Source organism: Streptomyces sp. NPDC057137 (genome assembly GCF_042670825.1).
Classification (GTDB): Bacteria; Actinomycetota; Actinomycetes; order Streptomycetales; family Streptomycetaceae; genus Streptomyces.
Genome location: NZ_JBHUUW010000007.1, coordinates 1 through 56,668 on the forward strand (window position 1 = coordinate 1; position 56,668 = coordinate 56,668).

General features: G+C 71.1%; 49 protein-coding genes (1 of these 49 cut by a window edge). 22 read left to right on the forward strand and 27 right to left on the reverse strand.

Annotated features, from left to right (window positions below):
• Positions 1-93 precede the first annotated feature (93 nt).
• The 6 genes from ACFT9I_RS08235 to ACFT9I_RS08260 form a co-directional block, all read right to left on the reverse strand.
• Positions 94-1,860, reverse strand: a complete 1,767-nt coding sequence (locus ACFT9I_RS08235) for a fatty acyl-AMP ligase (RefSeq protein WP_382561986.1) — start codon at positions 1,858-1,860, stop codon at positions 94-96.
• A 76-nt stretch (positions 1,861-1,936) separates the two neighbouring features.
• On the reverse strand, positions 1,937-3,823 hold the full coding sequence (locus ACFT9I_RS08240) for an anthranilate synthase family protein (protein WP_382561988.1): 1,887 nt from the start codon (positions 3,821-3,823) through the stop codon (positions 1,937-1,939).
• The gene (locus ACFT9I_RS08245; protein WP_382561990.1) at positions 3,820-4,530 is read right to left on the reverse strand and encodes an isochorismatase family protein; all 711 of its coding nucleotides are present in this window, start codon (positions 4,528-4,530) and stop codon (positions 3,820-3,822) included. The genes ACFT9I_RS08240 and ACFT9I_RS08245 overlap by 4 nt, the downstream gene beginning before the upstream one ends.
• A 103-nt stretch (positions 4,531-4,633) precedes the next feature.
• Positions 4,634-5,452 (reverse strand): 2,3-dihydro-2,3-dihydroxybenzoate dehydrogenase, encoded by an 819-nt coding sequence (locus tag ACFT9I_RS08250; protein ID WP_382561992.1) that lies wholly within the window; start codon positions 5,450-5,452, stop codon positions 4,634-4,636.
• Between the two features lie 12 nt (positions 5,453-5,464).
• Complete coding sequence (locus tag ACFT9I_RS08255; RefSeq protein ID WP_382561994.1) at positions 5,465-6,640, reverse strand: 3-deoxy-7-phosphoheptulonate synthase; 1,176 nt, start codon at positions 6,638-6,640, stop codon at positions 5,465-5,467.
• 74 nt (positions 6,641-6,714) lie between these two features.
• A complete protein-coding gene (locus tag ACFT9I_RS08260; RefSeq protein WP_382561995.1) occupies positions 6,715-8,334 on the reverse strand; it encodes a carboxylesterase/lipase family protein in 1,620 nt (539 codons plus the stop codon).
• 230 nt (positions 8,335-8,564) lie between these two features.
• Between ACFT9I_RS08260 and ACFT9I_RS08265 the strand changes: the two genes are divergently transcribed.
• From ACFT9I_RS08265 to ACFT9I_RS08285, 5 genes are all read left to right on the forward strand, one after another.
• Positions 8,565-9,461 carry an arylamine N-acetyltransferase gene (locus ACFT9I_RS08265; protein WP_382561997.1) on the forward strand — a complete coding sequence of 299 codons (897 nt, stop codon included), beginning with the start codon at positions 8,565-8,567 and terminating at the stop codon, positions 9,459-9,461.
• A complete protein-coding gene (locus ACFT9I_RS08270; protein ID WP_382561998.1) occupies positions 9,458-11,035 on the forward strand; it encodes a class I adenylate-forming enzyme family protein in 1,578 nt (525 codons plus the stop codon). The genes ACFT9I_RS08265 and ACFT9I_RS08270 overlap by 4 nt, the downstream gene beginning before the upstream one ends.
• Positions 11,032-12,675, forward strand: coding sequence for an FAD-dependent monooxygenase (locus ACFT9I_RS08275; protein ID WP_382562000.1), 1,644 nt, complete (start codon positions 11,032-11,034; stop codon positions 12,673-12,675). Before ACFT9I_RS08270 ends, ACFT9I_RS08275 begins: the two co-directional genes overlap by 4 nt.
• 83 nt (positions 12,676-12,758) lie before the next feature.
• Positions 12,759-13,955 carry a sensor histidine kinase gene (locus ACFT9I_RS08280; protein ID WP_382562001.1) on the forward strand — a complete coding sequence of 399 codons (1,197 nt, stop codon included), beginning with the start codon at positions 12,759-12,761 and terminating at the stop codon, positions 13,953-13,955.
• Between the two features lie 63 nt (positions 13,956-14,018).
• The gene (locus ACFT9I_RS08285) at positions 14,019-14,729 is read left to right on the forward strand and encodes a response regulator (protein WP_382562002.1); all 711 of its coding nucleotides are present in this window, start codon (positions 14,019-14,021) and stop codon (positions 14,727-14,729) included.
• Positions 14,730-14,743: 14 nt separating this feature from the next.
• Here ACFT9I_RS08285 and ACFT9I_RS08290 read toward each other — a convergent pair whose 3' ends face one another.
• On the reverse strand, positions 14,744-16,078 hold the full coding sequence (locus tag ACFT9I_RS08290) for a nitrate/nitrite transporter (protein WP_382562004.1): 1,335 nt from the start codon (positions 16,076-16,078) through the stop codon (positions 14,744-14,746).
• Complete coding sequence (locus ACFT9I_RS08295; protein WP_382562006.1) at positions 16,075-16,725, reverse strand: GntR family transcriptional regulator; 651 nt, start codon at positions 16,723-16,725, stop codon at positions 16,075-16,077. Before ACFT9I_RS08295 ends, ACFT9I_RS08290 begins: the two co-directional genes overlap by 4 nt.
• Before the next feature lie 267 nt (positions 16,726-16,992).
• Here ACFT9I_RS08295 and ACFT9I_RS08300 point away from each other — a divergent pair, with 267 nt between their 5' ends.
• The 3 genes from ACFT9I_RS08300 (at position 16,993) to ACFT9I_RS08310 (ending at position 19,878) form a co-directional block, all read left to right on the forward strand.
• The gene (locus ACFT9I_RS08300; RefSeq protein ID WP_382562274.1) at positions 16,993-17,898 is read left to right on the forward strand and encodes a D-alanyl-D-alanine carboxypeptidase family protein; all 906 of its coding nucleotides are present in this window, start codon (positions 16,993-16,995) and stop codon (positions 17,896-17,898) included.
• Positions 17,899-18,080: 182 nt separating this feature from the next.
• The gene (locus ACFT9I_RS08305) at positions 18,081-19,022 is read left to right on the forward strand and encodes a Bro-N domain-containing protein (protein ID WP_382562008.1); all 942 of its coding nucleotides are present in this window, start codon (positions 18,081-18,083) and stop codon (positions 19,020-19,022) included.
• Between the two features lie 40 nt (positions 19,023-19,062).
• On the forward strand, positions 19,063-19,878 hold the full coding sequence (locus ACFT9I_RS08310) for an RNA methyltransferase (protein WP_382562010.1): 816 nt from the start codon (positions 19,063-19,065) through the stop codon (positions 19,876-19,878).
• A gap of 11 nt (positions 19,879-19,889) precedes the next feature.
• On the opposite strand, the gene ACFT9I_RS08315 is transcribed toward ACFT9I_RS08310, so the two are convergent.
• Both ACFT9I_RS08315 and ACFT9I_RS08320 read right to left on the reverse strand, forming a co-directional pair.
• Positions 19,890-20,078, reverse strand: coding sequence for a DUF397 domain-containing protein (locus ACFT9I_RS08315; RefSeq protein WP_382562012.1), 189 nt, complete (start codon positions 20,076-20,078; stop codon positions 19,890-19,892).
• Positions 20,079-20,083: 5 nt separating this feature from the next.
• Entirely contained in the window at positions 20,084-20,962 is an 879-nt protein-coding gene (locus tag ACFT9I_RS08320) for a DUF5753 domain-containing protein (RefSeq protein WP_382562013.1), read from the reverse strand.
• Positions 20,963-21,178: 216 nt separating this feature from the next.
• Here ACFT9I_RS08320 and ACFT9I_RS08325 point away from each other — a divergent pair, with 216 nt between their 5' ends.
• Positions 21,179-21,688, forward strand: a complete 510-nt coding sequence (locus ACFT9I_RS08325; protein WP_382562015.1) for an ATP-binding protein — start codon at positions 21,179-21,181, stop codon at positions 21,686-21,688.
• A 55-nt stretch (positions 21,689-21,743) separates the two neighbouring features.
• On the opposite strand, the gene ACFT9I_RS08330 is transcribed toward ACFT9I_RS08325, so the two are convergent.
• Positions 21,744-22,196: a winged helix-turn-helix transcriptional regulator gene (locus tag ACFT9I_RS08330; RefSeq protein WP_382562017.1), complete on the reverse strand. Its 453-nt coding sequence runs from the start codon at positions 22,194-22,196 to the stop codon at positions 21,744-21,746.
• Positions 22,197-22,289: 93 nt separating this feature from the next.
• On the opposite strand from ACFT9I_RS08330, the gene ACFT9I_RS08335 reads away from it, so the two are divergent.
• The gene (locus ACFT9I_RS08335) at positions 22,290-23,120 is read left to right on the forward strand and encodes an SDR family NAD(P)-dependent oxidoreductase (protein ID WP_382562018.1); all 831 of its coding nucleotides are present in this window, start codon (positions 22,290-22,292) and stop codon (positions 23,118-23,120) included.
• 41 nt (positions 23,121-23,161) lie between these two features.
• Here ACFT9I_RS08335 and ACFT9I_RS08340 read toward each other — a convergent pair whose 3' ends face one another.
• The 4 genes from ACFT9I_RS08340 to pdhA (ACFT9I_RS08355) form a co-directional block, all read right to left on the reverse strand.
• Positions 23,162-24,295, reverse strand: coding sequence for a methyltransferase domain-containing protein (locus ACFT9I_RS08340; protein ID WP_382562020.1), 1,134 nt, complete (start codon positions 24,293-24,295; stop codon positions 23,162-23,164).
• 219 nt (positions 24,296-24,514) lie between these two features.
• The gene (locus tag ACFT9I_RS08345; protein ID WP_382562022.1) at positions 24,515-25,921 is read right to left on the reverse strand and encodes a dihydrolipoamide acetyltransferase family protein; all 1,407 of its coding nucleotides are present in this window, start codon (positions 25,919-25,921) and stop codon (positions 24,515-24,517) included.
• Positions 25,922-25,935: 14 nt separating this feature from the next.
• On the reverse strand, positions 25,936-26,916 hold the full coding sequence (locus ACFT9I_RS08350) for an alpha-ketoacid dehydrogenase subunit beta (RefSeq protein ID WP_382562023.1): 981 nt from the start codon (positions 26,914-26,916) through the stop codon (positions 25,936-25,938).
• Positions 26,917-26,918: 2 nt separating this feature from the next.
• Positions 26,919-28,088: a pyruvate dehydrogenase (acetyl-transferring) E1 component subunit alpha gene (pdhA, locus tag ACFT9I_RS08355; RefSeq protein WP_382562024.1), complete on the reverse strand. Its 1,170-nt coding sequence runs from the start codon at positions 28,086-28,088 to the stop codon at positions 26,919-26,921.
• A gap of 325 nt (positions 28,089-28,413) precedes the next feature.
• On the opposite strand from pdhA (ACFT9I_RS08355), the gene ACFT9I_RS08360 reads away from it, so the two are divergent.
• The 3 genes from ACFT9I_RS08360 to ACFT9I_RS08370 all read left to right on the forward strand — a co-directional run bounded on the left by ACFT9I_RS08360 (position 28,414) and on the right by ACFT9I_RS08370 (position 30,823).
• Positions 28,414-29,073 (forward strand): response regulator, encoded by a 660-nt coding sequence (locus tag ACFT9I_RS08360; RefSeq protein WP_382562026.1) that lies wholly within the window; start codon positions 28,414-28,416, stop codon positions 29,071-29,073.
• Positions 29,074-29,227: 154 nt separating this feature from the next.
• Positions 29,228-29,728, forward strand: coding sequence for a pyridoxamine 5'-phosphate oxidase family protein (locus ACFT9I_RS08365; protein WP_382562028.1), 501 nt, complete (start codon positions 29,228-29,230; stop codon positions 29,726-29,728).
• 45 nt (positions 29,729-29,773) lie between these two features.
• Positions 29,774-30,823 carry a phosphotransferase gene (locus tag ACFT9I_RS08370; protein ID WP_382562276.1) on the forward strand — a complete coding sequence of 350 codons (1,050 nt, stop codon included), beginning with the start codon at positions 29,774-29,776 and terminating at the stop codon, positions 30,821-30,823.
• A gap of 21 nt (positions 30,824-30,844) precedes the next feature.
• On the opposite strand, the gene ACFT9I_RS08375 is transcribed toward ACFT9I_RS08370, so the two are convergent.
• Positions 30,845-32,446, reverse strand: a complete 1,602-nt coding sequence (locus ACFT9I_RS08375) for a protein kinase (protein WP_382562030.1) — start codon at positions 32,444-32,446, stop codon at positions 30,845-30,847.
• Between the two features lie 417 nt (positions 32,447-32,863).
• Between ACFT9I_RS08375 and ACFT9I_RS08380 the strand changes: the two genes are divergently transcribed.
• From ACFT9I_RS08380 to ACFT9I_RS08410, 7 genes are all read left to right on the forward strand, one after another.
• On the forward strand, positions 32,864-34,489 hold the full coding sequence (locus tag ACFT9I_RS08380; RefSeq protein ID WP_382562032.1) for a protein kinase: 1,626 nt from the start codon (positions 32,864-32,866) through the stop codon (positions 34,487-34,489).
• Positions 34,490-34,654: 165 nt separating this feature from the next.
• Complete coding sequence (locus ACFT9I_RS08385) at positions 34,655-35,296, forward strand: hypothetical protein (RefSeq protein WP_382562033.1); 642 nt, start codon at positions 34,655-34,657, stop codon at positions 35,294-35,296.
• 159 nt (positions 35,297-35,455) lie between these two features.
• Positions 35,456-36,106, forward strand: coding sequence for a PadR family transcriptional regulator (locus tag ACFT9I_RS08390; protein ID WP_382562035.1), 651 nt, complete (start codon positions 35,456-35,458; stop codon positions 36,104-36,106).
• Between the two features lie 119 nt (positions 36,107-36,225).
• Entirely contained in the window at positions 36,226-36,966 is a 741-nt protein-coding gene (locus ACFT9I_RS08395; RefSeq protein WP_382562036.1) for an ABC transporter ATP-binding protein, read from the forward strand.
• Positions 36,963-39,947, forward strand: coding sequence for an FtsX-like permease family protein (locus ACFT9I_RS08400; protein ID WP_382562038.1), 2,985 nt, complete (start codon positions 36,963-36,965; stop codon positions 39,945-39,947). Before ACFT9I_RS08395 ends, ACFT9I_RS08400 begins: the two co-directional genes overlap by 4 nt.
• Positions 39,948-40,044: 97 nt before the next feature.
• Complete coding sequence (locus tag ACFT9I_RS08405) at positions 40,045-40,599, forward strand: bacterial proteasome activator family protein (RefSeq protein WP_382562040.1); 555 nt, start codon at positions 40,045-40,047, stop codon at positions 40,597-40,599.
• Positions 40,600-40,803: 204 nt separating this feature from the next.
• Entirely contained in the window at positions 40,804-41,766 is a 963-nt protein-coding gene (locus ACFT9I_RS08410) for a hypothetical protein (RefSeq protein ID WP_382562041.1), read from the forward strand.
• Between the two features lie 110 nt (positions 41,767-41,876).
• Here ACFT9I_RS08410 and ACFT9I_RS08415 read toward each other — a convergent pair whose 3' ends face one another.
• The 7 genes from ACFT9I_RS08415 to pdhA (ACFT9I_RS08445) form a co-directional block, all read right to left on the reverse strand.
• Positions 41,877-42,863: an NAD(P)H-quinone oxidoreductase gene (locus ACFT9I_RS08415; protein WP_382562042.1), complete on the reverse strand. Its 987-nt coding sequence runs from the start codon at positions 42,861-42,863 to the stop codon at positions 41,877-41,879.
• A gap of 88 nt (positions 42,864-42,951) precedes the next feature.
• Positions 42,952-44,010, reverse strand: a complete 1,059-nt coding sequence (locus ACFT9I_RS08420) for a potassium channel family protein (protein WP_382562278.1) — start codon at positions 44,008-44,010, stop codon at positions 42,952-42,954.
• 20 nt (positions 44,011-44,030) lie between these two features.
• Positions 44,031-45,527: a molybdopterin molybdotransferase MoeA gene (locus ACFT9I_RS08425; RefSeq protein ID WP_382562044.1), complete on the reverse strand. Its 1,497-nt coding sequence runs from the start codon at positions 45,525-45,527 to the stop codon at positions 44,031-44,033.
• Positions 45,524-46,411 (reverse strand): NTP transferase domain-containing protein, encoded by an 888-nt coding sequence (locus ACFT9I_RS08430; protein ID WP_382562280.1) that lies wholly within the window; start codon positions 46,409-46,411, stop codon positions 45,524-45,526. The genes ACFT9I_RS08425 and ACFT9I_RS08430 overlap by 4 nt, the downstream gene beginning before the upstream one ends.
• Positions 46,412-46,582: 171 nt before the next feature.
• Positions 46,583-47,944, reverse strand: coding sequence for a dihydrolipoamide acetyltransferase family protein (locus ACFT9I_RS08435; RefSeq protein ID WP_382562046.1), 1,362 nt, complete (start codon positions 47,942-47,944; stop codon positions 46,583-46,585).
• Positions 47,944-48,978 carry an alpha-ketoacid dehydrogenase subunit beta gene (locus ACFT9I_RS08440; protein WP_382562048.1) on the reverse strand — a complete coding sequence of 345 codons (1,035 nt, stop codon included), beginning with the start codon at positions 48,976-48,978 and terminating at the stop codon, positions 47,944-47,946. The genes ACFT9I_RS08435 and ACFT9I_RS08440 overlap by 1 nt, the downstream gene beginning before the upstream one ends.
• The gene (pdhA, locus tag ACFT9I_RS08445) at positions 48,975-50,156 is read right to left on the reverse strand and encodes a pyruvate dehydrogenase (acetyl-transferring) E1 component subunit alpha (RefSeq protein ID WP_382562281.1); all 1,182 of its coding nucleotides are present in this window, start codon (positions 50,154-50,156) and stop codon (positions 48,975-48,977) included. Before pdhA (ACFT9I_RS08445) ends, ACFT9I_RS08440 begins: the two co-directional genes overlap by 4 nt.
• Positions 50,157-50,348: 192 nt before the next feature.
• On the opposite strand from pdhA (ACFT9I_RS08445), the gene ACFT9I_RS08450 reads away from it, so the two are divergent.
• The gene (locus tag ACFT9I_RS08450; RefSeq protein ID WP_382562283.1) at positions 50,349-50,846 is read left to right on the forward strand and encodes an Lrp/AsnC family transcriptional regulator; all 498 of its coding nucleotides are present in this window, start codon (positions 50,349-50,351) and stop codon (positions 50,844-50,846) included.
• A 32-nt stretch (positions 50,847-50,878) separates the two neighbouring features.
• On the opposite strand, the gene ACFT9I_RS08455 is transcribed toward ACFT9I_RS08450, so the two are convergent.
• Together ACFT9I_RS08455 and ACFT9I_RS08460 are read right to left on the reverse strand one after the other, a co-directional pair.
• Positions 50,879-51,475 (reverse strand): TetR/AcrR family transcriptional regulator, encoded by a 597-nt coding sequence (locus ACFT9I_RS08455; RefSeq protein WP_382562050.1) that lies wholly within the window; start codon positions 51,473-51,475, stop codon positions 50,879-50,881.
• Entirely contained in the window at positions 51,472-53,001 is a 1,530-nt protein-coding gene (locus tag ACFT9I_RS08460) for a 3-hydroxyacyl-CoA dehydrogenase (RefSeq protein WP_382562051.1), read from the reverse strand. Before ACFT9I_RS08460 ends, ACFT9I_RS08455 begins: the two co-directional genes overlap by 4 nt.
• Positions 53,002-53,268: 267 nt before the next feature.
• On the opposite strand from ACFT9I_RS08460, the gene paaN reads away from it, so the two are divergent.
• A complete protein-coding gene (paaN, locus tag ACFT9I_RS08465) occupies positions 53,269-54,978 on the forward strand; it encodes a phenylacetic acid degradation protein PaaN (protein ID WP_382562053.1) in 1,710 nt (569 codons plus the stop codon).
• A 44-nt stretch (positions 54,979-55,022) separates the two neighbouring features.
• Here paaN and ACFT9I_RS08470 read toward each other — a convergent pair whose 3' ends face one another.
• Complete coding sequence (locus tag ACFT9I_RS08470; protein WP_382562055.1) at positions 55,023-55,775, reverse strand: TrmH family RNA methyltransferase; 753 nt, start codon at positions 55,773-55,775, stop codon at positions 55,023-55,025.
• 34 nt (positions 55,776-55,809) lie between these two features.
• Positions 55,810-56,668 carry the 3' portion of an HTTM domain-containing protein gene (locus ACFT9I_RS08475; RefSeq protein ID WP_382562056.1) on the reverse strand. 506 nt of this gene lie beyond the right edge of the window, so 859 of the gene's 1,365 nt are visible here — the last part of the coding sequence; its start codon lies beyond the right edge, outside the window — the gene reads right to left on this strand; the stop codon is at positions 55,810-55,812.

A 56,668-nucleotide genomic window follows, 5' to 3' on the forward strand; every position in this document is an offset into this window, starting at 1 on the left:
GCCGCCCACCTGGTCAGGTGGGCGGCGACAGCGGTTTTCACTACGGGCGGGCGGATCAGGGCGGTTCGACGTCCCGGCCGGACCCCGGCCCGCTCACCCGGCCCTCCCCGCGGCCAGGCTGAGCGAGCCCTCCAGATACCGCAGCCGGCAGGCCCTGCGCTGGACCTTGCCGCTCGACGTCTTGGGCAGCGACCCGCGCCGTACGACGACCACGTCGTCCACATGCAGCCGCTGACCGTCGTGCACCGCCTCGCTGACGCGCCGGCAGAGCGTCGGCACGTCCGTGTCGCGCAGCACCCTGCCGTCGGCCTCGACGACGACCACCAGCCGTTCCGTGGTGCCGTCGTCCACGGAGAACGCGGCCGAGCAGTTGGGGTGCAGCCCCTCGTCGGTGCGCTCCACGGACAGCTCGATGTCCTGCGGGTAGAAGTTGCGGCCCTTGCGGATGATGACGTCCTTGAGACGGCCGGTGATGAACAGTTCGCCGTCGTGCCAGAAGCCCAGGTCCCCCGTACGCAGAAACGCGCCGGCCGATTCCTCGCCCGCGATCCGGGCGGCGAAGGTCTCCCCGGTCTCGCGCGCCCGGTGGTAGTAACCCCCGGCAACGCACGGGCCGCTGATCCAGATCTCGCCGACCCGGCCGCCGTCCTGCGCGACGCCGGTCCCCGGGTCCACGACGCGGATCGTGGTCCGACCGGCGGCGGCCCCGACGCCCACCAGCGGCAGAGCCTGCCCGCCGGCGGCGTCGAGGATCGTGACCCGGTCGTCGCGCAGCGCCTCGGGGTCGACCCACAGCACGGTCGGCGGCCGGTCCTGCCGGCTGCCGGTGGCCTTGAGCGTGTTCTCGGCCAGCCCGTAGCCGGGGCACATCGCCCGGTCCCGGAAACCGACCGGGGCGAAGGTGCGGGTGAAGGACTCGATGACCGGCCAGCGCACCGGCTCGGCGCCGTTGACCGCGACGCGCCACGAGGACAGGTCGAGGCCGTCGGTCGCCCCCTTCTTCCGCGCATCGCGTAAGCACATCTCGTACGCGAAGCTCGGCGCGGCGGAGTGGGTGCCGCGGAACCGGGAGATCGCCTCCAGCCAGCGCAGCGGACGGCGGATGAAGGCGTCGGGCGCCATCAGATACGCGGGGCGGCCCGACCACAGCGGCATGACGGCGCCGAACAGCATCCCCATGTCGTGGAAGTGCGGCAGCCAGGAGACGAACACACCGTCGGGGTCCGTGGGCCACAGAGCCTCGGTCTCCGCGACGTTGCTGATGAAGTTGGCGTGGGTGACGACCACTCCCTTGGGGTCGCCGGTGGAGCCCGAGGTGTACTGGAGCAGCGCGGTGGTGCCCGGATCGAGGGCGCGCTCGGGCCAGTCCGCGGGCGGGGCGTCGGGCAGGTCGTCCGTGGCGAGCAGGGTCAGGCCGGCCAGATACGGCGAGTCCCCGAACCGGGCCAGCAGGTCGTCACGGACCTCGGCGGTGGTCAGCACGGTCACGGCACCCGCGTCGTCGGCCGTCCTGCGCAGCCGTTCGAGCCCGCGCTCCCGGGTGGGTACCTGGACGGGCGCGGCGGCGACCCCCGCGTACATGCAGCCGAGCAGCGCGCGGACGAACTCCAGCCCGGCGGGGTACAGCAGCAGTGCCGAGGCGCCGTCGAGTCCCGCGGCGGCCAGTACGGCACCCCTGCGGGCGGCGGCTTCGTCCAGCTCTCCGTAGGTCGTGGTGTCGCCCGGCTCCTCGCCGCTCGCCAGGAAGACGAAGGCGGTGCCGTCGGGATCCTCCCGGCCGCGCAGCCGCAGCATCTGCGGCAGGGTACGCACGGTGGTGGTGTCCTGCCGGTCCGGGGTGACTATGTGGGCGGTGGTCATCGGTGGTCAGCTCCCCGAGGTGGTTTTCCTCTTCGGTAACGGACTTCAGACGTGGTGCGGGGTGGGTGCCGGCCGCTCAGAGCAGGCCGCCGAGCATGGACCCGAAGATGCGCGGGCCGTTCTCGGTGAGGACCGATTCGGCGTGGAACTGGATCGAGGCGAAGTGGGGTCCGCGCAGCGCGTGCACCTCGTCCTCGTGCGGGTCGCGGCAGACCTCCACGGTGCCGACCCCCTCGATGTCCACCTTGTCCTGCGTGGAGCGGGCGGCGAAGGTGTTGTAGAAGCCGACCCGCTCCTCCTCGCCGAAGAGGCTGATGCGCCGCTGCACCCCCTGGTTGGGGCTCGGCCTGCGTACGAGATCGAGGCCGAGGCGCAGGCTGAGCAGCTGGTGGCTGAGACAGACGGCGACGAACGGCCGCCGTTCGGCCAGGAGTCGGGCGACGGCCGCGCGGATGTGGACGATGCGCGGATCGGAGGAGTCGCGCGGGTCGCCGGGGCCGGGCCCCAGGACCACCGCGTCGTACGTGTCGACGTCGTACGGCTCGTCGAAGCGACGGACCGTCACATCGAGCTTCAACGACCGCAGTTGATGCGCCATCATCGCGGTGAAGGTGTCCTCCGCGTCCACCATGAGCACCTTCCGGCCCGTCGGCACCGTATCGGCCCGGGGCCGGGGCGCGGCGCGTCGCCCGGCGTCGTGCAGCCAGAAGTCGGCGAGGTGGTCGTTGCGCCGCTCCAGCACCGCACGCACCCGCGGATGCGCGTCGAAGTGCCCGGGTGTGACGGCCCGCAGGGCCGAGAGCAGTCCCTCGGCCTTGACGCTGGTCTCGGCGACCTCCGCCTCCGGGTCGGAGTGGCGGACCAGGGTGGCGCCCACCCCGATCCGCAGACGTCCACCGGCGTCGATGTCGGCGGTCCGGATGAGGATGGCCGAGTCGAGGGCGCGCGCGCCGTGTTCGTCGCGGCCGATGAGCCCGATGACCCCGCTGTAGTAGCCGCGGCCGCCAGGTTCGTACTGCTCGATGACGCGGCAGGCGCTCTCCAGTGGACTGCCGGTGACCGTGGGGGCGAACAGCGTCTCGCGCAGGATCTCGCGCGGGTCGCGGTCGCTGCGCCCGGTGATGAGGTACTCGGTGTGCGCGAGCCGTGCCATCTCCTTGAGCCGGGGGCCGACCACCCGCCCGCCGTTCGCGCAGATGCGCGCCATCATCTTGAGCTCCTCGTCCACGACCATGTACAGCTCGTCGGTCTCCTTGCGGTCGGCGAGGAAGTTGAGCACGCCCGTCAGCGTCGGCCCGCCCGGTGGATACCGGTAGGTGCCGCTGATGGGGTTCATGACGGCGGTGCCGTCGGCCAGGCTGACGTGCCGCTCGGGGGTGGCGCCGACGAAGGTGCGGTCGCCGGTGTGCACGAGGAAGGTCCAGTACGCGCCCGACTCGCTCTCCAGCAGGCGGCGGAAGAGCACGAGGGCGTGGCGCGGGCTGTAGCCGCCGATCTCGGCCACGAACGAGCGTTTGATGACGAAGTTGGCGCCCGCGCCCTGGCCTATCTCGTCGGCGACGACCTTGCGGACGATGTCGGCGTACGCGTCGTCGGGTACGTCGAAGTGGCCGTTCGCGAGGCTGATCGGTTCGTCGGGGAAGCGCGCGAGCGCCGCCCCGAGGTCGGTGGTCTCCTGCCGGGTGATGCTCATGGCGAGCAGCGGGGCGCCGTCGTCGGCGGCGGTGAAGCCGCGCTCGGCGAGCTGCCGGTAGGGGATGAGGGTCAGCACCTCGTGCCGCGGACCGGGGCCCGCCGTGCCGGTGACCGTCTCGGTGGACAGGGGCAGTTGGGCCAGCACGTCGGGTGTGCTGAGATCCCCGGTCAGCACGTCCAGCCTGCCCGGGGCCGCCTCGGCCCGGTGCAGCAGCGCGTAGGCGGGCAGCCGTTGATTCAGTACGTCGTCGAGCAGATCCTCGCTCATATCACGGCCCATCTGCCGTCGGACGAAGCGCCGTGTCCGGTGTGCGCGCCCGTACGGCCCACCTGGTCCAGTTCGTCGATGAGGGTGTCGGTGTCGGCGACGACCGCGCACCGGCCCGCCGCGTAGTTCAGTGCCAGCAGGTGGTGCTCGCGGGTGAAGTCGGCGACGGCGTCGGCGGCGAGGAAGGTCCGGATGTCGTGGGTGAACGCCTCCACCGCCGTCATCAGGACGCCGACGTGCGCGTACACCCCGCAGATGATCAGCTGGTCGCGGCCCTCCTCGCGCATCCTGCCCAGCAGCCCCGAGTGGTGGAAGGCGCTGTAGCGCCACTTGGTGAGCAGCCAGTCGCCCTCCGCCGGCGCGACCTCGTCCACCACCTGCCGGTCGGCCCGGTCCGCGCGCATGCCGGGTCCCCAGAAGTCCTTGAGCAGGCCGCGCTGTTCCTCGGTCATGGAGCCGGGCTGCGCGGTGTACGCGACGGGCACGCCCAGCTCGGCACAGTGGGCGCGCAGCCGGGCCGCGTTGCGTACGAGATCGGCGCGGGCCGCGTCGGCGGGCAGGGGGCGCAGGAAGTAGCGCTGCATGTCGTGCAGGAGCAGCACCGCGCGGCGCGGGTCGGGCATCCAGCGGGCGGCGTTGACGGGCAGCTCGTCCGGTGTCGGCATGGCGTAGGGCTCGATGGCGGGTATGCCGGGTGTGAATCTCATCCGAGTCGTCTCCTCGACTTCGTCGTCCACGTCGTGCGGTGGTCTGCCTGGACCCGGGGGTGCCCGGCGGGTCTTCGTGGGCCGGAGATCGGCAGGACACCCCCTAGACGCCGAGCCCCGCGCCGCCGTCCACGGTCAGTTCGTGCAGGCTGATGTGCGAGGCGCGCTCGGACAGCAGGAAGTCCACGGCGGCGGCGACGTCGGCCGGGAGGGCGAGCTTGCCCAGCGGGATGCCGACGCGGAACGTCTCCAGCCGGCCGTCGATCGTGCCCTGCCGCCCGGACTCGTCCGTCCACATGGAGCTGAGCATGGTGGTGTCGGTGGAGCCCGGCGCCACGATGTTGCAACGGATGCCGTAGCGCGCGACCTCCAGGCCGAGACTCTTGGTGAACATCGTCGCGGCCGCCTTGGACGCCGCGTAGGCCGCCATCTCGGTACGTGGAGTGCCGGCCGCGTTGGAGGCGACCGTGACGATGGAGCCGCGCCGGCGCGCCTTCATCCGCCGCACCACGGCCTGAGACATGAGGAAGACCCCGGTGGTGTTGACGGCGAAGGTGGCGAGCCAGTCGTCGGTGCGGTAGGAACCGACCTCGCCGAGCCGCAGCACCCCGGCCGCGTTGACGAGGAACTCCACGGGGCCCAGCTCCCGTTCGACCCGTTCCACCACGGCGTCGGCGGACGGCGCACTGGAGACGTCGGCGGGGCAGGCCGTCACGGGCAGCCCGTCGGCGACCAGCTTCTCCACCGCCTCCACGAGTCGTTCGGCGTTGTTGTCGACGGCCGCGACGGCGATGCCGCGGCCGGCCAGTACCCGCGCCACCTCGGCGCCGATGCCGCCCGCCGCCCCGGTCACGATCGCGGTGCCCTTGTCGGTCGTCAGGTCCGCGTCGGTGACGCGATCCAGGTCAGTGGTGTGGTGCATGACTTGCCTCCTTCAGCCCGTCCAGACGGACAGCACGTCGACCGCCTGGCGCGGAGTGAGCCGCGGGTCGCAGAACGTTGTGTACTTGTCGCCGACCGAACCGTTGGCCGCCTCGTTGTGGGCGCACTCGGTCACCTCGTCGGGAGTGGTCTCCAGATGAACGCCGCCGACGGCGCCGCCCCCGGCGCGCACCGCGGCCTGGAAGCCGAGCAGTTCGCGCTGGATGGTCTCCACGTAACGGGTCTTGAGCCCGTCGGGCCCGGCGGTGACGGTGTTGCCGTGCATGGGGTCGCTGAGCCAGATCACCGGGTGACCGGCGGCGCGGACGGCGGCGACCAGCCCCGGCAGCCGCTCGTCGACGAACCGGTCACCCATGCGCGCGATGAGCGTGAGTCTCCCGCCGCGCCGTCCGGGGTCCAGGACGTCGCACAGCCGCAGCAGCTCCTGCGAGGTCATGGACGGCCCGACCTTGCAGGCGACCGGGTTGATCACCCGGGAGAGCAGGGCGACATGGGCTCCGTCGGGCTGCCGGGTGCGCTCGCCGATCCACGGCCAGTGCGTGGAGGTGAGCAGCAGCTGGCCGGCCGGGTCGCGGCGCAGCAGGGGAAGTTCGTAGTCCAGGACCAGCGCCTCGTGGCTGGTCCACACGGGGGATTCGATACGGGTCCGCTCGGCGGGCAGATACCAGTCGAGGTTGTTCACCGCGTCGCGCGCGGCCTGGTAGCAGAGCAGCATGCGGCGCGGATCGGCGCGGCGGCTCTCCGGATCGGGCTCGGGACCGTTGATCATATGGCCCCGGTACACGGGAAGTTCACCGCCGCCGACCCGTTCGGTCGGCTTGGAGCGCGGCTTGGCGAACTGTCCCGCGATGCGCCCCACCCGTACGACGGGTTTGTGCGACGCCATCTTCATCGCGCTCGCCAGCAGGTCGAGCACGGCGGACTTGCGCACGACATAGCCACGGCTGCATTCGGCCGGGTCCTCGGCGCAGTCACCGGCCTGGATCACCTGTGCGTGCCCGGTCGCGACCTGCGACAGATGGGCGCGCAGGATGCGCACATCGGCCGCCGTGACCACGGCGGGACGGCCTGCGAGGTCGTCCCTGACCCGGCGCAGCAGAGCCTCGTCGTCCCACCGCGGCTGTTGCAGAGCCACACGGGACCGGATGTCGCGCGGAACGTCGTCCACTTGATTCTCCCTCGTCGGTGTCGGCGGCGCGGGGCCACGGGCTGAGACATGTGTGCGGTTGCGGGGCCGCGCGCTCAGGCGCGCGGGACCCAGTGGATGTCGTCCCAGAACTGGAGCTGGCGGAGCTTGGGGGTGGTGGTGACGGTCGCCACGCCGGGTCCACCGACGACGAGCGTGCTGGGCCGGCCGGTGTCGAAGACGGGCCACTCGGGCGCGTGCGCGGAGCTGGGCGCCGAGCCGTGCGCGAAGGAGGACACCAGGTCGACGAAGGTGTCGGAGATCCGCCGCTCCAGCGGCCCGTCACCGAACTGTCCGATGTTCAGCGGGTGTCCGTGACTGCCGAACAGGAACTTCGACGTGGCGTCGTGCGGGGTGCCGTAGTGCGGTGGCCGTACGGGGTGCGCGAACTCCATCACGTACTGGGGTGCCCGGCCCTCGCGCGCGTGCCGCTCGGCCTGCCGCACGATCTGATGGCGGAAGAGCGCGTCGCCCCAGATCTCGGTCCACAGCGTGCGCGGGTCGGCCGGCAGTCCGTCGGCCTCCGCCGCCTCCCGGTAGGCGGCGACGCACGCGTCGGCGAGCGAGGCGGGCACCTGTGGGGTGCACTTGAGCAGGACGTCCCGCACGGCGGCCCGCAGTCCGGCGCCGTCGGTGGGCGCGGGCGGCGCGGGCGGGAAGGAGGGGGACAGGGGGTCGGTGAAGAAGGAGCCTTCGGTGCTGTTGTGGACGACCATGGTGGGGATGTCGGGCAACGGCAGTTCGTGGGCGAAGCCGGTCACCGTACGCCCGTCGCGCACCGGCCCGCGGTACTCGCGCCCGCTGGAGACGGGGCGGTCGGCGGGCGCACCGCCGAAGAACCGCAGCCAGGCGGCGTGCAGTTCGGCCGCGGGCAGCGCGCGCAGACCGGCGACCGTGGTGCCGAACCGCTCGGCGAGACGCGCGTAGACCGTCCGGGCGTCGGCGGGGGTGAGGGAGGAGGCGGGCGCCCACGCGTGCGCGGCGCTGATGGCGACGAGCCGCCGCACGGTCCCGCGCAGTTCGGGCAGCCCCGCCAGCACGCGGGCGGTCGCACCGCCCGCCGAGGTACCGCAGAGCGTGATGGCGTCCGGGTCGCCGCCGAACGCCGCGGCGTTGGCCCGTACCCAGTGCAGCAGCGCCACCTGGTCGAGGAGGCCCCAGTTGGCCTGGTCACCGGTGTCGGGGTCGGCGAGGTCCTCGTGCAGGCCCCAGCCGAAGACACCCAGCCGGTAGTTGAAGTTGACGACCACCAGGTCGCCCATCGCCGCCGGCTTGGCGCCGTCGAAGGTCGGCACGCTGCCCGCCCCCACCTGCCAGCCGCCGCCGTGGATGTACACCAGCACCGGTCGGCTCCCCGACGGGTCCGGTGTCCACACGTTCGCGTACAGCGCGTTCTCCGCGCTGCCCGGCACGCCCGACTGCAGGAAGGCGGGCCCGAACCGGGTGGCGTCACGCACCCCGTTCCACGGCTCGACCGGGCGCGGGGCCCTGAAGCGCAGCGCTCCCACGGGCGGCCGGGCGTAGGGCACACCGCGGAAGACGGACAGGGTGCGTCCGTGGTGCTCCTCGCCGGTGCCGACGATACGTCCGGCCCGGGTACGGACGACGGGACCGGTGGCCGACGCGGTGGGGACGGACACGGAAGGGGCAGGGGCCGGTGAGGCGCCGATGGTCATCGCGACAGCGCTCCTTGCTCGGGTTCGGCCCTTGAGGGAGGTGCGGACATCCCGGGCCGGCGGGGCGCCTTGAGGCGCTGGGCGATCCTGTGTCCACCCACCCGGGACGACCAACGGCTCTTCGCACACTCCGTCAGGTGGCGGGGAAGTCCGTCAGGTTCAGGCCACGACCTGACGGAGTGCCGCTCCGTCAATTGCCGCTGGTCCGGCGCCGTTCAAGGATCCGGCGCATGGCCACAGAGAAAAGCGTGCTGCCGCAGTCGACGAATCCCGTTCGGGAAGGCGACCCCCAATGGGGCGGGGAACTCCTGGACCTGGGCGCCTATCTGCGGCGCGTCGGATATACGGGCCCGCGCACGGCCACCGCCGACGCCCTGTTCGCGCTGCATCGCGCGCACCGGGAATCCATCACGTTCGAGAACATCGACGTGGCACTGGAGCGCGGTGTCTCACTGGATGTCGAAGACCTTCAGGACAAACTGGTGGAGCGCGGCAGAGGCGGTTACTGCTTCGAGCAGAATCTGCTGTTCGCCGTGGTACTGGAGCGGCTCGGATTCACTGTGTCGCGCATGCTGGCCCGGGTGCGCCTCGGTACGGACCAGACCCGGTACCGGGCCCATACGGCGCTGATCGTCACCGTCGGCGAGGACCGCTGGCTGGCCGATGTCGGCTTCGGCGCCCGGGGGCTGGTCGAGCCGATCGCCTTCGAGCCCGGCGCCCGGAGCCGGGTGGCGGCCTGGAACTGGCAACTGGGCACGGACGGCGACCAGTTCGTACTCCGTTCGCTGCGCGGCGAGGACTGGTTCGACCTGTACGCCTTCCGCGTCGAGCGCCATTTCCAGGTCGACTTCGACGTGTCCAACTACTTCACGGCCCACCACGAACGTTCCACGTTCACCGGCAAGGTCATCGCGATGCACGGTACGACCCGGGCCCAGCGGACGCTCGTGGACCGGACGTTGGTGACACAGCACCCCGACGGCCGCACCGAGCACACCGAGCTGACCGCCGACGAGGCCGTCGACCTGCTGCGGCACTCCTTCGCCATCACCCTCTCCGAACAGGAAGCGCTGCTGCTGCGGCAGCGTCTCACCGCCCCGCTCCCCCCTCTTCAGGAGGCGTCATGATGCTTCATCTCCCCGCCAGCAGAAGCCCTCTCCGGCTGGGTACGGTGCCCGAGGAGGCGGCTGCCAGGCACCCGGGTACGCCCCTCACGCTGGACCACGACATGGACGCCGCGCCCGAGGCGGGCCGGGAGCTGACCACCGCCGAACTGGCAGATCTGGTGGACGACATGGCGGCCCGGCTGTGGGTGGCCGGAGTGCGCGCCGGTGAGCACGTCGCGCTCTACAAGTCGCACAACTTCGACATCTACGTACTGGCCTGCGCCGCCTCACGCCTCGGCGCCGTACCGGCCCTGCTGTCGCCCGCGCTCGACGGCACGACCGTCGCCGCGCTGCTGGCCCGGCTGGAGCGGCCCCATCTGATCACCGACGCGGGCAAGCTCGCCGACGAGTTGTCCGGCATCGACACGGCCGGGACCACCAGCACGGTCATCGTGCCGGGCGGCGACGTACCGGGTGCGGTGTCACTGGCCGGACTGGCGGGCTCACCGCGCCGCGCGCCGGTCATGCTGGACGGGAACCACCCCGCGCTGATGACCCACACCTCGGGCACCACGGGCGTCCCGAAGCTCGTCGTCCACACGGCTCTGTCGCTGCGCGGCCGTTACCGCCCCCAGGAACGTCTCGTCCGGCTCATCCGCCGCCGGGAGACGTACGCCGTGCACGTCTCGTTCGTCCACTCCCGGATGTACATGGCGCTGGCGGTGATGCTGGAGCACGGGATGCCGATAGTGGTCATCGAGCACGGCGAGCCGGAGAAGGTCGGGCCGCTGTTCGCCCGGACCCGCCCGGGAATCATCGAGACACACCCCAACTCATTCGTGGAATGGGAGGAGTTGGCCAATCACCCACTACGCCCGCTGGCCAACGTCAAATATTTCAGCGGGACCTTCGACGCGATTCACCCGCCGACCATCCACCGGCTGCTGTCGGCGTCCCAGCGGCGGAAGCCGCTGTTCTTCCAGTTCTACGGGCAGAGCGAGTGCGGGCCGCTCGTGGCTCGCTGGTACACCCAGAAGAACGCGCACAAGGCGAACGGCCGCTGCCTCGGATATCCGCTGCCGGGTATGACGCACGTACGGGTCGTGCCGCGCGATGGGCACCGCCCGTCGAAGTCCACCCCCGGCTTCATCGAGGTGCTCACCGACGGACGCGCCGTGAACTACTACGCGGAGGAGGCGCGTTACCAGGAGGAGCTGAGCGGCGAGTGGTGGCGTACGGGAGACGTCGGCTACCGCGACCGGCTGGGGCGGGTACATGTCCTGGACCGCGCGGTGGACGTCATCCCGAACGTCGACTCGACACTTGAGGTGGAGGACACCCTGCTCGGCCGACTGGACGAGCTGCTGGAACTGGTGCTGATCCCGGGTCCCGACCAGGAGCCACTGCCGGTGGTGTGCACGAAGGGGAACGTGCCGCTCGACCTCGCCCGCTGGCGCACGGCGGTCGTCGACTTCCCCGCCCTCGCCGACCCGGTCCAGCTCCCCCTGTCCGAACTGCCCCGTACGGCGACGATGAAGGTGCAGCGCATCGAACTGGCGCGCAGGCTCCGCGAGCGGCTGGAGCACGCCGGATGAGCGACGCGACGAAGGCGATGGAATCGGCGGAGCCGGGGCCCGACGGTGTCGACGTACTGATCGTCGGAGCAGGCCCCACCGGCCTCTTCACCGCCTGTGAGCTACTGCGGCGAGGCGTGACCGTCCGCCTGATCGACCGGGCGGCGTCCCCCTCCACCGTCCCCAAGGCACTGGCGCTGTGGCCGCGCGCCCTCGACCTGCTGGCCGACCTCGGGATCGGCGAGGCGGTGCGCGACAGCGCCATCCCCATCACCGGCTTCAGCTACTTCTCCGGCGGGCAGCCGCTCGCCACCTTCGCCGTCCCCGGCCCGCTGCGACCGCTGCATCTGCCGCAGTACACGACCGAGCGGCTGCTCACGGAACGGCTGCACGCGCTCGGCGGCAAGGTCGAGCACGGCACCCGGCTGCTCAACCTGGACGACGTGGACTTCAGCGGCCGTATCGACGCCACCGACGGCGTGACGGCCGTCCTGGAGTGCGGCGACACGGGTGTACGGCGCGTCCGCGCGCGCTTCGTCGTCGGAGCCGACGGCGCCGCGAGCACCGTGCGCGGCGCGCTGGGGATCGGCTTCCAGGGCAGTACGTACCCGCTGTCGTTCGCCCTGATCGACACCGAGGTCGAAGGACCGCTGCCCCCCGGTGAACTGCTGTACTACCAGGCCCCGTCCGGCACCCTGATGATCGCGCCGCTGCCCGACCAGGTGTTCCGCATCCTCGCCGTCCTGCCTTACGACGGGCAGGGGCCCGAACCCGCCGTGACCGTCCCGATGATGCAGAAGCTGCTGGACGAACGCGGCCCCGGCGGCGTCACCATCACCGAGCCGCGCTGGCAGACCGTCTACCGGGTCCACGCGCGCACTGCGGCGGACTACCAGCGCGGCAGGGTCTTCCTGGCCGGCGACAGCGCCCATGTGCACAGCCCGGCAGGCGGCCAGGGCATGAACAACGGCCTCCAGGACGGCTACCAGCTGGCCTGGAAACTCGCCGCCGTGGTGCACGGCGAATCCCCCTCCTCGCTGCTCGCCGACTACACCACCGAGCGCGCCGAGGCCACCGACCGGATCGTGGCCGACACCGCACGCCAGACCCGGGCCTGGATGGCGGACGGCCGAACCAGGATCACGGTGCGCGACGCGGCGTTCCGCGCGGCGGCCCGCACCGGCGCCGTGCCCGGCCTGGTCTTCCCGGTGATGGCGGGCCGGCGGGTCGGCTACACGCCGCGGCGTGCCACGCAGTCGCCGTCCGGGCGTACCCGCTGCCGGACGCTGGGACGGCTCCCCGGGCGGCTGCGTCCCGGCATGGTGTTCCCGCGCGAACTCGCGGTGGCCTACGGCATCTCCGGGCCGGGGCCGCGGCCGGCCGGCTGGACCGTCGCGGTACTGCCCGGCTCCCCCTACAGCGATCTGCCGAGGCTGGTCGAACGGGTCACCGCCCGCTGGCCCCAGGTCCGGCGGCTGCGGCTGCTGCCGCACGACACCGTCCGGGCCACCGGCTGCGCGGCGGCGGGCTTCTACCTGATCAGGCCGGACGGGCACATCGCGGCGCACGGCCACGAGGCGGACCTGGCTCATCTCATCGTGGAACTGGGGCTCGCGCTGCACCCGGAGAAGAACCGCACACCATGTCAGAAACCCTCCTGAGCAAGGCCGTTCGGCGCGCCTGGGCGGGCCCGGCACCGTCGCCGGGCCCGTCGGCCGCCGCCCGCCGTCGTACGCTGGCAGACATGTCAGACTCCGCCGTCCGCGCAGTCCGCGTGTTCCGGATCGACCGCTTGATGGCCCTGGCCGGCGCCTGTGTGCTGGTGGAACTGGGCGTGGTGATCCTCGGCCGAACGGCGGGCAGCCTGCCCGCCACGCTCGTCAGCTGCGCGGCGTCCGTGTTCGGCTGGGTCGCGCTCGGTGTCCGGCGCCGCTGGCCCGTGTGGGTGGCCGTGACGACGCTGGCGACCACCCTGCTCTACTACCAGGCCAGCGGCGTCAACGGCCCGGCCCCGGCACTGATGTTCATGGTGGCGCTCTACACCGTCGCGGGGGTGGGACAGTTGGCGGCCGTCGTGACACTGGCCGTTGTCATCATGCTGGTGATCGGATACGGGGAGTTCACCATCGCCGGTGAGCAGCGGGACATCGACAACATGTCGATCGCGCTGCTCAGCGGCTGGTTTCTGAGCGTGATCGCCTTCAGCCACGCCATGCGCTCGCGCCAGGCGTATCTGGCCGAGGCCGAACAGCGCGCGCTGGCGGCGGAGCGCGAACGCGACGTGCGCGCGCGCCAGTCGGCCACCGAGGAGCGGCTGCGCATCGCCCGCGAACTGCACGACGTGCTCGGTCACAACATCTCACTCATCAACATCCAGACGACGGCCGCCCTGCACCGCAGCACCAAACGACCGGGCGAGACGGCGGAGTTGCTGGCCGCGCTGGAGTTCACCCGCGACACCAGCAAGGAGGCCCTGCGGGAGTTGCGCAGCACGCTCGGCGTACTGCGCCAGGTCGACGAGCAGGCTCCGACGGCGCCCGCCGCAGGACTGGACCGGGTCGTCGAGCTCGCGGACCGGGCCGCCGGCATCACCGGCCTCAAGGTCTCCGTCGAGTCCGAGGGCGAGACACCGGTGGTCCCGCCGGGGATATCGCTGGCCGCCTACCGCATCATCCAGGAGTCGCTCACCAACGTCACCCGCCACGCGGGCGCCGCGCACGCCACGATCGCGATCACCTACCACCCCGGCGAACTGCGCGTATGCGTGGAGGACGACGGCCGGGGCGCGCCGGAGACCGTACGGGGCGGCGGCATCACCGGCATGACGGAGCGGGCCAGGGCACTGGGAGGTGAGCTGACGGCGGAGAACACCGGCCACGGCTTCCGCGTCTCGGCGCGCCTGCCGATGCCGGCCGGGACCGGTCCGACGACGGCGTACTGACCGGCCGCCGCGATCCGGCCCGATCCGGCCCGACACGAAAGGATGGGCCCTACGCTGATGGCCATGACCCCTCAAATCAGAGTCCTGTTGGCCGACGACCAGCAGTTGGTCAGAGCCGGCTTCCGGTCGATCATCGACGACGAGGACGACATCGAGGTGGTCGGCGAGGCGTCGGACGGTGCCCAGGCGTACGAGCTGGCGCGCGAACTGCGCCCCGACGTCGTCCTGATGGACATCCGCATGCCGAACGAGGACGGGCTCGCCGCGACGGAGCGGATCGTCGCCGACGAGCTGCTGTCCGACGTGAAGGTGGTCATCCTCACCACCTTCGACGTGGACGACTACGTGTACGGGGCGCTGCGCGCGGGCGCATCGGGCTTTCTGGTCAAGGACACCGACCCCATGGAGTTACTGCACGGGATCCGGGTGTGCGCCCGGGGAGACGCGCTGATCGCGCCCGCCATCACCCGGCGGCTGATCTCGGAGTTCGCCGGCCGGGTCACCCAGCCGGACCTCAGCCCGCGGCTGCACGCGCTCACCAGCCGCGAGCAGGAGGTGATGCGGCTGGTCGGGGCCGGTCTGACCAACGACGAGATCGCCGAACGGCTCGTCCTCAGCCCGTCCACGGCCAAGACGCACGTCAGCCGGATCATGACCAAGCTGGGCGCCCGCGACCGTACGCAGTTGGTGATCCTCGGATACGAGAGCGGCATGATCACCCCGGGCCAGGCTTCGCTGACGGCCCCGGCACCGCTGCGCCCGCGCAGGACCTGAAACGCCCCGTCCACTCACGCGGGTACGTGCACGGCCTCCACCCGGCTCGCCACCAGCCGCTCCCGCTCCCGCCGCGCCGTGCGCGCCCGCAGCCGCAGGATCTGGACGATCCCGAGCGCTTCGAGGACGAAGACGGACGAGAACGCGACGCGGTAGTTGCCGCCGGTCGCGTCGAGGAGCACGCCGACGGCGAACAGCGTCGTCATCGAGGCCACGAAACCGCCCATGTTGACGATGCCGGAGGCGGTGCCCTGACGGGCCGGCGGGTTCGCGGGCCGGGCGAAGTCGAAGCCGATCATCGAGGCCGGTCCGCAGGCGCCGAGGACGACGCAGAGTGTGATCAGCAGCCACATCGGCGCATGCTCGCCGGGGTAGGCGAGCGTCGACGCCCACACGAGCGCGGTCACACCGACCGTGCCGAGGGCGAGCGGGGCCCTGGCGGCGTGGTGGCGGGCGATGATCTGCCCGTAGACGAGGCCGATCACCATGTTGACGAGGACGATCAGGGTGAGCAGATCGCCCGCCGTGGCCCGGGACTGCCCCTGGGCCTCGACGAGGAACGGCAGGCCCCACAGCAGGAGGAAGACCATGGCGGGGAACTGGGTGGTGAAGTGCACCCAGAGCCCCAGCCGGGTGCCGGGCTCCCGCCACGACTCGGCGATCTGCTTCCGTACATAGGTCGCGCCCGCGTGCTCGGACGGCGGCGGCTCGTGGCCCTCGGGGTGGTCCTTGAGGAAGAACAGCATCAGTACGAGGACGACGACACCGGCCATCGAGCTGCCGACGAACGTCGTGGTCCAGCCGAGGTCGCTCAGCAGCCGGGCGATGACAAGGGTGGAGACGAGATTGCCCGCCATCCCGAAGAGTCCGGTGAACTGCGCGATCAACGGGCCCTGGCGGGCGGGGAACCAGTGGGCGCCGAGGCGCAGTACGGCGATGAAGGTCATCGCGTCGCCGCAGCCGAGGAGGGCGCGGGCGGCGAGGGCCATGCCGTAGGTGGGGGCGAGGGCGAAGCTGAGCTGGCCGAGGGTGAAGAGCGTCACGCCGAGGGTCAGGACCCGGCGGGTGCCGAGCCGGTCGACCATGAGGCCGACGGGTATCTGCATCCCGGCGTAGACGAGGAGTTGGAGGATCGAGAAGGTGGAGAGGGCGGAGGCGTTGACGTGGAAGCGGTCGGCGGCGTCGAGCCCGGCGACGCCCAGGCTCGTACGGAAGATGACGGCGACGAAGTAGACGGCGACGCCGATGCTCCACACGGCGACGGCGCGCCGGCCGCCGGGCGGGTCACCGGGCAGGCTGGGGGCTGACCCGCGTCCGGCGGTCCCTCCTCCTGAAGAGGCCGCGCTCACCGGGCCTCACCCCGGATGAGCACCTTGACCCGGCTGACGTGGGCGCGCACGCACCGCGCGGCGGCGTCGGCGTCACCGGCCCGGATGGCTTCGAGCAGTTCGGCGTGCTCGGTGATGCTGGTCCGTACGCGCTCGGGGTGCGCCTCCATGACGGCGACGCCCATCCTCAACTGCCGGTCCCTGAGCTGGTCGTAGAGCTTCGACAGGATCTCGTTGCCCGCGTTGCGCACGATCTCGGCGTGGAAGCACCGGTCGGTGACGGCCACGGCGGCGAGGTCCCCCTCGTCGGCGAGGCGGCGCTGCTCTTCCAGCAGTTCCTCCAGGCGCGCGACGAGCCGCGCGGACGCGGGGACGGCCCTGCGGGCGGTGAACTCCTCTACCAGCAGGCGGGTTTCGACGACATCGGCGATCTCCTGCGCGGAGACGGCGAGGACGAGGGCGCCCTTCTTGGGATAGAGCTTGATCAGCCCCTCGACCTCCAGCTTGAGCAGCGCCTCGCGCACGGGTGTACGGGACACCCCGACGGCCTCGGCGAGTTCGCCCTCCGTAAGGAGGGTCCCGCCCTGGTAGTGCCGGTCGAGCACGCCCTGCTTGATGTGGCTGTAGACACGGTCGGCGGCGGGCGCTGGGGAGGTGGCGGCAGGCATGCGTACAGCTTAGATACAACAGAGATACGACGGGGATCACGTCCACATCGCGGAACAACCACGCGGAACGACAGATTTCCCGGGCGTGTCATACATCCCTTGGGGCGACTCGTGCGTCTTTCAGTGGACTGCCCCTTTACGGGTGCGCGTCCAATTCACTTCAGACCAACGCATTCGCGACATCGGAGCGTTCCATTGATAACCAGCCTCCCGGCCGTGCGCAGAAACGTGCGTAGGACCACCGTGGTCGCCCTCACCGCCGGCGCCATGCTGACGGGCACGGCCCTGGTCGCCCCGGCGACCGTGGCGGCCGAGTCCGCGCCCGCCGCCAAGGCCGCCGCGGCCGTGCCGACCCTCTCGGCCAAGGGCGCCTTCCTGCTGGACGAGACCACCGGCAAGGCGCGCTACACGAAGACCGGGGACACCCGGCGCCAGATGGCGAGCACCACCAAGATCATGACCGCGGCCGTCGTGCTCAACACCAAGGGCATCGACCTCAACCGCAAGGTCACCATCAAGCAGTCCTACCGCGACTACGTCACCCGGGAAGGCGCGAGCACCGCGGACCTGCGCACCGGCGACAAGGTGACGATCCGTCAGCTCCTGTACGGCCTGATGCTCCCGTCCGGCTGCGACGCGGCGTACGCCCTCGCGGACGCGATCGGCACCGGCTCCACGGAGGCCGCGCGCACGAAGTCGTTCATCTCGAAGATGAACGCGAAGGCGACCGAACTGGGCCTGAAGAACACCAAGTTCGACTCGTTCGACGGCATCTCGGCGGCCGGCAACAACTACACGACGCCGCGCGACCTGGCGACGATCGCCCAGTACGCGATGAAGAACTCCGCGCTCCGTACGGTGGTCAAGACGACGACCATCAAGACGTCGGCCACCAGCAGCACGGGCGCCACGCGCACGTACACCTGGCACAACACGAACCAGCTGCTCGGCTCGTACTCGGGCGCGTTCGGCATCAAGACCGGCACGGGCACGGCCGCCGGCCCCTGCCTGATCTTCGCGGCCACCCGTAACGGCAAGACGCACATCGGCGTCATCCTGAACGGCACGGACCGCTACAACGACGCGGCGAAGCTGCTCGACTACTACTCCGGCGCGTCGGCGGCCAAGACGATGAAGCTCCGCCAGCTCCCGGCGGGCGCCCAGCGCGACTGACCCCCCTGCGGGATGCGGTAAGAGGCGCGGCCACCGGTTGGTGGCCGCGCCTTCGTCGTTATGGGTGCCGGTGGCGGCGGTGCAGAAACGCTCCCTCCTCACCCTCAGCGGTGAATATCATGCTCTTTCCGCATAGTTCGGGTTTGTTCACTATTACGTTCCCCCTCATGGAGGTGGTTCGCATGAACAAACACATTCAGCCGTCGGACACGGCTGCGCGGCCTGAGGCGATCGACATCGGGGACTTCGTCTACGGGGCGACCGGAGCCCGGATCCGGCGGCTGACGATGCCGGACGGAAGTCACTGGTTCCCGGCGGTGGACGTGCTCAAGCAACTCGGTTACACCACTCCGACGAAAACTCTCACCGACCATGTCCCGGTGGGCCATCGAGAGATTCTTGAGACAGTGACTGGACGTCACGCTCTCAGCATTCCCGCAGGTAGGGAGTGGCGCCGAGACTTGCAGCTAATCGACCTCCGGGGGCTGATCCTGCTCGTCAACGGGTGCACGAAACCCTCATGTCTGCCCTTCAAACAGTGGGTCTCAGAAGTGATCGTGACGATTCAGAGCACCGGTTCCTACACCTTCCCCCGCGCCGAGGTGCAGCCGTCTGCCCCGGTCGCCACCGCCGCTCCCGTCGCGTACGCCATGCCCCCGCAGGTCGCCGACGCGATCGTCCGGCTGGAGGAGCGGAACATACGGCTGGACGAGCAATTCGCAGCCGTACAGCGCGAAACACTCGAAACCCGACGCGAAACGCTCATCGCGCATCAGGCCACCGCCCGCGCCATGGAACGGATCGCCGACCGGCTCGACGCCCTGTTGACCGACCACCCGGCCGCACCACCACGCACCACCGCCGACACCCTGCTCGCCGACTGGAAGTCGCGGATGTCGGTGACCGAGGACGTCTGGGCCGTCGCCGTCACCATCGCGCCGGCCCTCGCCGCCGACGGCGAACTGCGGCAGTCCCTGGAGTCGATCGCCACCCGTACCGGCCTCACCGAGCACCGCGTCAACGAGTGTCTGCGCTTCATGCGCAAGCACGCCTGCATCCACGCCCTCGGCAGCACCGTCGACGGCGTTCCCGTATACGGACTGAGCCCCGCGCGCCCCCTGTAACCTTCCTCGGTCAGACGTCGACCGACATCGAGGAGGACGGGTGGCCGGTCAGCGGATCACAACCCGCAACGCCCGCTTCCAGCAGTGGCACGCGCTGCTCGCCAACCGCAACAAGCGCAAGCGCCAGAACGAGTTCCTCGTCCAGGGCGTGCGCCCCATCACGATGGCCGTCGAGCACGGCTGGACCGTACGCGCCCTGCTGTACGACGCGAGCCGCCCGCTCTCACGGTGGGCCGAGGAGTTGCTGCGCGGCATCAGCACGGACCGTGTCGCGATGGCCCCCGAACTCCTCGCCGAGCTGGGCGAACGCACCGACGGCGCGCCCGAGGTCCTGGCCGTGGTCGAGATGCGGCCGGACGATCTGAGCCGTATCCGCGTCCATGACGCCTTCCTGGGCGTGCTGTTCGACCGCCCCACCCAGCCGGGCAACATCGGCAGCATCGTCCGCTCGGCGGACGCCTTCGGCGCGGACGGCCTGATCGTCACAGGCCACGCGGCGGACGTCTACGACCCGAAGGCCGTACGCGCCACCACGGGCTCCCTGTTCGCACTCCCGGTGGTCCGCAGCCCGTCGCACCACGAGGTGGCCGAGTGGCTGGCGAAGGAGCGGGCGCAGGGCCGCCCCGTCGCGGTCGTCGGCACGGACGAGCACGGCGAGGCGGAGGCCGACCGATTCGACCTCACCCAGCCGGTGTTGCTGCTGATCGGCAACGAGACGACGGGACTGAGCGCGGGCTGGCGCGAGTTGTGCGACCACGTGGTGAGCATCCCGATGTCAGGCTCGGCAAGCTCCCTGAACGCGTCGAACGCGGCGACGGTGATCCTGTACGAGGCGGCACGCCAACGCCGTTCCTGAGCGCCCGGGGGTTACGCGGGCTGCCGCAGGTAAGCGGTCAGCGCGCGCCACGCACCGGGGGTGGTGCGGAGGACCGGCCCTCCAGGGTCCTTGGAGTCCCGCACGGCGACGGCGCCGGGGATGTTGCGGGCGACCTCGACGCACTCCTGCCCGAGGTTCCCGCCGCTGTAGCTGGACTTGACGAACTCGTACGCGGGCACGCGACCTACAACTCCTTGAGGATTCCGTCGATCAGACCGATCGAGTTCCGCTGCGCGAGCCCGAGCCGGGTGATGCGGTCGAACAGGTGGCCGTGCTGCGCGGCATCAGTATCGCTCTCCAGCCAGAGGGACGTCGAGGTCGTATCCATGTACACCACGTCCAGCGATCCCTCGTCGGCGAACGACACGATGGTGAACGCGCTGGTCATGCCCGGGTGGGCGCCGACCAGGTAGGGAAGTACCTGCATCTTCACGTTGGGGCGCTCGGCCATGTCCCGCAGGTGCTCAAGCTGCGACCTCATGACGTCGCGTCCGCCGACGAGTTGGCGCAGGGCCCCTTCGTGCACAACCGCCCAGAGTTCCAGTGGGCGGTCGCCGTCCAAACGCGCCTGCCGGGCCATCCGGGTGTCGACGAACAGATCGATCTCGTCGGGGTCGTGCCACGAGCCGTTGCCGACGACGAGCGCCCGCGCGTAGTCGGGCGTCTGCAACAGACCCGGAACGATGGCGAGTTGCCAGGTGCGCAAGCGGGTCGCGATGTCTTCGAGCGCGACGTACTCGACCATGGCGTGCAACTGCGGGTACTGGTTCCACCAGCCCTTCGCCTTCCGGCGCTCCCTGTCCAGTCGAGCCAATTCCAGCAACCGGCCAAGGACTACCGGGTCCTCCTCGCCGTAGAACTCGCACAGCACCCTGATGTCCGGGTCCCTCATCGGCACCCAGCCCTGCTCCATCTTCACGATCTTCGAATTCGTGGCGCTGATCACCCCGGCCGCCTGCTGTTGCGTCCTGCCCGCCGCGTCGCGCAGGCGCAGCAGCTCCCGTCCGAGCCTGCGCCCGAGGACCGTTGATGCCCGATTACCTTGCTGAGCCGATCGATTCACGGCCCAAGTGTCGCCCGAGAAGCGACGAGCGGTCGACACAGCTCACTCGTTGGAGACAATTGTCTCCGAGAGACTTGCGCCCAGGAAGCGAGCGTAGCTACTTTCAGCGCACAGCCGCTCGCACAGCGGAGCCACCCGGCGGAAGTGCACCGCGCTGCCCTGCGCCAAACGGCAGCCGGCATTGCCACCGCCGACCTCACCCCTTGGAAGCCCCACATGAACGCAACCCACGCTCCACAACAACCCCCACCCGAAGGCGAACCCGTCCTCCAGGAGGACCGGCTCGACTACACCCCCACCGCCGGGAGCGTCCGGCTCGCACGGCGGCGGGCCGTGCGGCTCGTCGGGGAGTGGGGGTGGGCCGGACTCCCGGGCAGCGCCGGGCTGTTGGTCAGCGAGCTGGCCACCAACGCGCTGCTGCACGGCTGCCTGCGCGACCGACTCTTCCGCGTACGGCTCCAACTCACCGCCACCACCCTCCGCATCGAGGTCAGCGACCCCTGCGGCGAACGACTGCCCCGCCTCCGGCTCCCCGAGGACGACGAGTGCTTCGGCCGGGGGCTGCTCATCGTCGCGGAGCTGGCGGACCGTTGGGGCGTCGAGCCCCGCAGCGTCGGCAAGACGGTCTGGGCCGAGCTACTGCTCGGTCCCATGGGTCGCACGGCGGAGCGCCACGAGACGCAGGCCCTTTCCAGCCACACCCACCACGGCTTCCAGCGACCCTGAGAATGCGTACCGGGCGCCGGAATCGTTCAAGAGGGCAGCGCTGACGGGCGATGCCTCAGCTCAAGGCGGCTGAAATCCGACCGTCCGCCCCCGCGTACCGCGCCCGGGACTCCGCCATCTCCGGCTCGTGGCGCACCGCCCAGTCCGCCAGGGCCGACAGTGGGGCGAGCAGCGTGCGGCCGAGTGGGGTCAGGCTGTACTCGACTGCCGGTGGCACCGTCGGGTGCACCTCGCGGCGGACCAGGCCGTCCGACTCCAGGCCGCGGAGCGTCCGCGTCAGCATGCGCTGGCTGACGCCCTCGATCGCGCGGTGCAGCTCGTTGTACCGATGCGGACGACCGCCGAGCAGGACCACCACCAGCACACTCCACTTGTCGCCCACGCGCCGGAACACCTCGCCGACCGGGCACGCGGCGAGTTCGTCCGCCGGGACAGGTCGCGGCAGCTCATGGGCCAGCATCGAGGGCAGCGACGGCGACGAGGGCACATCGGTGTGCGTACCGGACATGAAACTGCCTTCTTTCAGCATCCGACAGGGCGGCCCACGATGGACCGGTCGAGGCCGAGGCGGCGCCTCGGCACCGAGTTTATGGAGGACACCGTGACGGGCCACCCGACCAAGACCGTAGTCATCAGCGGCGGAACCGACGGCATGGGCCGGGCGACCGCGCTCGCACGCCTCGCGCGTGGCGACCGCGTCACCGTCATCGGCAGCAGCGAGTCCAAGGGGCGTGCGCTGATCGACCACGCCGCGAGCCCCCGGCTGCGTTTCGTACGGGCGGATCTGTCCTCGATGGCGGAGGTCGAGCGGGTGGCCGCTGTCGTCGCCGAGCAGTACGACGCGCTCGACGCGCTGGCGCTGTTCGCCAACCGGGTGAGCCCCAAGCGCCAAGAGACCCCGGACGGGCTGGAGTTCACCTTCGCCCTGTACTACCTGAGCCGCTATCTGCTCGGCCGGCGCCTGCGCCCGTTGCTCGACGCGGCCCCCGACCCGCTGATCATCAATGTCGCGGGCGTCGGCGCCACCGCGGGCCGGATCCTCTGGGACGACCCCCAACTCACCCGCCGCTACGGCCAGGTACGTGCCCAGCTCCAAGCCGGCCGGGCGAACGACCTGCTCGGTGTCGCGTTCGCCAACCAGGCGGAAGGCAAGGCCCGTTACGTGCTCTACCATCCCGGATTCACCCGCAGCGGTGCGGACGGACACAGCAATCCGCTGGTCCGGGGCACGATCAAACTGCTCGGGGCATTCTTCGCGCGGCCCGTGGCCGACGCCGTGCGGCCGGTAGTCGAGTGGATCGACCGGCCCCCCTCGGAGCCGCTGACCGCAATCGACCGGGGCAAGCCGGTCCCGCAGACCCTGAAGACGCTCGACCCCGGCGACGCGGTCCGCCTCGCCACGTACACCGAGAGCCTGTTGCGGAGCCGTTGAGACGTACAGGAGCCAAACGACCCAACTGGCCGACGCCCGGCTCACTCAGCGGGAAGTCGAGGGCGCCCCACCAGATTCTTGGGGTCGTCCAGCCACGCCTTCTGCCGCCCCCGCGCCGTCACCGTCAGGCCGAAGCGGGTCAGGGGCGGGCGGCCTCGGGTCTCCCACCAGGCCCGCGCCGCCGTGATCTCGTCCCAGAGGCGGCGGGTGCCCCACTGGCGTACCGCGTCCGGGGCGTCCCAGGTCTCGTAACGCACCGACGCCCACGAGCCGTTGCCGTCCGAGAGGACGATCCGGTCCCAGGTGTGGACGTAGCGTGCGTCCGGGACGCGGAGGCCGATCGTGAACGCCACGTCCACGTTCGACAGCACCAGGTCCGGGGGGATCTCGGACGGGCCCAGCCAGTCGGGTGTGGTGGGTGGGAGCGTGACGGCGGACGGGCGTTGGGCGCGCATCCACATGAAGCTGACGTTGTCCACGAAGCGGCCGTAGGAGGGGGCGCCGGGCTCGCCCCGCACCAGGCGCAGCAGGCCGGCGTTGGCGTACGGGGTGCCCCACGGCGTCACGATCGTGCCGCCCGGCCGGGTCTGGGAGATCCAGGCGTCGGGGACACGGCGAACCGCCGCCGTTGAGTGGATGTGGTCGTACGGCACGTCCGTCGGCCAGCCCGCGAGGCCGTCGCCGACCACCACCCGCGCGGGCACCAGCCCGGCGGCCTTCACCCGGTCCGCGGCCTCCGACGCGACGTTGGGGTCGACCTCCACCGTCGTGACGGACTCGCGGCCGAGCCGGGCCGACAGCAGGGCACTTGTCCAGCCCGTGCCCGTACCGATGTCGAGTACGCGGGCGCCGTCGATGACATCCAGCTGCCGCAGCATCGTCGCCACCAGCGAGGGCTTGGAGGCCGAGGACGTGGGGACGCCGGGGCCGTCGTGGGCGCCGTCGTCCAGTTGCGTGACGATCACCTCGTCGGCGTCGACCAGCGCCCACCACGTCTCGGGCTCGACGACCCGGGAGACCCGTCGGTAGCCGGTGGGGATGGCCGCGTCCGGCGCCCATACGGACTCCGGCACGAACACCGGGCGGGGGGCGCGTTCGAACGCCCCGAGCCACCCTTCCTCCAACGCGCCGGACAGGGTCAGGTCGGCCAGCAAACGCTCGTAGCCGTCGCGCACTTCTTCGGGGTCTCCCTCTGCCGTGGGACCGAATGACTGCGCTCGGTCACCGAAACAGGTATACCCGCTTCATTCCGTAACCACAGGGGCGTACGGAAGCGCGCCCGCCCCACCCATCACGTACCGGCGTGAAAAACGAGAGAAGGGTCGCGACTCTGCGATGAGTCGCGACCCTTTCCCACGCCCGGTGATCAACCCCAGGTGATCAACCCCCGGTGATCAGCCCCAGGTGATCAGTCGCTTCGGCTGTTCCAGGATCGCCGCGATGTCCGCCAGGACCTTGGAGCCCAACTCGCCGTCCACCAGCCGGTGGTCGAACGACAGCGCCAGCGTGGTGACCTGACGGGGCTTCACCTTGCCCTTGTGGACCCACGGCTGGAGCTTGATCGCGCCGACCGCCAGGATCGCGGACTCGCCCGGGTTGAGGATCGGGGTGCCCGTGTCGACGCCGAAGACGCCGACGTTCGTGATGGTCACCGTGCCGCCCTGCATGGCCGCCGGGGTCGTCTTGCCCTCGCGGGCCGTGGACACCAGTTCGCCCAGGGACTGGGCGAGTTGGGGCAGGGTCTGGGCGTGCGCGTCCTTGATGTTCGGGACGAGCAGGCCGCGCGGTGTCGCCGCCGCGATGCCGAGGTTGACGTAGTGCTTGAGCACGATCTCCTGGGCGGCCTCGTCCCAGGTGGCGTTGACCTCGGGGTGGCGCTTGATGGCCACCAGCAGGGCCTTGGCGATGAGCAGCAGCGGGTTGACCCGTACGCCCGCCATGTCCTTGTCGGACTTGAGCTCGTCGACCAGCCTCATCGTGCGCGTCACGTCGACCGTCACGAACTCCGTGACGTGCGGCGCGGTGAACGCGCTGCCCACCATCGCCGCCGCCGTGGCCTTCCGTACGCCCTTCACGGGGATACGGGTCTCCCGGCCGACGGGTGCCGCGGGTGTGGCCGCCACCGGAGCAGCGGGCGCCGACGCCGAGGCCGGCGCCTCCGCAACCGGAGCCGTCGCCGCGTGCACGTCCTCGCGCGTGATGATCCCGTCCGGGCCCGTCGGCGTGATCGTCGCCAGGTCCACGCCCAGGTCCTTGGCGAGCTTGCGCACCGGCGGCTTCGCCAGCGGGCGCGACGGGCCATCGGCCACGGGGGCCGAAGCGACCCCGTTCATCTCCGCCTGGATCGCGGCAGCAGCAGCGCCCTGCTCGGGGACCGCCGCCGCCCCCCTGCGCGGACGCCGCTTCGTGGACGCCTCCGAGACGCCGTAGCCGACGAGCACCGGCTGGCGCCCCTTCGGCTCGGCGGCCTCGGCCTCAGGCGCGACCGACTCGGCGGCCGGAGCGGCGGCCTGAGCGGCGGGCGCCTCCGCCGGAGTCCCCGGCGCCACATCCACCGTGATGATCGACGCCCCGACATCCACGGTCGTGCCCTCGTCGAAGCGCAGCGCGTGCACCACCCCGTCGTAGGGGATGGGCAGTTCGACGGCCGCCTTCGCCGTCTCCACCTCGCACACCACCTGGCCGTCGACGACGGTGTCGCCCGGCTGTACGTACCACTTGAGGATCTCGGCCTCGGTGAGTCCTTCGCCCACGTCGGGCATCTTGAACTCTCGATAGCGGGTAGAAGTGTCAGCAGTCATGGTCACGGCACTCCTCAGTACGCGAGCGAGCGGTCGACGGCGTCGAGCACTCGGTCCAGGCCCGGAAGGTACTCCTCCTCCAGGCGCGCCGGCGGATACGGGGCGTGGAAGCCGCCGACCCGCAGCACCGGGGCCTCCAGGTGGTAGAAGGAGCGCTCCGTGATCCGGGCGGCGATCTCCGCGCCGGAGCCGTAGAACACCGGTGCCTCGTGGACCACGACCAGCCGGCGCGTCTTCTCCACCGACGTCTGGATCGTGTCGAAGTCGATCGGGGACATCGAGCGGAGATCGACGACCTCCACCGACTTGCCCTCCTCGGCCGCGGCCGCCGCCGCCTCCAGGCAGACCTTCACCATCGGGCCGTACGCCGCGAGCGTCAGGTCCGTGCCGGTCCGGGTGACCCGGGCCTTGTGCAGCGGGTCCGGGATGGACTCGGTGTCGACCTCGCCCTTGTCCCAGTAGCGCCGCTTGGGCTCGAAGAAGATGATCGGGTCGTCGCTCTGGATGGCCTGCTGCATCATCCAGTAGGCGTCCGCCGACGTCGACGGCGAGACGATCTTCAACCCCGCCACATGCGCGAACAGCGCCTCGGGCGACTCCGAGTGGTGCTCGACGGCGCCGATGCCACCGCCGTACGGAATACGGATGACGACCGGCATCTTGATCTTGCCGAGCGCGCGGGCGTGCATCTTGGCGAGCTGCGTGACGATCTGGTCGTACGCGGGGAAGACGAAGCCGTCGAACTGGATCTCCACGACGGGCCGGTAGCCGCGCAGCGCGAGGCCGATCGCCGTACCGACGATGCCCGACTCGGCGAGCGGGGTGTCGATGACCCGGTCCTCGCCGAAGTCCTTCTGGAGTCCGTCGGTGACCCGGAAGACACCGCCGAGCTTGCCGACGTCCTCGCCCATGATCAGGACCTTGGGGTCGGTGTCGAGGGCGACGCGCAGCGACTCGTTGATCGCCTTCGCGAGGGGGAGTTTCTGTACGGCCATGGCTACTTGCCCTCCTCGAACGACGCCTGGTACGCGGCGAACTGCGCCCGCTCCTCGTCGACGAGCGCGTGCCCGTCCGCGTAGACATGATCGAAGATCGCCATGTGGTCCGGGTCGGGCATCGCCCGCACCGCCTCACGCACCCGCCTGCCGAGCGCCTCGCTCTCCTCCTCCAGAGCCGCGAAGAACGCCTCGTCGGCGGCCGACTCCCGCTCCAGATACGCGCGCAGCCGCAGGATCGGGTCCTTGGCCTCCCACGCCTCGCGCTCCTCGTCCGCCCGGTACTTCGTCGGGTCGTCGGAGGTGGTGTGCGCGCCCATCCGGTAGGTGAACGCCTCCACGAGCATCGGGCCCTGGCCGGTGCGGGCGCGCTCCAGCGCGGCGCGCGTCACGGCCAGACAGGCCAGTACGTCGTTGCCGTCGACCCGGACGCCGGGGAAGCCGAAGCCCTGTGCGCGCTGGTAGAGCGGCACCCGCATCTGCTTCTCGGTCGGCTCCGAGATCGCCCACTGGTTGTTCTGGCAGAAGAACACGACCGGCGCGTTGTAGACGGCCGAGAAGGTGAACGATTCGGCAACATCGCCCTGGCTGGAGGCGCCGTCGCCGAAGTAGGCGATGACGGCCGAGTCCGCGCCGTCCTTGGCCACGCCCATCGCGTAGCCGGTGGCGTGCAGCGTCTGCGAGCCGATGACGATCGTGTACAGGTGGAAGTTGTTGGTCTTCGGGTCCCAGCCGCCGTGGTTCACACCGCGGAACATCCCCAGCAGGTTGGTCGGGTCCACGCCCCGGCACCAGGCGACGCCGTGCTCCCGGTAGGTCGGGAAGACGTAGTCGTCGTCGCGCAGCGCGCGTCCCGAGCCGATCTGGGCGGCCTCCTGGCCGAGCAGCGAGGCCCACAGGCCCAGCTCGCCCTGGCGCTGCAGGGACGTGGCCTCGGCGTCGAAACGGCGCGTGAGGACCATGTCGCGGTACAGCCCGCGCAGGGATTCGGGGGTGATGTCGGCTACGTAGCCGTCGTACTCGTCGTTCTTGACGCGTTCGCCATCGGGCGTCAGCAGCTGTACGAGCTGGGGCTCGGAAGCCTTCGGCTGCGGCGCCGTCTTGGCGCCGGCGCGCTTGGTGCCGCTGCTACGTCGCGGCTTTCGCGCGGCGGCAGTGCTCTCCACGGTCACGTGCGTGCTCCTCCGTCGGTCCGGTCCCCGGGATCCGCCGGGAACCAGTGCGGCTCGCCTGCTTCCGGACGCGTGCACGGGGTGGGTGCGGCCCGGCCGGGACAGGCGTGACAGGTGCCCCGGCGAGCGCCCTGTCACAGGCACGTTACCCAGTGAGTCGCATTCCTGCGAAACCCTTGTTGACCTGCGATTTTGCTTGGATTTCCAAGTAAATCGCCGAACTCGGGGACAACCACTGGTCACAGCCTTGCAGGCCGCCGGAACAACGGCACGTTATCCCGGCGGCCCACGACGGGGATAGGGGGAAGTGTGTTTGACTGATCTCGTGCCTGAAAAGGGAAAAATCACCGTATTTCTGCTGGACGACCACGAGGTCGTCAGGCGGGGCGTCCATGAGCTGCTCGCCGTCGAGGACGACATCGAGGTCGTGGGCGAGGCGGGCACGGCCGCGGACGCGCTGACCCGGATCCCGGCGACCCGGCCCGACGTCGCGGTGCTGGACGTACGGCTGCCGGACGGCAGCGGGGTCGAGGTCTGCCGCGAGATCCGCTCCAGGGACGAGGGCATCAAGTGCCTGATGCTCACCTCGTTCTCCGACGACGAGGCGCTGTTCGACGCGATCATGGCCGGCGCCTCGGGTTACGTACTCAAGGCCATCCGTGGCGACGAGCTGCTGACCGCCGTACGGGACGTGGCGGCCGGCCGGTCCCTGCTGGACCCGGTCGCGACGGCGCGGGTGCTCCAGCGGCTCCGCGAGGGCAACACCCCCAAGGGCGACGACAAGCTCGCGAACCTCACCGACCAGGAGCGCAAGATCCTGGATCTCATCGGCGAGGGACTGACCAACCGCGTGATCGGCGAGCGGCTGCATCTCGCCGAGAAGACGATCAAGAATTACGTCTCCAGCCTGCTGTCCAAACTGGGGATGGAGCGGCGCTCGCAGGCCGCGGCCTACGTGGCGAGGATCCAGGCCGAGCAGCGCTGACCCGGGCCGGCCGAACCGGGCCGGGCAGCCCTGAAACCTGTCGAAGGGCCTTACCCTGCCCGGCTTCCCCGAAGGCCCGGCAGGGACCAAGGTCCCCTTCATCCGGGGCGGGCGGCTCTGTTCCGTGGACGATCGGTGACAGAGAGTGGATGGCATGTCCACCGATGATCTGCGCGCGATCGAGCTGCTCAGCCGAGTCCGCTACGGGCGGGTGGCCACGAGCATGCGGGCGATGCCCTTCGTGGCACCGGCCCGGCACATCGTCAAGGACGAGAGCGTCGTCCTGCGGATGCACCGGGGAATGGGCTACCACCGCGCGTGCAGCGGCAGCGTGGTCGCGTACGGCGCCGACAACTTCAACACCGGCGAGCCCGATCTCTGGTCGGTCCAGTTCACCGGCACCGCGAGCATGATCAGGCCGACGACGGACGAGCTGGCGCTCTTCGGCCCGGGTCCGCACCATGTCGACGGCGAGCCGTTCGAGCCCGTCTACATGAGCCTGACGCCGCAGTTCGTGACCGTGCACATCCTTGAGTACTCGACCGAGCAGTCGAGCGGGCATCCCGCCGAGCACGCGACCGAGCACGCGACCGAGCCCGCGACCGAGCTGAGCGGGAGCGGGAGCGGACGGCGACACGATCGCCACGCTGCGTGATCTATCATCTGAAGGGTGCCGTGCTCATCTGCAACGACCGCGACGATGCCGTATGTCGCGACCGCTCCACCCGTGGTGGACCTGCCCTTCGGTCTCCTGCCTCTCGGTGACCTGCTCCGACGCTACGACTACGGCGGCGAGCCGCTGGCCTGCCGACCGGTCGCCCAGGGCCTGCTGAACCGGGGCTACCGGCTCACCACCACCCACGGCACCTACTTCCTCAAACACCACCTCGACGGCGACCGCGAGTCCATCGCCCGCCAGCACCGGGCCACCCGCCGGCTCCAGGCGCTGGGCGTCCCCGTCGTACCGCCCGTCCGGGACACCGAGGGCGGCACCGTCGCCGTGGTCGGCGGCCACTGCTACGCCCTGCACCCCTGGATCGACGGCCGCCACCGCACCGGCGCCCAGCTGACGCTCGCCGCGTCGCGGCACCTCGGGTCGCTCCTCGGAGCCGTACACACCTGTCTGGAACAGGTCATGGAGTCGGCGACGGACCGCCTCACGTACCAAGGCGCGTACGACAGCGCCGCCCCCGCCGACACCTTCGCGCTCATCGACGAGTTACTGGCGCTCGCCCGCGGGCGCACCCCGGGCGACGGCTTCGACTCGCTCGCCGAACACCGGCTGCGGGAGCGCCGCGCCCTCCTGGAGCGGCACGCCCACCACCGGCCGCCACCGGCCGCCGCGACGGCCACCGGGTGGGTGCACGGCGACTTCCACCCGCTGAACCTGCTCTACCGGGGCACGGAGCCCGTCGCGATCGTCGACTGGGACCGGCTGTCCGTCCAGCCCCGCGCCGAGGAGGCCGTCCGGGCGGCGGCGATCTTCTTCGTACGGCCGTCGGGGGAGCTGGACCTGCCGAAGGTACGGGCGTACGCGCGGGCCTACCGGCTCGTCTCCGGGGCCGACACCGCCGAACTGTCCGCCGCCGTCCACCGGGTGTGGTGGGAGCGGCTGAACGACTTCTGGATACTGCGCTGGCGCTACCAGCTGGACGACCGAAGGGCCGACCCGCAGTTCCCTGCGGTGTCGGCCCTGGCGGTGTGGTGGACGCGGAGGTACGAGGAGGTGTCCGACGCGTTCGCGGGGTGAGCGTGGTCAGCGGGGCGACGATCAGCCCGGGTTTCCAGCACCCTCCGCGGTGCCCTCGACGACCCCTTCGGGGTCGCCCCCGCCGCCCGGCTCTCCCGTGCTGCCTTCGGTGGTACCCGTGTTGGTCCCGCCCTCCACCGTGCCCGGGTCCGGCGACGACGGGTCGCCGGACGGCTCCCCGTTTCCGCCCTCCGTCGTGCCCTCGGTGTCACCGGGATCGGTGGACGACGGCGGGTCCGTCGGCTTGTCCGACTCCGACGGCTTCTCGCTCGGGGTGTCGTCCGTCGGGTAGCCCGGCTGTTGATTGCCGCCCGTGGAGGTGTCCGTGTCGTCGTCGTCGGAGGGAGCGGACTCCTCGTCCGACTGCGACGGCTTGTCGCTCGGAGTGGTGGACGGGCTCTGCGAGGTCTTCGTGTCCTGCTTGTTGTCGTCGCCCGTGCCGGAGATGTTGTTCACCGCGTACGCGGCGCCCGCCAGGATCGCGACCACGGCAAACAGCGCGAACAGCCACATCTTGCCGCGGCCGCCGCCCCCGTTGCCGTGGTGGCCGCCGTCGTAACCGCCGTCGTTCGGGTTCTGCGGCGGCAGCAGCGGGCGCTGCGCGGTGTCGCCGTGCGGCGGGTGACCGAGCGCGGTCGTCGCGGCGACGCCCATCGCCGGGGTGCCGCCCTCGTGCATGTCGACGGGGCCGGTGTTCCAGGTGCCCGTGTGGCTGCCCTGCTGCTGGAGCATCTGCATGCCGTACTGGACGAGGCCGCGCATCTCCTCGGCGCTCTGGAACCGGTCGTCCGGGTCCTTCGCGAGCGAGCGCATGACCAGCCCGTCCAGCTCCGGCGGCACCGCGTCCGAGACCTCGGACGGCGGGACGGGGATGTCCTGGACGTGCTGGTACACGACGGAGAGCGGCGTCTCACCGGTGAACGGCGGGCGCAGCGACAGGAGTTCGTAGAGCAGACAGCCCGTGGCGTACAGGTCGGACCGGTGGTCGACGGCCTTGCCGAGCGCCTGCTCGGGGGAGAGGTACTGCGGCGTGCCCATGACCATGCCGGTCTGGGTCATCGTCGACTGCGCGCCGTGCAGGGCGCGCGCGATGCCGAAGTCCATCACCTTGACCGCGCCGCTGTCCGTGATGATCACGTTCGCGGGCTTGATGTCGCGGTGCACGATGCCGTGCTGGTGCGAGTACGCGAGCGCTTCGAGCACACCGGAGACGATGATCAACGCCTGCTCCGGCGGCGGCGCCTCGGCGTTGAGCAGCAGATCGCGGATCGTGCGGCCCTCGACGAGTTCCATGACGATGTACGGAACGGTCTGGCCGCCCACGACATCCTCACCGGAGTCGTACACCGCCACCACGGCGTGGTGGTTGAGACCGGCCACCGACTGTGCCTCGCGGGTGAAGCGGGCCTTGGAGACCGGGTCCTCGGCGAGGTCGGACCGCAGCAGCTTGACGGCCACGGTGCGGCCGAGCCGGACGTCCTCCGCCGCGTACACCTCCGCCATACCGCCCCGGCCGAGGCGGTACGTCATCCGGTAGCGGCCGTCTCCGACCAGCCCGCCGACGCCCCATGAGTCAGCGGCATCAGGCACTCCGCCGCCGCCTGCTTCGGGTTCGGGTGCCATCAGTCCTCGCCGTCGTTTCTGTCCGCGTGCCGCCCGCGTGCGCGGGGTCGCGGTCGTGCACTGGGATGGATGGAAGATACGGGGTCCAGGAGCCGGTACGCATCCTGGCTGGTGCTGTGCCGGTCACGCTACAGGCTTCGCGCGGCACGCCAATTGGAGACGGACCGGCCATCAAACCCGCTACGGCTCCGCGCACGCAAATTCCATGCTTTTCCTGTAACGCTTCCGAGACTCTTGTTGTGCGTACGGTCACGGATCGGGCACCCGGCTTGACGTGTCACTGCCCTGCGGCAGACTTGGCCCGTAAATACGGGATCGTAAATACGGGATCAGCGGGATCAGCGGGATCACGCGAGTACGGATCAGCGCGGAGCTACTGACATCACCGCGTCGCCGCGCCGAGGGGGAAGCACAGTCATGAGCCACGACGGCGCACAGGGCCGCTACGCGGGCGGTTCGGTCGCGGGCGGCCGGTACCAGCTTCGTGACCTGCTCGGCGAGGGCGGCATGGCGTCCGTCTACCTCGCGTACGACGCCGCGCTCGACCGGCAGGTCGCGATCAAGACGCTCCACACCGAACTCGGCCGCGAGCAGTCCTTCCGTGAGCGCTTCCGGCGCGAGGCCCAAGCCGTCGCGAAGCTGTCGCACACCAACATCGTCTCGGTCTTCGACACGGGTGAGGACGAGCTGGACGGCTCGCTCATGCCGTACATCGTCATGGAGTACGTGGAGGGGCAGCCGCTCGGCTCCGTACTCCAGACGGACATCCAGCAGTACGGCGCGATGCCGGCCGACCGCGCGCTGAAGGTGACGGCGGACGTACTCGCCGCGCTGGAGACCAGCCACGAGATGGGGCTGGTGCACCGCGACATCAAGCCCGGCAACGTGATGATGACCAAGCGCGGCGTCGTCAAGGTGATGGACTTCGGCATCGCGCGGGCCATGCAGTCCGGTGTCACGTCGATGACGCAGACCGGCATGGTCGTCGGAACGCCGCAGTATCTCTCCCCCGAGCAGGCGCTGGGTCGCGGCGTCGACGCCCGCTCCGACCTGTACTCGGTCGGCATCATGCTCTTCCAGCTGCTGACGGGCCGGCTGCCCTTCGAGGCGGACTCCCCGCTGGCGATCGCGTACGCGCACGTGCAGGAGGAGCCGGTCGCCCCCTCCTCCATCAACCGCTCGATCACTCCGGCGATGGACGCGCTCGTCGCGCGGGCGCTGAAGAAGAACCCGAACGAGCGGTTCCCGAGCGCCGCCGCGATGCGCGACGAGTGCGCGCGGGTGCTTCCGCAGGGCCACACCGGCGCGCCGGTGATCGTCCAGGGCGCCCCGTCGGCGAGCGGCTCGGGCGTGGGCTCGGCGGTCTTCCCGCCGGTGGACCAGGGCATGCCGGCGCCGCAGGGCGGCGTGCAGACGCCGTACCAGCCGGGGGCGTACGGCCCGCCGACACCGGCCATGCAGGCCCCGGCGCCGATGCAGACGCCCCCTCCGACGTACGGCTACCCGCCACAGCCCAACCACGGTTACCAGACCCCGGTGCCCTCGTACTCGATGTCTCCGCAGCAGCCGCCGATGGGACCGCACGGCGGCCACGGCGGTGGCGGCAACAGCGGCGGCAGGCGGAACCTGCCCGTCGTCATCGGGTCGATCGTGGTCGCGATCGCGGCGATCGGCGGACTGACCTTCGCGCTCACACAGGGCGGCGACGAGGGCGACGACCCGGACGCCAAGCCCAGCGGCTCCGCGGTCGCGGGCCACCGGCCGCCCGAGCGCAACCGGACCATCGACACGGAGAAGTGCTCGGAGGCGTACGAGGACGGGGTCGACCCGACCAAGGTCCAGGCACCCGATCTGCGCTACAAGGACATCATCTCCGTGAAGGAGTGCCTGCGTTCCGCGAAGTGGACGTGGAAGGTGACCGAGGTCAACGACCCCACACAGGCGGAGGACATCGTGGTCGAGCAGTTCCCGCGCCAGGGCGCGGCGGTGCTGCCCAAGGACCAGGAGTTCGAGCTCAAGATCTCCACGGGCAACCCGGAGTAGCCGACAGCCTGGAGTAGCTCGCAGCCCGGCGTGGCCGACGATCTGGAGTGGCGGACGGTCCGAGCGCGCACGCGCGGCCGACCGTAGCGGCGGCAGTGTACGGCGGCCGTGAGGGTCGACCGTCGCCGAGATGCCGCTTCTGTCACCACATGTGACGCTGAGTCGGTGATGTCACGGCTCCACGCACGGCCCCCCACCCCTCGCGCCATCGCGGTCGCGGTCACGCTCGCCTCCCTGTTGCTCGCCGCGCCCCTCGCGTACGCCGAGAACCGCGAGCCCCCGCGCGCCGATCCGTCGCGTTCCCCGAGTGCCACCTCCTCGCTGGCCGGGAATCAGGCCGGGCAGGGGCGGCCCCGGCCGGGGCGGACGACGGCGATCCCCGAGGCTTCGGAGTCGGGGGCCGTCGACGAGCCCGAGGACGGCACGCAGGCGCCGACGTCGCCGAGTCCGAGTGGAAGGCCATCATCCGGTTCCGCTTCGCCGTCGCCCAGCCGTTCCGCGTCGGGCTCCGCCGAGCCGGAGACCGGCAGGAAGAAGGACCCGAAGACGGAGAGCGAGCGGGAGTCGGACCGCCGGGACGAGGGTGACGGGGACGACGACGTGGACCTGTCGGACGACTCCGAGGCCTCGGCGGACGCGCCCTTTTCGCCCCGTACGCCCCCTCAGGACGCCAGCGCGCAGGAGCAGAACAGCCAGGCCGTCTCGCAGCCGGTCGCCCGCGCCGTTCCCGCGCTGACCCTCGGCATCGGGATGGCGCTCATGGGTCTCGGTATCGGCTTTCTGGGCGTACGGCTCCGCCGACACTGACTCCGGACAACCTGTACGCGCCCTCACACACCATCTCTGAGCTGCGCCTTTATCACCCTCGTACATCTCGCGTCGCCCTTACCTCCTCCTTACGACTGACGCGTGACGTCCCTCTCAGGGCCCTTGCCGTGGCACCCATACTCGGTATACATACTGAGTATGTCGATTCGCCACGGCCTGCTGGCCCTCCTCGAACCGGGACCGCGCTACGGCTCTCAGCTCCGTACGGAGTTCGAATCCCGCACCGGTGCCACCTGGCCCCTGAACGTCGGCCAGGTCTATACGACGCTGGGCCGTCTGGAGCGCGACGGCATGGTCGTCCAGGACGGTGAGGACGAAGCCGGCCACGCGCTGTACGTGATCACGGACGCCGGTCGCGAGGAGCTGCGGAACTGGTTCCGCTCACCGGTCGACCGGCGCAGTCCGCCGCGCGACGAACTCGCCATAAAGCTCGCAATGGCCGTCGGCGCACCGGGGATCGACATCCGGGACGTGATCCAGTCCCAGCGCCACCACACGGTCCAGGCGATGCAGGACTACACCCGCCTCAAGGCCCAGGCCACCGACATCTCTCCGGACAACCGCGACGACGTGGCGTGGCTGCTCGTCCTCGAACAGCTCATCTTCCAGACCGAGGCCGAGGCGCGCTGGCTCGACCACTGCGAGGCCAGGCTCGTCCGGCTCTCGCTGATGGCCGCGGAGAAGGAGAAGAAGCAGCGGAGGGAGGCGAAGGAGGGCGGCGCACCGCCGCCGGGGGAGAAGCCCGCACCCGCCCCCCGAGCCGGCCTCGGCCGCTCCAAGCGCCGCTGACGCCTCATATCCCCGCACCGCCCGCACCGCACCGCACCACCCCAGACCTACGCACCACCCCACACCTACGCACCACCCCACACCTACGCACCAGATCCGTTCTCAAGGGGGATCCACCCATGCCTGACCAGGCACCGCATCCTGTGCTCCAACTCAAGGACCTGACCCGCGTCCACGGCAGTGGCGCCACCGAGGTCCACGCCCTGCGCGGGATCAACCTCGATGTCTTCCCCGGCGAACTCGTCGCCGTCATGGGCCCGTCCGGCTCGGGCAAGTCCACGCTGCTCACCATCGCCGGCGGCCTCGACACCCCCACGTCGGGCCAGGTGATCGTCGAGAACACCGACCTCACCACCGCGGGCCGCAAGCAGATAGCCGCGCTGCGCCGCCGCAGCATCGGCTACGTCTTCCAGGACTACAACCTCATACCGGCCCTCACCGCCGCCGAGAACGTCGCCCTCCCCCGCGAACTCGACGGCACATCCGCCCGCAAGGCCCGCCGCGAGGCCGTCGCCGCGCTGAGCGAGATGGACCTCGACCACCTCGCCGACCGCTTCCCGGACGAGATGTCCGGCGGCCAGCAGCAGCGCGTGGCCATCGCCCGCGCGCTCGTCGGCGACCGCCGCCTCGTCCTCGCCGACGAGCCCACCGGCGCCCTCGACTCCGAGACCGGCGAGTCCGTGCTCGCCCTGCTGCGCAGCCGTTGCGACGCGGGCGCGGCCGGCGTCCTGGTCACGCACGAGCCGCGCTTCGCGGCCTGGGCCGACCGCGTGGTCTTCCTCCGGGACGGCGCCGTCGTCGACCAGACGATCCGCAGCCAGGCCGACTCGCTCCTCACGGGCCAGGCGGCCGAGCGGTGAAGAACTGGTACCACTCCTGGCGCGCCGCGATCCGCATAGCCCGCCGTGACGCCTGGCGCTTCAAGGGACGCAGCTTCCTCGTCCTCGCCATGCTCGCCCTGCCGATCGTCGGTGTGAGCGCCGCCGATCTGACGGTGCGCAGCTCGACACTCTCCACCGCCGAGACGCTCGACCGCGATCTGGGGAACGCCGACGCCCGGGTCCAGGACCCGCGTCTCGGCGGCGTCCCGATCCTGCAGAACCCCAAGGGCGACAACTACCAGCCGGTCAAGAACTACGACGACGAGCCGTGGCCCGAAGGCGAGACGGACATCGCGGCGACCCTTCCGGCGGACGCGAACACCCTCGTCGACTCGGAGGGCATGGCCAAGATCAAGACCACCCACGGCCTGCTCAACACCTCCGTCCGGGAGCTGAAGGCGGCGGACCCGCTGGCCGAGGGGATCATGGTCCTCGACCGCGGCCGGTTCCCCCGGACGTCCGACGAGGTCGCCGCGACCACCGAATTCCTGGAGAGCAGCGGTCTGCACGTCGGTTCGGAACTGACGGCGCGCGGACTCGACACCACGTACCGGATCGTCGGCGCGTACGAGCTGCCCAGCTCCCTGGAGACCCCCCAGGTCAACGCCCTTCCCGGCGCCCTGCTGGCCCCGCTGGACAAGGCGCTGGCCGCGGCCGAGCTGCCCGGCACGGAGACGACCAGCACCTATCTGGCCGCCATCCCCGGCGACGCCGGTTTCACGTGGAACATGGTCGAGGAGACCAACGCCAAGGGCGCCACGGTCGTCTCACGGGCGGTCATGCTCAACCCGCCGCCGGACTCGGACGTGCCGCTGTACAAGAAGGAGGGCATGTCGTCGCAGAGCATGGGCGGCTCCGGCAACGCCACCGAGCTCGCCATCCTCAGCACCGTCGTCGGCCTCGTGATGCTGGAGATCTGCCTGCTGGCGGGCCCCGCGTTCGCCGTCGGCGCCCGCCGTTCCCGCCGCCAGCTCGGCCTGGTCGGCGCCAACGGCGGCGACAGGAACCACATCAGGGCCATCGTCCTGAGCGGCGGTCTGGTGATCGGTGTGGTCGCCGCCGTGGTCGGTACGGTGCTGGGCATCGGCCTGACCATCGCGCTCCGGCCGGTCCTGGAGAACTACCTGGGCCAGCGCTTCGGGGGCTTCGACGTGCGGCCGCTGGAGCTGATCGGGATCGCGCTGCTCGCGGTCGTCACCGGCCTGCTGGCCGCGATCGTGCCCGCGGTGACGGCGTCCCGGCAGACGGTCGTCGCCTCGCTCACCGGGCGCCGCGGCATCCGGAAGTCCAGCAGGGTGCTGCCGGTCCTGGGCCTGACCGCCGTCGTACTCGGCGCGGGCATCGCGCTGTACGGCTCGGCGGTCTCCGACCAGGCCGCGATCGTCGGCGGCGGCAGCGCGCTCGCCGAGCTGGGTGTGGTGGCGCTGACGCCCGCCCTGGTGGGCCTCTTCGGCCGGATCGGCCGCTGGCTGCCGCTCTCACCGCGGCTCGCGCTGCGGGACGCCGTACGGAACAGGGGGCGTACGGCTCCGGCGGTGGCGGCGGTGCTGGCGGCCGTCGCGGGCACGGTGGCCGTGGCGACGTACTCGGCCAGCTCGGACGCCCAGGCCGAGGCGCGGTACGAGGCCCAGTTGCCGTACGGCACGGTCGCGATCCTCTCCCCGGAATCCGCCGTGGACGTCCCGTCGATCCGGGACAACGTGCAGAAGCTGCTGCCGACGGACGTGCGGGCCGACGTGGACCGTGTCGTGGTCGGCAAGAAGAACTGCTCCGCCTACGGGGGAGGCGACGACTGCGGACGGTACGACATCGTCCTGCCCAAGGGGCACGAGTGCCCGCTGTGGTCGTACGACGACACGGGCGAGGACCCCTCGGAGAAGTTCTCCAAGGCCGAGCGCCGCAAGCTCGCCAAGGACTGGCGCTGCACCCAGGACGGCTACGGGATCGGCGACACCGGCGGTCAGATCCTGATCGGTGACGACAAGCTGCTCAAGGTCCTGAAGATCGACAATCCGGACGCGAGCGAGGCGCTGGCGAACGGGCGGGCGGTCTCCTTCAACAACAAGAACCTCAACCCCGCCGGCGCCGACGGCAAGGGCAGCGACGAAAAGGTCGGCGACGACGGCAAGGGCGGCGCGCTCGGCGGCGCCGTGTCTCCCAAGAACACCGTGGCTCCCAAGGCCGGGGCGAACGGCACCATCGACGTACGCCTCATCTCCGCCGCCCAGGTGGACGAGGCGGATGCCGCGAGTTCGAAGGGCAAGGAGCCGCCGGGCACCGTCAAGCGCATCCCCGCCCATCAGTTCTCCGGCAGCCAGAAGTCGTACGGCGTCACGATGATCGTGCCTCGGGACGTGGCCGAGAAGGCGGGCTTCACGACCGTCCCGTTCGGTTCCTTCTTCACGACCGAGCGGCTGCCGAGCGACGCGCAGGAGCAGAAGCTCAACGGCGAGCTGGCCAAGACGGGCAGCGACTCCATGCTGACCATCGAGAAGGGCTTCACCCCCGAGAACAGCACCACGCTGCTGGCACTCGCCGTCTTCGCGGGGCTGATCACCATCGGCGCCGCCGGTATCGCCACGGGTCTCGCCCAGGCGGACGCCGAGCCCGACCTCAAGACACTCGCCGCCGTCGGGGCGCCGCCCCGGGTCCGCAAGGCCCTGAGCGGTTTCCAGTGCGGGGTGGTGGCCGCGATGGGTGTCGTGCTCGGCTCGGCGTCGGGGATATTGCCCGCCATCGGGCTCCGCTTCACCGAACGCCGCGCGGAGGAGACGATGTACGCGCAGATGCTGGACGAGGGATGGGCCGGCGGACAGGAGGCCACGGCACCGTTCGTGCCCGTGGTCATCCCGTGGGCGACGCTGGGCCTGCTGCTCATCGTGGTCCCGCTCGGCGCGGCGGTGCTGGCCGCGCTGGTCACCCGCTCGCGAGGCGCGCTGGCGCGCCGGGCGGCGATCTGACACCGGCCGGATCGGGCGGACGGGGCCTGTGGGAGAGCGATCCGCTCTCCCACAGGCCCCACCGCGCGTCCGCACCCAGGTGCGAGACAATGAACATATGGAAATGCCGAGGAACGAACGGTCGCAGGAGAGCAACCCCCATGTCCTCGTGGTGGGACAGGACGGGATGGCGCTCGGCGGCGGACACGGGGACGACGAGCCGCGCGAGATCCCGGTGACGGAGATGGTCGAACAGCCGGCGAAGGTCATGCGCATCGGCAGCATGATCAAGCAGCTGCTCGAAGAGGTGCGGGCGGCTCCTCTGGACGAGGCGAGCAGGGTACGGCTCAAGGAGATCCACGCCGGTTCGGTGAAGGAGCTGGAGGACGGGCTCGCCCCCGAACTCGTCGACGAGCTGGAGCGGCTCTCGCTCCCCTTCACCGACGAGGCCATTCCCTCGGAAGCCGAACTGCGCATCGCGCAGGCCCAGTTGGTGGGCTGGCTGGAGGGACTTTTCCACGGGATCCAGACGGCGCTGTTCGCCCAGCAGATGGCGGCGCGGGCGCAGTTGGAGCAGATGCGGCGGGCGCTGCCGCCCGGTGCGTCGCACGAGGAAGAGGACGGCGAGGACCCGGGCGGTCACGGCGCGATCCGGTCGGGGCCGTATCTCTGAAATCGCCGTATCTCTGAAAGTCTCCGACGCCTGACAGGCCCGGTTGCTAAGTTGATCAAGATCAGCCAAAGCAGCCGAACGGCCGACAAGGTGACGCACTTGAGTGAAACAAGACAAAGCGGAGAAGCGAGTTCGGTAAGCCGCCGCACGCTCCTCAGAACGGGCACCGGGATAGTCGCCGCCGCCGCAAGCGGCGGCTTTTCCTTGCTCGCGGCCCCGACGGCGAACGCGGTCGTCCCCACGTCGCAGTACTTCGTACTCGACGGGGCCGGGGGCGATCCCGTCCTGCGGCGAAGACTTCACCAGCCGTACTGGGCGATGCAGTCCTTCGCGTACGACCACGTCCACGGGCACATCTACTTCGTGCAGACGAAGCCCGGGAGCGACAACGGCGACCTCTGGATGACCAGGACCGACCTGTCGGGCAACGTGCTGGGAGCCATGGCGCTCCACTCGTTCGACCACGGTTCGTCGATGGGGATCGAGCCGGACACACCCGGCGCTCCCTACGTCTGGATCGCGGGCGACTGGCAGAGCCTGAGCTCCGGCACAGCTCCCAACAGCCACAAGATCGCCCGCTTCAAGTACGTGGACGACGGCCTCATCGACTACTTCAACCACCAGGGCAGGGTGCGGGAGTTCCCGATCGGGCTCTCCGACTTCGTGGACTGCCCGAGGCCGTCGATCGATCCGTACACGAACCGGTTGCTGCTGCGGTACATGGGGACGACGAGTCCGTGGCGCCTCGCGCTGTTCGACCTGGACGACGTCAAGCGGACGGGTATCACCAGCGCCACCCGCATCCTCACCCAGCGCGCCCTCCCGACCAACGCCCAGCTCGGTCTCAGCGACGCCGACCACTTCCAGGGTGTGACCTCGTACGGCCAGTACGCCTACCTCAGCTACGGCGGCCCGCCCGCGAGGCCGACGGACCCGGCCAAGCCGTCGTACCTCGTCCGTCTCGACATGAACAAGACCGGCGGTTCGGTCGAGGACATCTACCCGACGACGGCCGGAAACTCGCTGCCCGGCCGGGAGCCGCAGGGAATGGCGATCTGGCGGACGTCGAGCGGTCCGCGGCTCGCGTTCGGCTTCTCCGCCAAGGTCGCGACCGGCCCCGACCAGTTCGAGGCGAGCGTCTTCTACAAGAGCGACCTCGCCGGATAGGTCGCGGAAGCGGTGGACCGTGTGTCGGGTGATGTGTGGTCGGTCTTCGCGGGCTACGAAGACCGACCGCACCTGACCTGGCTCCGGCTCCGGCTCCGGCCGTGTTCCGGCTACGGGCGCAGCAGCAGGATCTTGCCGATGTGTTCGCCCGCCTCCAGCGCGCGATGCGCCTCGGCCGCGTCCGACATCGGGAACGTGCGGTCCACGATGGGCCGCACCTGCCCGGCGCCGATCAGCGGCCAGACATGCTCCCGTACGGCGGCGACGATCGACGCCTTCTCGCCGAGCGGGCGTCCGCGCAGTGAAGTCGCCGTGATCGCGGCGCGCTTGCCCAGCAGGGCGGCCAGGTTGAGTTCACCCTTCACACCGCCCTGGAGACCGATGACGGCGAGCCGCCCGTTGACGGCCAGGGCCTTCACATTGCGGTCGAGATACTTCGCGCCGACGATGTCGAGGATGACGTCCGCGCCCGCCCCGTCCGTGGCCTTCTTCAGCTCGTCGACGAAGTCCTGCTCCCGGTAGTCGATCAGGATGTCCGCGCCCAACTCGGCGCAGCGCGCCAGCTTCTCGGGCCCGCCCGCCGTGACGGCGACCCGCGCGCCGACCGACTTCGCGAGCTGGATCGCCATCGTGCCGATACCGCTCGCGCCGCCGTGCGCCAACAGCGTCTCGCCGGGCCGCAGATGGGCGATCATGAAGACGTTCGACCAGACGGTGCAGGTCACTTCGGGAAGTACGGCGGCCGTCGCCAGGTCCAGGCCGTCGGGTACGGGGAGGAGCTGGCCCACGGGGACGGCGACCTTCTCCGCGTAACCGCCGCCCGAGAGCAGGGCGCACACCTCGTCGCCGACCGACCAGCCCGACGCCTCGGTGCCGGGGCCGAGCGCGGCGACGCGGCCCGCGCACTCCAGACCGGGGTACGGGGACGAGCCGGGCGGCGGATCGTAGAAGCCCTGGCGTTGCAGCAGATCGGCGCGGTTGACCGCGCTCGCCACGACGTCGACGAGGACTTCGCCCTCGGCGAGTACGGGATCGGGCACTTCGGCCCAGACGAGCGCCTCGGGGCCACCGGGTTCCGGAATCGTGATCGCATACATGCTCGGGAGGCTACCCCCCGGCCCTGTCCGCAGTACCGATACCGGGCCAGGTCCTGTTCGGGCTGCTGAGGGAGGGTGGCCTGCCGGGTCAATCCGCCTTGTTCTGCTCCGGGTTGGGAGTATCCGCCCGTACGATCGTGATCAACCGGTCGGTGAGCTGCAGCGGACTGGCCGCCGGATCGTCGTACCCCAGCAGCCGGTGCCCGCGCAGGACGCTGACGATCAGGTCGTCCGTCTCCCGTACGCCGCGCCCCACCTCGGCCTTTATCACCGGCCGTTCGATGAGGTCGAGGCCGCTGCCCTGCTGGATCAGGTCCTCCATCACCGTGCCCGCGACGGGGCTCAGCACCGAGAGCCCGAGCAGCCGGCCCGCCGCGCTGGCGCTGGTGATCACGGCGTCCGCGCCGGACTGGCGCAGCAGCGGCGCGTTCTCCTCCTCACGCACGGCGGCGACGATCTTCGCTCCACGGTTGAGCTGACGCGCGGTCAGTGCGACCAGCACGGCCGTGTCGTCCCGCTGAGTGGCGATCACGATCTGCCGGGCCCGCTGGAGTTCGGCCCGTAGCAGCACATCGCTGCGGGTCGCGTCGCCGATGACACCCACGAACCCGTCCGCGTTGGCCGCCTCGATCACCTTCGCGCTCGGGTCGACGATGACGATCTGGTCCTTCTTGAGCCCGGTGGCACAGAGGGTCTGCATCGCCGACCGGCCCTTGGTACCGAAGCCGACAATGATCGTGTGGTCACGCAAGTTGGACCTCCAGCGGTTCAGCCGCCACTCCTCCCGGGTGCGCTCCGTGAGGACCTCAAGAGTGGTGCCGACCAGGATGATCAGGAAGAGCACGCGCAGCGGCGTGACCAGCACGACGTTGATGAGCCGGGCCGCGTCGCTGTACGGGACGATATCGCCGTAACCCGTGGTGGAGAGGGTGACGGTGGCGTAGTAGACGGAGTCGAGCAGATCGACCGAGTTGTCGGAGTTGTCGTGGTAGCCGGTGCGGTCGATCCAGACGATGAAGACCGTGGTCGCCAGCACCCCGAGCGCCATCAACAGCCGCTTGCTGACCTGCCGCAGCGGCCGGTCGACGATCCGGCGCGGCAGCTTCACCCGGCTGGTGACCAGGTGTTCGTCGGCATGACGCGCCATCGCGTCGTGGCCGGGAAGTTTCACGTGAAACACCCGTCGTCGATGGAGGCGCCGGCGTCGGCCCAGGCGGCCCAGGGCAGGTCGAGGACTTCCAGCTCGTCCCCCGGCCGCGCGCCGCCGGGCGGCACAACGGCGAGTCCGTCGGCGACGGCGATCCCGCGCAGCATGGCGGGACCGTTGTAGCGCAGCGGCACGAGCCGGTCGTCGCGGTGGACGAAGGGCACGAGCCGGGTGTCGTACGGGTGGCCGTGCACCTCGTCCCGTACGGGCGCGTGGTACGCGGGCTGGTCCGCCCGCCCGCCGAGTGCCCGCAGCAGGGGCTCGGCCAGCGTCAGCAGCCCGGAGACGGCGGCGAGCGGATTGCCCGGGAGGCCCACCAGATGGCGGCCGGAGGCGAGCCTGGCCAGCAGCATGGGGTGGCCGGGGCGTACGGCGACGCCGTCCACGAGCAGTTCGGCGCCCGCCTCGGCGAGCACGGGGTGGACATGGTCGACGGGGCCGGCGGCCGTACCGCCCGTGGTGAGGACCAGATCGGCGTCGGACTCGGTGACCGCCCGGTACAGGGCGTGGGCGTCGTCGGCGACTCGGCGGGTGTCGATGACATCGGCGCCGAGCGCGCGCAGCCAGGGCGCGATCATCGGGCCGAGCGCGTCGCGGATGAGACCGTCGTGGGGAAGCCCACGGACGAGCAGTTCGTCGCCGAGGACCAGGATGTCGACGGTCGGGCGGCGGGCGGTGAGCAGTTCGTCGTAGCCCGCGGCGGCGGCCAGGCCGAGCACCGCCGGGGTCACCACGGCGCCTGCGGGCAGGAGTTGGTCGCCGGAGCGGCACTCCTGGGCGCGGGGGCGGATGTCCTGGCCGTGGACCACCTGGCGTTCGGCATGGAGATGGCCGGTGGTGTCCGTACGGGCGTGCTCGCTGCGGATCACGGCGGTGGTGTCGGGCGGGACACGGGCGCCCGTGGCGATCCGTACGGCTGTGCCGTCGGGGAGCGCGGTGGTGGCGGCGTGACCGGCGAGGATGCCGGGGGTGGACGCCGTGTCGTGGGTGGTGTCTTGGGCCGTGTCCTGGGTGGGCCCCACAGGTCGTACGGACCAGGGGCCCGGTCCGGAGACGGCCCAGCCGTCCATCGCGGAGGTGTCGAAGGAGGGCAGGTCGGTGAGCGCGGCCAGGGGCTCGGCGAGGACGTGTCCCAGGGCCTGTTCGAGAGGGACGCGGCGGGTGCGGGGGGTGGCTCCTGCGGGGTTGGTGGCGGTGGCCGTCGAGCGGCCGGCGCGGGCGGCGATCGCACGTGCCTCGGCCCACGGCGACGCGCGATGCCCTCTCGTGTCGGCGGGCCCGGACTTCGGGGGCGTGGCGTTGCGGGCCTGGTCGTGGTGCTGGTCCTGGGCGGGGTGCTGGTCCTGGGCGGGGTGCGGCTCGGTGGCCGGTTCTTCGCAGGGAGCCGGGTGCGGCTGCCTGGCGAACAGCGCGAGGACGTCCTCGACGCCGTCGACCTCGCGGTCCTGAGCCGTCATCCGGCGTCGGCCCCCTTGGCCTTGCCGCCGTCCTCGGCCGCCTCGTCGGCCCAGCGCAGAGCGAGCGCCGTGGCCTTCCGGGACGCCTCGGCCACCGCCTCGGGACCTCCGCCGCCGGCGGCGGCGCGGCCCGCCGCGTACCCGACCAGGAAGGTCGTCAGCGGCGCGGCGGGGCGGGCCACACCGTGCGCGGCGTCGCGGGCGAGATCGAGGAGGACGGTGATGTCGACGTCCAGCTCGTAGCCGAGTTCGTCCTTGACTGCGGTGATCCATTCGTCCAGCACGGTCCCATGCTCCCTGATGCGTGCCCGCGCCGCGGAGATGTCTTCCCAGGTGTCGCAGTCGAAGGACGCGAGCGGGTCGGCATCCGCGGCGACCCGGGCGAGGTCGAGTTCATGCGTCAGCAGTCGTAGCGGCAGCCCGGCGAGGCTGCCGTACTCGGTGGCGAGGAGGGCGATCTCGCGGCGCAGCGGTTCCGTACGGTACGCCGCGACCAGCGGCTGGTCGCGGCCGTCGGGGTCGGTGAGCAGCGCTCCCTCGCGTGCGCCGTCCGCCGCGAGTACGTCCAGGAGCCGGGACGTCGTCTCCCGCTTCAGAAACGGCAGGTCGGCGGAGAGGACGAGCACGGTGTCCGCCTCGACCTGCCGGACTCCCGCGTCGAGCGCGGCGACCGGGCCGCCGCCGGGCGGCTCCTCGCGCGCCCAGTGGACGGGCCGCGCCGTGGGCCGCCGACCGCCCACGACCACGGTCCGCGCGGCACCGCCGCACGCACCGAGCACCCGGTCGAGCAGAGCCCGCCCACCGACGCTGACGGCGGGCTTGTCGACTCCGCCGAGCCGCTTGGCGGCACCTCCGGCGAGCACGATGGCGTCATGGGCGCTCATGGTCATGACTGAAGTATGGGCCGCGATCGCGCGTCAGAACGTATGCGATGTACGACCGTGATGTACGACCGCGCTGCCGGACGGGTGCACGGGCACGTCCCCGGGCCTGTACCCCGGTCCGTACCCGGGCGCGTACTCGGGCCCGCACCCCGTCGCGCACCCGGGCGCGCCCTACAACGTGCGCAGCAGCACCGCCGGTTGTTCCACGCAGTCCGCCACGTACCGGAGGAAGCCGCCCGCCGTGCCGCCGTCGCACACCCGGTGGTCGAAGGTGAGGGAGAGCTGGACGACCTGACGTACGGCCAACTCGCCCTGGTGCACCCACGGCTTGGCGACGATGCGGCCGATGCCGAGCATCGCGGCCTCCGGGTGGTTGATGATCGGCGTGGAGCCGTCGACGCCGAACACGCCGTAGTTGTTCAGCGTGAACGTCCCGCCGGTCAGATCGCCGGGGGTCAGCGTCCCCGACCTGCCCGCCTCCGTCAGCCGGGCGAACTCCGCGCTCAGCGACTCAGCCGAGCGGCTCTGCGCGTTCCGTACGACGGGGACGACCAGCCCGCGCTCGGTCTGGGCCGCGAACCCGAGATGGACGTCGCGCAGGCGGACGATCTCCCTGGCCTCCATGTCCACCGTGGAGTTGAGCTCCGGGAACCGCGCGAGCGCCGCCGTGCAGATCCGCGCCAGCAGGGCGATGAGGGAGATCTTCGGGCCGCCCGCCGCGTTCGCGGCGGTCCTGGCCGCCATCAGCTCCGTCGCGTCCGCGTCGACCCAGCAGGTCGCCTCCGGGATCTCACGCCGGCTGCGGCTGAGCTTGTCGGCGACCGCGCCCCGCACACCGCGCAGCGGTACGCGCTCGGTGACCGCCCCGGACACGGCGGGCGCGGGCGTGGGCGCCGACGCGGACGGCGGCTGTACGGCCTGCTCGATCCGCTCGATGGCCAACTCGACGTCGCACCGCAGGATCAGCCCGTCCCGGCCCGATCCGACCAGCTCCCGGAGGTCGAGCCCGTTCTGCCGGGCCAGCCGCCGCACGAGAGGCGAGATGACCGGAACGGGCCCGGAGCGATCGGGTGCGGGCGCCGGCAACGGATCGACCAGCGCGACAGGTGCGGCCGTGCGCGTGACGACGGCCGTCGCGGGGCGGACCCGGCGACGCCGGGCCGCCGGAGCGCCCGTGCCGTATCCGACCAGCACGTTCCCCGACGTCTCGGCCGATCCGGCCCCGGCGTCCGAACCAGCACCCGAGCCCGAGCCCGAACTCCCGGCGGCGACCGGTGCCGGCTCCGACGCGCCCACGGCGACGGTCAGCAGCGGCGCGCCGACCGGCAGCTCCGTGCCCTCCTCGCCGTACCGCGCGGTGACCACGCCCCCGTAGGGACACGGCACCTCCACCATCGCCTTGGCCGTCTCGACCTCGACGACGGGCTGGTCGATCGCGACGACGTCGCCGACCGCCACCAGCCAGCGGACGATCTCGGCCTCGGTCAGCCCCTCACCGAGATCCGGCAGTTTGAATTCGAGCACCTGGGCCATCAGCTGTCCGCCTCCCACTGAAGCCGCGCGACCGCGTCGAGCACCCGGTCCACACCCGGCAGATGGTGCTGTTCCAGCATCGGCGGCGGATACGGGATGTCGAATCCGGCGACCCGCAGCACCGGCGCCTCCAGATGGTGGAAGCACCGCTCGCCGATCCGGGCGGCGATCTCCCCGCCGGGCCCGCCGAAGCCGTTGGACTCGTGGACGACCACCGCGCGGCCCGTGCGCCGTACGGAGGCGACGACCGTCTCGTCGTCGAAGGGCACCAGCGAGCGCAGGTCCACCACTTCCAGGTCCCAGCCCTCCGCGCGCGCCGCCTCCGCCGCCTCCAGACAGACGGTGAGGGAGGGGCCGTACGTGACGAGCGTGGCGCTCAGTCCCGTACGCCGCACGACGGCGCGGCCGATCGGCTCCACCGTGGCCGGCGCCTCGGGCGACCACTGCGCCTTCGACCAGTACAGCCGCTTGGGCTCCAGGAAGACCACCGGGTCGTCGGAGGCGATGGCGGCCCGCAGCAGCCCGTACGCGTCGTCGACCGTCGCCGGGGTGACGACATGAAGGCCGGGCGTCGCCATGTAGTACGCCTCGGAGGAGTCGCTGTGGTGCTCGACCCCGCCGATCCCGCCGCCGTACGGCACCCGGATGGTGATCGGCAGCGGCAGCGCGCCGCGCGTGCGGTTGCGCATCTTGGCGACATGGCTGATCAGTTGCTCGAACGCCGGATAGGCGAAGGCGTCGAACTGCATCTCCACGACGGGCCGCAGCCCGTACATCGCCATGCCGACGGCCGTGCCCAGGATCCCCGCCTCGGCCAGCGGTGTGTCCGTACAGCGGTCCTCGCCGAACTCGGCGGCGAGTCCGTCGGTGACCCGGAAGACCCCGCCGAGCGTGCCGACGTCCTCACCGAGGACGTGCACGGTCGGGTCCTCGGCCATCGCGTCACGCATCGCGCGCTGCAACGCCTGCGCCATGGTGGCCGGCTTCGCCACCTTGGCGGTCCCGGCCGCCTTGGCGGCAACGGTGGTGGTCATCGCGCCTCACCCTGTCCCGCCACGCCGTCGGCCGGCTCGGCCGAGGCGTCCAGCTCGGCCCGCAACTGGGCCGCCTGCTCGCGCAGTTGCGACGTCTGCTCCGCGTAGACGTGCGCGAACAGATCCATGGGGTCCAGCTCCGGCTCGGCGTTCATCCGGTCGCGCAGCCGCGCGGCCATCGCGTCGGCGTCGTCGGCGGCCTTCCTGATTCCGTCCTCGTCGAGCATCCCGCGCTCCGTCAGCTCGTGCTCCAGCAGCCGGACCGGGTCGTGGGCCCGCCACGCCTCGACCTCGCCGTCGCCGCGGTAGCGCGTCGCGTCGTCCGCGTTCGTATGAGCCTCGATGCGGTAGGTCACGGCCTCGATGAGCGTCGGGCCGCCGCCGCTCCTGGCGCGCCGCACGGCCTCGCTGAGCACCGTGTGCACCGCCGGCGCGTCGTTCCCGTCGACCAGCCTGCCCGGCATTCCGTAGCCGACGGCCTTGTGGGCCAGCGACGGCGCGGCGGTCTGCTTGGCGAGCGGGACGGAGATCGCGAAGCCGTTGTTCTGCACGAAGAAGACGACAGGTGCCTTCCATACGGCGGCGAAGTTCAGCGCCTCGTGGAAGTCCCCCTCGCTGGTGCCGCCGTCGCCGACCAGGGCGAGCGCGACCACGTCGTCGCCCTTGAGGCGCGCGGCGTGCGCCAGCCCGACGGCGTGCGGCAGCTGGGTGGCCAGCGGTGTGGAGAGCGGGGCGATGCGGTGCTCGCGGGGGTCGTATCCCGTGTGCCAGTCGCCGCGCAGCAGCGTGAGGGCCTGGACGGGGTCCAGGCCGCGCGCCACGACGGCGAGGGTGTCGCGGTAGCTGGGGAAGAGCCAGTCCTGCTCCTGGAGCACCAGGGCCGCGGCGACCTCGCAGGCCTCCTGACCGGTGCTCGACGGGTAGACGGCGAGTCGGCCCTGCTTGGTGAGGGCGGTGGCCTGCGCGTTGAACCGACGGCCGCGGACCAGCTCCGCGTACAGCCGCAGCAGCAGCTCGGGGTCGATGTCCGCCGCGGCTTCCGTACCCAGTACGCGGTACGGCTCGCGGTCGGGGAGCAACGGGGCGGGGTCCGTGCGGGGCTGCCACGCCGGGGGCGGGGTGGACCGGTGGACGACGGCACCCGGGGGCTCCTGGACCGTCGTGCTGCTCTTCTTCAACGCGTGCACCTCCTCATGGGAGCGGGCATGGGCGGCGCGCGGAAATGTGGTGCGCCTCACCTACCGATTGTTCGGTCGCCATGCCAATTTGGCTACTGGCGGCTTCAGCCTGTGGACAAACGGTTCTGCACAGCCTGGGATGGGCACAAGGTGTCCAAGAGCGGAGAGGTGGGGGACATGACGGCTGAACAAATGGCCGAGGGCTGGGAGCGGACCGGGCAGGAGCCCCCGCCCCGGCCGCTGGACGCGATCGACCGCGACATCCTGCGCATCCTCCAGACGGACGGCCGCGCCTCGATACGGTCGGTGGCCGAGCGCGTCCATGTCTCGCGCGCCAACGCGTACGCCCGGATCAACCGGCTCATCGAGGACCGTGTCATCCGGGGGTTCGGCGCCAGGATCAACCACGAACGGGCAGGTCAGGGCGCCTCCGCCTACATCACGCTCAAGATCGTGCAGAACTCCTGGCGCACCGTGCGCGAACAGCTCCAGGAGTTGCCGGGCGCCACGCACATCGCGCTGGTCAGCGGCGATTTCGACGTGCTGCTGCTGGTCCACGCGCCGGACAACCGGACGCTGCGGGAGCTGGTGCTGACGCGGCTCCAGTCGATCCCCGAGGTGCTGTCCACCCGCACCCTGCTGGTCTTCGAGGAGACCGACCTCGACCCGAAGGCCCCGCCCGCGCCCTGAAACGGCGCCGGGGGCGGGTCGGGGGTGAGCGCCTAGGAGGGTTCCGTACGCAGCCCGTCGAAGGCCATCCGTACGACCGCCTCGGCCACCTGGTCACTGTCGTAGCCACCGGCCGCCTGCGGCCGGTACCACTCCACCAGCGAGTTGATCATGCCGAAGAGCAGCCGCGTCGCGAGCCGGATGTCCATGTCCGCGCGGAGGTCGCCGTCGGTCGCCGCCGCCTTGAGCAGATCGGCGACCCGCTGGTCGAACTCACGCCGCCGCTCCATGGCCCAGCGCTCGGTCCTGGTGTTGCCCCGCACCCGCAGGAGCAGGGTCACGTAGGGCAGCTCCGCCATCAGGACCTCGACGGTGCGGCGCGTCACGTACTCGACCTGCTCGATGGCCCGGCCGCGCCCGGCGCCCGGCTCGTCGAGGATCCCGAAGAGACCGTCGATGGCCCGGCTGACCGCACGGCGCAGCAGTTCCTCCTTGCCCGCCACATGGTGGTAGATCGAGGACTTGGAGATGCCCGCGGCCTTCGACAGATGCTCCATCGACGTGCCGTCGTAGCCGCGTTCGTTGAAGACGCCGACGGCGACGGTCAGCAGCGTCTCGGGGGTGTACGTGTCCCGCTTGGCGGTCGTCATGAGCCCGCTCCTTCCGACGCGGCCTCGGCGGCCGCGAGACGGCGCAGCGCCTGGGAGGCGGCGTACCGGCCGGACGGATACTCCTCGTGCAGCCGCTCCAGCAGATAGAGCGTCCGGTCGGCCCCCAGCTCGGCGCCCCAGTCGAGCGGTCCGCGCGGGTAGTTCACCCCGAGCCGCATGGCGGTGTCGATGTCCTCGGCGGACGCGACGCCGCGTGCCTCGGCGTCGAGCGCGAAGTCGACGAGCATGGCGACCGTCCGTCCCACGATCATGCCGGGGACGTCGGCGATCACACTCACCTGCTTGCCGAGCGCCTGGAAGAGCCCGACGGCCGTACGGACCGACTCCTCGGGCACCGCGGCGGACGGCGCGAGGGCTATCCGGGTCGCGGTGCGGTAGTCGAGCGCGAGGTCGAAGTGGATCAGCGGTGGGTCGAAGCTGTCCGCCGCCTCGCCGTCCGTGAGGAACAGCCGGGTGCCGCAGGGCAGTTCGAGCCAGCCGGGGAGTCCGGGGACGGCGTCGTCCTTACGTATGACCTCGATCCCGGCCTCCTCGATCAGCTCGGGCAGCGCCGCCGCCACGAACAGCTCGCCCTGGACGACGACGGACGACGGCGGGTCGGCGGGGGGCGCGGTGTCCGGTACGGGCGCGGCGGCGCCGTCCTCGTAACCGAACCAGCCCCGGCCCGACTTGCGGCCGAGCCGGCCCGACTCCACGAGGCGCCGCTGGGCGAGGGAGGGGGTGAATCTGGCGTCCTGGAAGAAGGACTCCCAGACGGAGCGGGTGACCGCCTCGTTGACGTCCTGGCCGATGAGATCGGTCAGCTCGAAGGGGCCCATCCGGAAGCCGCCGCACTCGCGCAGGACGGCGTCGATGGTCGCGGGGTCGGCGGCCCGCTCCTCGTGCAGGCGCAGCGCCTCGGCGTAGTAGGGGCGGGCGACGCGGTTCACGACGAAGCCCGGGGTGTCGGCGCAGCGCACCGGGGTCTTGCCCCACGCCGCCGCCGTCGCCCACGCGCGCGTGGCCGTCGTCCCGTCCGTCGCGTGGCCGCTGACGACCTCGACCAGGGGCAGGAGGGGGGCGGGGTTGAAGAAGTGCAGGCCGACGAAGCGGCCGGGGCGGCGCAGGGCGCCGGCGACGGCCGTGACGGAGAGGGAGGAGGTGTTGGTGGCGAGCAGGCAGTCGTCGCCGACGATGTCCTCCAGCGCCGTGAACAGCTCCTGTTTGACCGCCAGTTGTTCCAGGACGGCTTCGACGACGAGCGCGGCGTCGGCGAGTTCGGACAGTTCGGCGGCGGGGAGCAGCCGGGCCTTGGCGCTGTCGCGGGCCGCCGCGTCCAGCCGGCCCTTCTCCGTCAGCCGGTCCAGCCGGGCTCCGACGGCCTCCGCCGCCTGCTGGGCGCGGCCGGGCAGGGCGTCGTAGAGGCGCACGGGATGGCCGGCGACGAGAGCCACCTGGGCGATTCCCTGTCCCATCGTGCCGGTGCCGACCACCGCGACGACGCGGGAGCGCTCGATTGCAGTCATGAACCCGATCCTCCTGTATGGACTTCCGCCGCGGTACGGGACCTCCCCAAGGCGGCCGGTCTCGGGTGGCGATCAGCCGGAACTGACCGGAACGACACCGTCCGCGCCGGCGGGCCGGGCGGCGGGAGAGGCGGCCGGAAAGCGCGGGTTTTCCACAGCCCCCCTTGTACCGACCGATCGTTCGGTTACTCTAACTCTGTCCGTTGCCCATGTCCCCTTGTCGCTCCTGTCCCTGTCCCGCCCAGCTCGAAGAGGAGTTGGTCAGTCATGGCCGCCCAGCTCAGCCCCCAGCAGCTCACCGAGAAGCACCGGCCCACGCTCGACCAGGCCCTCGACGCGATTCGCACGCGTGCCTACTGGTCGCCGCACCCCGAGCACCCGAAGGCGTACGGCGAGAGCGCGCCGGCCGACGGCCTGGCCGCGTTCAAGGCCCTGCACGGCACCCGTATCGACCTCGACCAGCCGGGCACCGACGGCTGGACGGGCGGCGAGGTCTCGCCGTACGGCCCGGAGCTGGGCGTCGAGTATCCGCACGCCGATGTGGACGTCCTGCTGCCCGCCATGCGCGCGGGCATGAGCGCCTGGCGCGCGGCGGGACCCGAGACACGCGCTCTGGTCTGCCTGGAGATCCTGGCCCGGATCAGCGCCCGCACCCACGAGTTCGCCCACGCCGTGATGCACACGAGCGGGCAGGCGTTCATGATGGCGTTCCAGGCGGGCGGACCGCACGCCCAGGACCGCGGCCTGGAGGCGGTGGCGTACGCGTACGGGGAGCAGACCCGCACGCCCGGCGACGCCGACTGGTCCAAGCCGCAGGGCAAGCGCGACCCTCTGGAGCTGCGGAAGTCCTTCACGGCCGCGCCGCGCGGTGTCTCGCTGCTGATCGGCTGCAACACCTTCCCGACGTGGAACGGCTATCCGGGCCTGTTCGCCTCGCTGGCCACCGGCAATCCGGTCCTCGTCAAGCCGCACCCGCGCGCGGTGCTGCCCCTCGCCCTCACGGTGAAGGTGGCCCGCGAGGTGCTCGCCGAGGCCGGCTTCGACCCGAATCTGGTCGCGCTGGCCGCCGAGCGCCCCGGCGAGGGCGTCGCGAAGACCCTGGCCGTACGGCCCGAGGTCAAGATCATCGACTACACCGGGTCCACCGCCTTCGGCGACTGGCTGGAGACCAACGCCCGCCAGGCGCAGGTCTACACGGAGAAGGCGGGGGTCAACACGGTCGTCGTGGACTCCACCGACGACTACAAGGGCATGCTCGCCAATCTGGCCTTCTCACTCTCGCTCTACAGCGGCCAGATGTGCACGACCCCGCAGAATCTCCTCATCCCGCGCGACGGCATCTCCACGGACGCGGGCCCGAAGTCGTACGACGAGGTGGTCGCCGACCTGGCGGCCTCGGTGAGCGGTCTGCTGGGCGACGACGCCCGCGCGAACGGCCTGCTCGGCGCCCTGGTCAACCCGGACGTGAAGGGGCGGCTGGAGGCCGCGGCCTCTCTGGGCGACGTGGCGCTCGCGTCGCGCGAGATCGCCAACCCGGACTTCCCGGACGCGGTGGTCCGCACGCCGGTGATCGTCAAGTCCGACGGCTCGCGCAAGCAGTGGGACGCGGCGGCGGGTGGGGACGGCTCCGAGGCGCCGTATCTCGCCGAGTGCTTCGGCCCGGTCTCGTTCGCGGTCGCCGTGGACTCGACCGAGGAGGCGCTGGAGCTGCTGCGCCGTACGGTGCGCGACAAGGGCGCGATGACCGTCGGGGCGTACACGACGTCGGCGGAGACGGAGCGTGCCGTCGAGGACGTCTGTCTGGAGGAGCTGGCCCAGCTGTCCCTGAATCTGACGGGCGGCGTCTATGTGAACCAGACGGCGGCCTTCTCCGACTTCCACGGCTCCGGCGGCAATCCTGCGGCGAACGCGGCGCTGTGCGACGCGGCGTTCGTGGCCAACCGCTTCCGTACGGTGGAGGTCCGCCGCCAGGCGTGACACCCGCACCCGCACCCGGCCGTCCAACGGCGGCCGGGCGCGGGTCAGTTCGGGCCGCCCCAGTGGAACAGCGTCATGGCCACGCTGGTGGCGAGGTTGTAGCTGGAGACCTGGGGCCGCATCGGCAGCGCCAGCAACGTGTCGGCCCGCTCCCGCAGTTCGGCGGAGAGTCCGTGCCGCTCGGAGCCGAAGGCGAGCAGCGCGTCGTCGGGGAGCGTCACCGACCGGATGTCGTCGCCCTCCGGATCCAGGGCGTACAGCGGGCCCGGGGGGAACGCGTCGGGGGACAGCCGCTCCACGACGGTGGCGAAATGCAGCCCGGCGCCCGCACGGACGACGTTCGGATGCCAGGGGTCAAGGTCTCCGGTGGTCACCACCCCGGTCGCCCCGAAGCCGGCCGCGAGGCGCACCACGGCCCCGACGTTCCCGAGATTGCGCGGATTGTCGAGGACGACGACCGGCGAGTGCCGGGGCGCCGCCGCCAGCTCGGCCAGGTTCTCCGTACGCCCGCGCCTGACCGCCAGGGCCACCACCCGCGTCGGGTGCACCTTCGGCACCAGATCCCGCAGGTCGTCGGCCGGCACTTCGACGACGGACCGCCGGAGTGTGCCGGTCAGGTCGTCGGCGAGTTCGGCCGCGAGGGCGAGGACGGACTCCTTGTCACTGGTGACGGCGAGCCGCACGTCCGCCCCGAACCGCAGCGCGTGCTTCAGCGCGTGGAAGCCGTCGAGCACCACGGCGCCGGGGGCGGTCTCGTGCCACAGCCGCAGGGCGCTCGTGGGATCGACGTCGTTCATCGCCCCAGCGTAGGCGGGCGCGCGGGTACGGCCGTCACCGGACGAGCGGGGAGTCCACGTCGGTGCCGGGCGGCGCCGGAGGCGTCGTGTCGTGCCCGCCCGACCCGGCGTCGTCCTTCCGGCGCTGATCCGGGACGGTGTCCCCGCCTCTGTCCTGACCCCTGTCCCCGTCGTCGTCCTCATGAGGCGGGTGCGCGGTGAACCGTCGCCGCAGCCCGGTCACCGCGTCGCCGACCCACACCAGGAAGCCCGTCGGCAGGAAGACGGCGTCGGCCGCGATCATCGCGAGCGAGAAGAACGGCAGCCCGAGCAGGACGGCGATGCCCGCGTGCTCCAGGATCATGGCCACCAGCAGGACGTTCTTGACCCGCCGGTTGAAGAGCGTGAACGGGAACGCGACCTGCACCATGACGGTCCCGTACGTCAGCAGCAGCACGATCACGCCGCTGGACGCCAGGATGTCGGAGAGAGCGGGCCAGGGGGCGAAGTAGTCCAGGTTCAGCGGGTAGTACAGCGCGGTGCCGTCCTGCCAGCGAGAGCCCTGGATCTTGTACCAGCCGGCCGTGGCGTAGATCAGACAGACCTCCACCATGATCACGGCGAGCGTGCCGTTGTGCGTGAGGTTCGCGATGACGTCCAGCAGCGCGCGCGGCTCGCTCCTCGGCGCGAAACGGTTCACCGCCCACCACAGCCCCTGGGAGAGCCACAGCGTCCACAGCAGCGCCGTCACCCACCACTCGCCGCCGGTCGTGTCCAGCAGCGTGCCCAGCAGGGCCACGCCGAGCACGACCCACAGGAGCGGTCCGACCCGGTCCGGCGGCGCGGTCCCGCCGGACGCCACGACGCGCGCGGCGCGGGCCTTCCGGCGGGCGTCCAGCGACCAGACCTGGCCG

Bases quoted from the DNA above. Each gene is read 5' to 3' on its own strand.
- ACFT9I_RS08435 (WP_382562046.1), bottom strand. From the start codon at position 47,944: ATGGCCCAGGTGCTCGAATTCAAACTGCCGGATCTCGGTGAGGGGCTG.
- ACFT9I_RS08395 (WP_382562036.1), top strand. From the start codon at position 36,226: ATGCCTGACCAGGCACCGCATCCTGTGCTCCAACTCAAGGACCTGACC.
- ACFT9I_RS08470 (WP_382562055.1), bottom strand. From the start codon at position 55,775: ATGAACGACGTCGATCCCACGAGCGCCCTGCGGCTGTGGCACGAGACC.
- ACFT9I_RS08275 (WP_382562000.1), top strand. From the start codon at position 11,032: ATGAGCGACGCGACGAAGGCGATGGAATCGGCGGAGCCGGGGCCCGAC.
- ACFT9I_RS08280 (WP_382562001.1), top strand. From the start codon at position 12,759: ATGTCAGACTCCGCCGTCCGCGCAGTCCGCGTGTTCCGGATCGACCGC.
- ACFT9I_RS08235 (WP_382561986.1), bottom strand. From the start codon at position 1,860: ATGACCACCGCCCACATAGTCACCCCGGACCGGCAGGACACCACCACC.
- ACFT9I_RS08265 (WP_382561997.1), top strand. From the start codon at position 8,565: ATGGCCACAGAGAAAAGCGTGCTGCCGCAGTCGACGAATCCCGTTCGG.
- ACFT9I_RS08420 (WP_382562278.1), bottom strand. From the start codon at position 44,010: ATGGCGCGTCATGCCGACGAACACCTGGTCACCAGCCGGGTGAAGCTG.
- ACFT9I_RS08440 (WP_382562048.1), bottom strand. From the start codon at position 48,978: ATGACCACCACCGTTGCCGCCAAGGCGGCCGGGACCGCCAAGGTGGCG.
- ACFT9I_RS08405 (WP_382562040.1), top strand. From the start codon at position 40,045: ATGGAAATGCCGAGGAACGAACGGTCGCAGGAGAGCAACCCCCATGTC.
- ACFT9I_RS08240 (WP_382561988.1), bottom strand. From the start codon at position 3,823: ATGAGCGAGGATCTGCTCGACGACGTACTGAATCAACGGCTGCCCGCC.
- ACFT9I_RS08425 (WP_382562044.1), bottom strand. From the start codon at position 45,527: ATGACGGCTCAGGACCGCGAGGTCGACGGCGTCGAGGACGTCCTCGCG.
- ACFT9I_RS08350 (WP_382562023.1), bottom strand. From the start codon at position 26,916: ATGGCCGTACAGAAACTCCCCCTCGCGAAGGCGATCAACGAGTCGCTG.
- paaN (WP_382562053.1), top strand. From the start codon at position 53,269: ATGGCCGCCCAGCTCAGCCCCCAGCAGCTCACCGAGAAGCACCGGCCC.
- ACFT9I_RS08270 (WP_382561998.1), top strand. From the start codon at position 9,458: ATGATGCTTCATCTCCCCGCCAGCAGAAGCCCTCTCCGGCTGGGTACG.
- ACFT9I_RS08380 (WP_382562032.1), top strand. From the start codon at position 32,864: ATGAGCCACGACGGCGCACAGGGCCGCTACGCGGGCGGTTCGGTCGCG.
- ACFT9I_RS08285 (WP_382562002.1), top strand. From the start codon at position 14,019: ATGACCCCTCAAATCAGAGTCCTGTTGGCCGACGACCAGCAGTTGGTC.
- ACFT9I_RS08345 (WP_382562022.1), bottom strand. From the start codon at position 25,921: ATGACTGCTGACACTTCTACCCGCTATCGAGAGTTCAAGATGCCCGAC.
- ACFT9I_RS08250 (WP_382561992.1), bottom strand. From the start codon at position 5,452: ATGCACCACACCACTGACCTGGATCGCGTCACCGACGCGGACCTGACG.
- ACFT9I_RS08390 (WP_382562035.1), top strand. From the start codon at position 35,456: ATGTCGATTCGCCACGGCCTGCTGGCCCTCCTCGAACCGGGACCGCGC.
- ACFT9I_RS08305 (WP_382562008.1), top strand. From the start codon at position 18,081: ATGAACAAACACATTCAGCCGTCGGACACGGCTGCGCGGCCTGAGGCG.
- ACFT9I_RS08325 (WP_382562015.1), top strand. From the start codon at position 21,179: ATGAACGCAACCCACGCTCCACAACAACCCCCACCCGAAGGCGAACCC.
- ACFT9I_RS08365 (WP_382562028.1), top strand. From the start codon at position 29,228: ATGTCCACCGATGATCTGCGCGCGATCGAGCTGCTCAGCCGAGTCCGC.
- ACFT9I_RS08300 (WP_382562274.1), top strand. From the start codon at position 16,993: ATGCTGACGGGCACGGCCCTGGTCGCCCCGGCGACCGTGGCGGCCGAG.
- ACFT9I_RS08455 (WP_382562050.1), bottom strand. From the start codon at position 51,475: ATGACGACCGCCAAGCGGGACACGTACACCCCCGAGACGCTGCTGACC.
- ACFT9I_RS08330 (WP_382562017.1), bottom strand. From the start codon at position 22,196: ATGTCCGGTACGCACACCGATGTGCCCTCGTCGCCGTCGCTGCCCTCG.
- ACFT9I_RS08375 (WP_382562030.1), bottom strand. From the start codon at position 32,446: ATGGCACCCGAACCCGAAGCAGGCGGCGGCGGAGTGCCTGATGCCGCT.
- ACFT9I_RS08260 (WP_382561995.1), bottom strand. From the start codon at position 8,334: ATGACCATCGGCGCCTCACCGGCCCCTGCCCCTTCCGTGTCCGTCCCC.
- ACFT9I_RS08245 (WP_382561990.1), bottom strand. From the start codon at position 4,530: ATGAGATTCACACCCGGCATACCCGCCATCGAGCCCTACGCCATGCCG.
- ACFT9I_RS08450 (WP_382562283.1), top strand. From the start codon at position 50,349: ATGGCCGAGGGCTGGGAGCGGACCGGGCAGGAGCCCCCGCCCCGGCCG.
- ACFT9I_RS08430 (WP_382562280.1), bottom strand. From the start codon at position 46,411: ATGAGCGCCCATGACGCCATCGTGCTCGCCGGAGGTGCCGCCAAGCGG.
- ACFT9I_RS08415 (WP_382562042.1), bottom strand. From the start codon at position 42,863: ATGTATGCGATCACGATTCCGGAACCCGGTGGCCCCGAGGCGCTCGTC.
- ACFT9I_RS08370 (WP_382562276.1), top strand. From the start codon at position 29,774: ATGCCGTATGTCGCGACCGCTCCACCCGTGGTGGACCTGCCCTTCGGT.
- ACFT9I_RS08460 (WP_382562051.1), bottom strand. From the start codon at position 53,001: ATGACTGCAATCGAGCGCTCCCGCGTCGTCGCGGTGGTCGGCACCGGC.
- ACFT9I_RS08295 (WP_382562006.1), bottom strand. From the start codon at position 16,725: ATGCCTGCCGCCACCTCCCCAGCGCCCGCCGCCGACCGTGTCTACAGC.